Annotated in this window: 50 protein-coding genes, 4 tRNA genes and 1 pseudogene; 23 read left to right on the forward strand and 32 right to left on the reverse strand. The window is 61.7% G+C overall.

Annotation, left to right across the window (positions count from 1 at the left end; translation table 11 throughout):
• Positions 1-67: 67 nt before the first annotated feature.
• Positions 68-1,138, reverse strand: a complete 1,071-nt coding sequence (locus tag ACF8EF_RS16060; protein ID WP_021783345.1) for an AI-2E family transporter — start codon at positions 1,136-1,138, stop codon at positions 68-70.
• A gap of 20 nt (positions 1,139-1,158) precedes the next feature.
• Complete coding sequence (locus ACF8EF_RS16065; RefSeq protein WP_021783344.1) at positions 1,159-1,398, reverse strand: sulfurtransferase TusA family protein; 240 nt, start codon at positions 1,396-1,398, stop codon at positions 1,159-1,161.
• 122 nt (positions 1,399-1,520) lie between these two features.
• Between ACF8EF_RS16065 and ACF8EF_RS16070 the strand changes: the two genes are divergently transcribed.
• Positions 1,521-2,957, forward strand: a complete 1,437-nt coding sequence (locus tag ACF8EF_RS16070) for a M48 family metalloprotease (RefSeq protein WP_209967580.1) — start codon at positions 1,521-1,523, stop codon at positions 2,955-2,957.
• A 108-nt stretch (positions 2,958-3,065) separates the two neighbouring features.
• On the opposite strand, the gene nadA is transcribed toward ACF8EF_RS16070, so the two are convergent.
• Complete coding sequence (gene nadA, locus ACF8EF_RS16075) at positions 3,066-4,124, reverse strand: quinolinate synthase NadA (RefSeq protein ID WP_392461636.1); 1,059 nt, start codon at positions 4,122-4,124, stop codon at positions 3,066-3,068.
• 274 nt (positions 4,125-4,398) lie between these two features.
• Positions 4,399-5,907 carry a YdgA family protein gene (locus ACF8EF_RS16080; protein WP_392461638.1) on the reverse strand — a complete coding sequence of 503 codons (1,509 nt, stop codon included), beginning with the start codon at positions 5,905-5,907 and terminating at the stop codon, positions 4,399-4,401.
• A gap of 445 nt (positions 5,908-6,352) precedes the next feature.
• Between ACF8EF_RS16080 and ACF8EF_RS16085 the strand changes: the two genes are divergently transcribed.
• The 4 genes and pseudogenes from ACF8EF_RS16085 to ACF8EF_RS16100 all read left to right on the forward strand — a co-directional run bounded on the left by ACF8EF_RS16085 (position 6,353) and on the right by ACF8EF_RS16100 (position 10,946).
• Complete coding sequence (locus tag ACF8EF_RS16085) at positions 6,353-7,705, forward strand: APC family permease (RefSeq protein WP_392461640.1); 1,353 nt, start codon at positions 6,353-6,355, stop codon at positions 7,703-7,705.
• Positions 7,706-7,990: 285 nt separating this feature from the next.
• Positions 7,991-8,980: pseudogene (locus ACF8EF_RS16090) on the forward strand (HAMP domain-containing protein); the annotation flags it as partial.
• Positions 8,981-9,082: 102 nt separating this feature from the next.
• Complete coding sequence (locus tag ACF8EF_RS16095) at positions 9,083-9,838, forward strand: methyl-accepting chemotaxis protein (protein ID WP_370688784.1); 756 nt, start codon at positions 9,083-9,085, stop codon at positions 9,836-9,838.
• Between the two features lie 148 nt (positions 9,839-9,986).
• Positions 9,987-10,946, forward strand: a complete 960-nt coding sequence (locus ACF8EF_RS16100) for a cation diffusion facilitator family transporter (protein WP_392461642.1) — start codon at positions 9,987-9,989, stop codon at positions 10,944-10,946.
• 82 nt (positions 10,947-11,028) lie between these two features.
• Here ACF8EF_RS16100 and ACF8EF_RS16105 read toward each other — a convergent pair.
• The 18 genes from ACF8EF_RS16105 to ACF8EF_RS16190 form a co-directional block, all read right to left on the reverse strand.
• A tRNA-Lys gene (locus ACF8EF_RS16105) sits at positions 11,029-11,104 on the reverse strand.
• 60 nt (positions 11,105-11,164) lie between these two features.
• Positions 11,165-11,857 (reverse strand): 7-cyano-7-deazaguanine synthase QueC, encoded by a 693-nt coding sequence (gene queC / locus ACF8EF_RS16110; protein WP_076403786.1) that lies wholly within the window; start codon positions 11,855-11,857, stop codon positions 11,165-11,167.
• Complete coding sequence (gene queE / locus ACF8EF_RS16115) at positions 11,857-12,504, reverse strand: 7-carboxy-7-deazaguanine synthase QueE (RefSeq protein WP_392529205.1); 648 nt, start codon at positions 12,502-12,504, stop codon at positions 11,857-11,859. Before queE ends, queC begins: the two co-directional genes overlap by 1 nt.
• A gap of 168 nt (positions 12,505-12,672) precedes the next feature.
• On the reverse strand, positions 12,673-13,479 hold the full coding sequence (gene ybgF, locus ACF8EF_RS16120; RefSeq protein ID WP_176685098.1) for a tol-pal system protein YbgF: 807 nt from the start codon (positions 13,477-13,479) through the stop codon (positions 12,673-12,675).
• Between the two features lie 6 nt (positions 13,480-13,485).
• Positions 13,486-13,986, reverse strand: coding sequence for a peptidoglycan-associated lipoprotein Pal (gene pal, locus ACF8EF_RS16125; protein WP_003254755.1), 501 nt, complete (start codon positions 13,984-13,986; stop codon positions 13,486-13,488).
• Positions 13,987-14,039: 53 nt separating this feature from the next.
• Positions 14,040-15,311, reverse strand: a complete 1,272-nt coding sequence (gene tolB / locus ACF8EF_RS16130) for a Tol-Pal system beta propeller repeat protein TolB (RefSeq protein WP_021783335.1) — start codon at positions 15,309-15,311, stop codon at positions 14,040-14,042.
• A gap of 26 nt (positions 15,312-15,337) precedes the next feature.
• Positions 15,338-16,420, reverse strand: a complete 1,083-nt coding sequence (gene tolA, locus ACF8EF_RS16135; protein WP_176685099.1) for a cell envelope integrity protein TolA — start codon at positions 16,418-16,420, stop codon at positions 15,338-15,340.
• Positions 16,420-16,872, reverse strand: a complete 453-nt coding sequence (gene tolR, locus ACF8EF_RS16140; protein ID WP_003254760.1) for a protein TolR — start codon at positions 16,870-16,872, stop codon at positions 16,420-16,422. Before tolR ends, tolA begins: the two co-directional genes overlap by 1 nt.
• 14 nt (positions 16,873-16,886) lie before the next feature.
• On the reverse strand, positions 16,887-17,582 hold the full coding sequence (gene tolQ, locus ACF8EF_RS16145; RefSeq protein WP_010952367.1) for a protein TolQ: 696 nt from the start codon (positions 17,580-17,582) through the stop codon (positions 16,887-16,889).
• A 2-nt stretch (positions 17,583-17,584) separates the two neighbouring features.
• Entirely contained in the window at positions 17,585-18,037 is a 453-nt protein-coding gene (ybgC, locus tag ACF8EF_RS16150) for a tol-pal system-associated acyl-CoA thioesterase (RefSeq protein ID WP_016711994.1), read from the reverse strand.
• A 124-nt stretch (positions 18,038-18,161) separates the two neighbouring features.
• A complete protein-coding gene (gene ruvB / locus ACF8EF_RS16155) occupies positions 18,162-19,208 on the reverse strand; it encodes a Holliday junction branch migration DNA helicase RuvB (protein ID WP_003254766.1) in 1,047 nt (348 codons plus the stop codon).
• The gene (ruvA, locus tag ACF8EF_RS16160; protein WP_051099711.1) at positions 19,205-19,822 is read right to left on the reverse strand and encodes a Holliday junction branch migration protein RuvA; all 618 of its coding nucleotides are present in this window, start codon (positions 19,820-19,822) and stop codon (positions 19,205-19,207) included. The genes ruvB and ruvA overlap by 4 nt, the downstream gene beginning before the upstream one ends.
• A gap of 109 nt (positions 19,823-19,931) precedes the next feature.
• A complete protein-coding gene (gene ruvC, locus ACF8EF_RS16165; protein ID WP_010952366.1) occupies positions 19,932-20,456 on the reverse strand; it encodes a crossover junction endodeoxyribonuclease RuvC in 525 nt (174 codons plus the stop codon).
• 185 nt (positions 20,457-20,641) lie between these two features.
• Positions 20,642-21,388 (reverse strand): YebC/PmpR family DNA-binding transcriptional regulator, encoded by a 747-nt coding sequence (locus ACF8EF_RS16170; RefSeq protein ID WP_003254770.1) that lies wholly within the window; start codon positions 21,386-21,388, stop codon positions 20,642-20,644.
• A 114-nt stretch (positions 21,389-21,502) separates the two neighbouring features.
• A complete protein-coding gene (gene aspS / locus ACF8EF_RS16175) occupies positions 21,503-23,278 on the reverse strand; it encodes an aspartate--tRNA ligase (protein WP_176685100.1) in 1,776 nt (591 codons plus the stop codon).
• 93 nt (positions 23,279-23,371) lie between these two features.
• Positions 23,372-23,593 (reverse strand): FmdB family zinc ribbon protein, encoded by a 222-nt coding sequence (locus ACF8EF_RS16180; RefSeq protein ID WP_010952365.1) that lies wholly within the window; start codon positions 23,591-23,593, stop codon positions 23,372-23,374.
• Positions 23,594-23,685: 92 nt separating this feature from the next.
• Positions 23,686-24,015, reverse strand: a complete 330-nt coding sequence (locus tag ACF8EF_RS16185) for a ribbon-helix-helix domain-containing protein (protein WP_176685101.1) — start codon at positions 24,013-24,015, stop codon at positions 23,686-23,688.
• 138 nt (positions 24,016-24,153) lie between these two features.
• A complete protein-coding gene (locus ACF8EF_RS16190; protein WP_084854477.1) occupies positions 24,154-24,627 on the reverse strand; it encodes a Dps family protein in 474 nt (157 codons plus the stop codon).
• A gap of 281 nt (positions 24,628-24,908) precedes the next feature.
• Between ACF8EF_RS16190 and ACF8EF_RS16195 the strand changes: the two genes are divergently transcribed.
• Complete coding sequence (locus ACF8EF_RS16195) at positions 24,909-25,502, forward strand: cold shock domain-containing protein membrane protein (protein WP_392461644.1); 594 nt, start codon at positions 24,909-24,911, stop codon at positions 25,500-25,502.
• Positions 25,503-25,631: 129 nt separating this feature from the next.
• Here the strand turns inward: ACF8EF_RS16195 and ACF8EF_RS16200 are convergent, their stop codons facing one another.
• Together ACF8EF_RS16200 and ACF8EF_RS16205 are read right to left on the reverse strand one after the other, a co-directional pair.
• Positions 25,632-25,838: a SlyX family protein gene (locus tag ACF8EF_RS16200; RefSeq protein ID WP_012051473.1), complete on the reverse strand. Its 207-nt coding sequence runs from the start codon at positions 25,836-25,838 to the stop codon at positions 25,632-25,634.
• Between the two features lies 1 nt (position 25,839).
• Positions 25,840-26,259 carry an HIT domain-containing protein gene (locus ACF8EF_RS16205; protein ID WP_176685103.1) on the reverse strand — a complete coding sequence of 140 codons (420 nt, stop codon included), beginning with the start codon at positions 26,257-26,259 and terminating at the stop codon, positions 25,840-25,842.
• 691 nt (positions 26,260-26,950) lie between these two features.
• Here ACF8EF_RS16205 and ACF8EF_RS16210 point away from each other — a divergent pair.
• The 3 genes from ACF8EF_RS16210 to ACF8EF_RS16220 all read left to right on the forward strand — a co-directional run bounded on the left by ACF8EF_RS16210 (position 26,951) and on the right by ACF8EF_RS16220 (position 31,084).
• The gene (locus ACF8EF_RS16210; protein WP_176685104.1) at positions 26,951-28,234 is read left to right on the forward strand and encodes an OprD family porin; all 1,284 of its coding nucleotides are present in this window, start codon (positions 26,951-26,953) and stop codon (positions 28,232-28,234) included.
• Positions 28,235-28,394: 160 nt separating this feature from the next.
• Positions 28,395-30,110: a proline--tRNA ligase gene (locus ACF8EF_RS16215; protein ID WP_176685105.1), complete on the forward strand. Its 1,716-nt coding sequence runs from the start codon at positions 28,395-28,397 to the stop codon at positions 30,108-30,110.
• Between the two features lie 20 nt (positions 30,111-30,130).
• Positions 30,131-31,084: a hypothetical protein gene (locus tag ACF8EF_RS16220; protein WP_339534531.1), complete on the forward strand. Its 954-nt coding sequence runs from the start codon at positions 30,131-30,133 to the stop codon at positions 31,082-31,084.
• 26 nt (positions 31,085-31,110) lie between these two features.
• On the opposite strand, the gene dinB is transcribed toward ACF8EF_RS16220, so the two are convergent.
• Positions 31,111-32,172, reverse strand: a complete 1,062-nt coding sequence (gene dinB, locus ACF8EF_RS16225) for a DNA polymerase IV (RefSeq protein WP_176685131.1) — start codon at positions 32,170-32,172, stop codon at positions 31,111-31,113.
• A 221-nt stretch (positions 32,173-32,393) separates the two neighbouring features.
• On the opposite strand from dinB, the gene ACF8EF_RS16230 reads away from it, so the two are divergent.
• From ACF8EF_RS16230 to ACF8EF_RS16250, 5 genes are all read left to right on the forward strand, one after another.
• A tRNA-Met gene (locus tag ACF8EF_RS16230) sits at positions 32,394-32,470 on the forward strand.
• Positions 32,471-32,603: 133 nt separating this feature from the next.
• A tRNA-Met gene (locus ACF8EF_RS16235) sits at positions 32,604-32,680 on the forward strand.
• A 134-nt stretch (positions 32,681-32,814) separates the two neighbouring features.
• A tRNA-Met gene (locus ACF8EF_RS16240) sits at positions 32,815-32,891 on the forward strand.
• Between the two features lie 259 nt (positions 32,892-33,150).
• Positions 33,151-35,793 carry a bifunctional lysylphosphatidylglycerol flippase/synthetase MprF gene (mprF, locus tag ACF8EF_RS16245; protein WP_392461646.1) on the forward strand — a complete coding sequence of 881 codons (2,643 nt, stop codon included), beginning with the start codon at positions 33,151-33,153 and terminating at the stop codon, positions 35,791-35,793.
• On the forward strand, positions 35,793-37,085 hold the full coding sequence (locus ACF8EF_RS16250) for a virulence factor family protein (RefSeq protein WP_392461648.1): 1,293 nt from the start codon (positions 35,793-35,795) through the stop codon (positions 37,083-37,085). Before mprF ends, ACF8EF_RS16250 begins: the two co-directional genes overlap by 1 nt.
• A gap of 47 nt (positions 37,086-37,132) precedes the next feature.
• On the opposite strand, the gene ACF8EF_RS16255 is transcribed toward ACF8EF_RS16250, so the two are convergent.
• The gene (locus ACF8EF_RS16255; protein WP_392461650.1) at positions 37,133-39,043 is read right to left on the reverse strand and encodes a potassium transporter Kup; all 1,911 of its coding nucleotides are present in this window, start codon (positions 39,041-39,043) and stop codon (positions 37,133-37,135) included.
• Between the two features lie 235 nt (positions 39,044-39,278).
• Here ACF8EF_RS16255 and rimO point away from each other — a divergent pair, with 235 nt between their 5' ends.
• The 5 genes from rimO (at position 39,279) to tsaA (ending at position 43,378) form a co-directional block, all read left to right on the forward strand.
• On the forward strand, positions 39,279-40,610 hold the full coding sequence (rimO, locus tag ACF8EF_RS16260) for a 30S ribosomal protein S12 methylthiotransferase RimO (protein WP_021783321.1): 1,332 nt from the start codon (positions 39,279-39,281) through the stop codon (positions 40,608-40,610).
• Positions 40,611-40,882: 272 nt separating this feature from the next.
• Positions 40,883-41,338: a GNAT family N-acetyltransferase gene (locus tag ACF8EF_RS16265; RefSeq protein ID WP_176685110.1), complete on the forward strand. Its 456-nt coding sequence runs from the start codon at positions 40,883-40,885 to the stop codon at positions 41,336-41,338.
• A 119-nt stretch (positions 41,339-41,457) separates the two neighbouring features.
• Positions 41,458-42,168, forward strand: coding sequence for an rRNA pseudouridine synthase (locus tag ACF8EF_RS16270; protein WP_339443516.1), 711 nt, complete (start codon positions 41,458-41,460; stop codon positions 42,166-42,168).
• Positions 42,169-42,217: 49 nt separating this feature from the next.
• Positions 42,218-42,679 carry a DUF1456 family protein gene (locus ACF8EF_RS16275; RefSeq protein WP_003254807.1) on the forward strand — a complete coding sequence of 154 codons (462 nt, stop codon included), beginning with the start codon at positions 42,218-42,220 and terminating at the stop codon, positions 42,677-42,679.
• Between the two features lie 6 nt (positions 42,680-42,685).
• Positions 42,686-43,378 carry a tRNA (N6-threonylcarbamoyladenosine(37)-N6)-methyltransferase TrmO gene (tsaA, locus tag ACF8EF_RS16280; RefSeq protein ID WP_392461652.1) on the forward strand — a complete coding sequence of 231 codons (693 nt, stop codon included), beginning with the start codon at positions 42,686-42,688 and terminating at the stop codon, positions 43,376-43,378.
• A gap of 152 nt (positions 43,379-43,530) precedes the next feature.
• Here the strand turns inward: tsaA and ACF8EF_RS16285 are convergent, their stop codons facing one another.
• The 4 genes from ACF8EF_RS16285 to ACF8EF_RS16300 all read right to left on the reverse strand — a co-directional run bounded on the left by ACF8EF_RS16285 (position 43,531) and on the right by ACF8EF_RS16300 (position 48,025).
• On the reverse strand, positions 43,531-44,853 hold the full coding sequence (locus ACF8EF_RS16285) for a dicarboxylate/amino acid:cation symporter (protein ID WP_021783312.1): 1,323 nt from the start codon (positions 44,851-44,853) through the stop codon (positions 43,531-43,533).
• A gap of 350 nt (positions 44,854-45,203) precedes the next feature.
• On the reverse strand, positions 45,204-46,550 hold the full coding sequence (locus ACF8EF_RS16290; RefSeq protein ID WP_176685112.1) for an ATP-binding protein: 1,347 nt from the start codon (positions 46,548-46,550) through the stop codon (positions 45,204-45,206).
• Complete coding sequence (locus tag ACF8EF_RS16295; RefSeq protein ID WP_176685113.1) at positions 46,547-47,224, reverse strand: response regulator; 678 nt, start codon at positions 47,222-47,224, stop codon at positions 46,547-46,549. The genes ACF8EF_RS16290 and ACF8EF_RS16295 overlap by 4 nt, the downstream gene beginning before the upstream one ends.
• A 195-nt stretch (positions 47,225-47,419) precedes the next feature.
• Positions 47,420-48,025, reverse strand: coding sequence for an outer membrane beta-barrel protein (locus ACF8EF_RS16300; RefSeq protein ID WP_010952338.1), 606 nt, complete (start codon positions 48,023-48,025; stop codon positions 47,420-47,422).
• A gap of 129 nt (positions 48,026-48,154) precedes the next feature.
• On the opposite strand from ACF8EF_RS16300, the gene ACF8EF_RS16305 reads away from it, so the two are divergent.
• Together ACF8EF_RS16305 and ACF8EF_RS16310 are read left to right on the forward strand one after the other, a co-directional pair.
• Positions 48,155-48,946, forward strand: coding sequence for a dienelactone hydrolase family protein (locus ACF8EF_RS16305; RefSeq protein WP_392529207.1), 792 nt, complete (start codon positions 48,155-48,157; stop codon positions 48,944-48,946).
• A gap of 245 nt (positions 48,947-49,191) precedes the next feature.
• Positions 49,192-49,893, forward strand: coding sequence for a 4'-phosphopantetheinyl transferase (locus tag ACF8EF_RS16310; protein ID WP_176685115.1), 702 nt, complete (start codon positions 49,192-49,194; stop codon positions 49,891-49,893).
• A gap of 3 nt (positions 49,894-49,896) precedes the next feature.
• Here ACF8EF_RS16310 and ACF8EF_RS16315 read toward each other — a convergent pair whose 3' ends face one another.
• Entirely contained in the window at positions 49,897-51,504 is a 1,608-nt protein-coding gene (locus tag ACF8EF_RS16315; protein ID WP_176685116.1) for an ATP-binding protein, read from the reverse strand.
• On the reverse strand, positions 51,501-52,199 hold the full coding sequence (locus ACF8EF_RS16320) for a response regulator transcription factor (protein ID WP_176685117.1): 699 nt from the start codon (positions 52,197-52,199) through the stop codon (positions 51,501-51,503). Before ACF8EF_RS16320 ends, ACF8EF_RS16315 begins: the two co-directional genes overlap by 4 nt.
• A gap of 928 nt (positions 52,200-53,127) precedes the next feature.
• On the opposite strand from ACF8EF_RS16320, the gene ACF8EF_RS16325 reads away from it, so the two are divergent.
• Together ACF8EF_RS16325 and ACF8EF_RS16330 are read left to right on the forward strand one after the other, a co-directional pair.
• The gene (locus ACF8EF_RS16325) at positions 53,128-56,007 is read left to right on the forward strand and encodes a ribonucleoside-diphosphate reductase subunit alpha (RefSeq protein ID WP_176685118.1); all 2,880 of its coding nucleotides are present in this window, start codon (positions 53,128-53,130) and stop codon (positions 56,005-56,007) included.
• Positions 56,008-56,146: 139 nt separating this feature from the next.
• Positions 56,147-56,278 carry a hypothetical protein gene (locus ACF8EF_RS16330; RefSeq protein WP_256122383.1) on the forward strand — a complete coding sequence of 44 codons (132 nt, stop codon included), beginning with the start codon at positions 56,147-56,149 and terminating at the stop codon, positions 56,276-56,278.
• Positions 56,279-56,594 lie beyond the last annotated feature (316 nt).

Consider the following 56,594-nt stretch of genomic DNA (forward strand, 5'->3'; position numbering starts at 1 on the left):
GGAATTGTGCAGGGCCCAGTGGGAGCGGGCATGCCCGCGAAGGGCCGCAGAGCGGCCCCAATTACATTCAAAGCATCGGTGAAACGCTAGGCTCCTGCTTGGGCCACGCATCCAGCACGGCCTTGATCAGCGTCGCCAGCGGGATGGCGAAGAAAATCCCCCAGAACCCCCATAGCCCGCCAAACAGCAGCACCGCGCAAATAATCGCCACCGGGTGCAGGCTCACCGCTTCGGAGAACAGCAGCGGCACCAGCACATTACCATCCAGCGCCTGGATGATCGCGTACACCGTCATCAGGTAGATGAACTGGTCGCCCCAGCCCCACTGGAACAGCGCAATCAAGGTGACCGGCACAGTCACGACCACCGCGCCCACGTAGGGCACCACCACCGACAGCCCCACCAGCAAGGCCAGTAGCGCTGCGTAATTGAGCCCCAGGCTGATGAAGGCAATGTAAGTGGCAATGCCGCAGATCAAGATCTCGATGCCCTTGCCGCGGATGTAGTTGGCGATCTGCCGGTTCATCTCGCTGCCCACCCGGCTCAGCAAGGTGCGCTGGCGCGGCAGGTAGCCGCTGACCCAGCGGCCAATGAGTTCGCGATCCTTCAGGAAGAAGAACACCAGAATCGGCACCAGCACCAGATAGATCATGGCATTGACCAGCAGTGGCAGGCTGGACAGCGAGAAGGTCAGCGCCCATTGACCAAACTTGCCAATTTCACCGCGCACCGACTCGATGGCGTGCAACACCTGCTCGTCCGACACCAGGTGCGGATACCGCTCCGGCAGCAGCAACAACAACGACTGCCACTTGCCGAGCATCCCCGGCAGCTCGTTGAACAGCGTAATCAGCTGGTGCCACAGCAGCGGCACCAGCACCAGCATGAACACCGCCAGCGCCCCCATGAACAGGGCGAACACCAGCATCACTGCCAGCCGTGTCGGTACCCGCACGCGCTCCAGGGCGTTGACCAGCCCCTGCATCAGAAACGCCAGCACCATGCCCGCCAGCACCGGCGCGAGCATGCCGCCCAGGGTGAGCACTGCGGTAAATGCCAGGAACAACAGGACCGCCAGCACCACCGCTTCCTCATCGGAGAAGTAGCGCTGCACCCAGTCGCGAAAGACTTTGAACATTGACGATCCTTGGAAAAGACTCAGGCCTTGCGCAGCCAGTAAGTGTAGGTACCGGCCTCGGCCGTTTCATGCAGCAGGGTATGACCGGCCAACTGGGCGAAAGTGCGGAAGTCGCGCTGCGAGCCTGCGTCAGTGGCGATGACCTTGAGCACCGCACCACTGGCCAGGCGATTGAGCTCCATCTTGGCCTTGAGCAGTGGCAAAGGGCAATTCAGCCCGCTGGCGTCCAGTTCGGCGTCGCAGGTCAGGGTGTTACTCATCGCAGGGTCTCCAAAGGCATCGCCAGGCTGCTTCCTGGCATGGCTGGCTAGGATAGCGCCACTGGTCGTCAACGTGTGAGCCCGCTACAGTAGGTATCTTTGATCCGACGCGAGCTTCATGCATGAATCTACTGCGCCCTACCCTGCTGACGCTGGCCTGCCTGATGGCCCTTCCCGGCCATGCTGACGACCTGCCATCACTGGGTGATGCCAGTTCTGCGATCGTCTCGCCGCAACAGGAGCACCAACTGGGCCGTGCCTGGCTCAGCCTGCTGCGCGGCCAGGTCAATCAGCTCAACGACCCTCAGCTCAAGGACTACGTCGAAACCAGCGTTTACAAGCTGGCCGAAACCAGCCAACTGCAGGACCGGCGCCTGGAGTTCATCCTGATCGACAGCCGCGAGCTCAACGCCTTCGCCGCCCCGGGTGGTATTGTCGGGGTCAACGGCGGTCTGTTCCTCAACGCCCAGACCGAGGGCGAATATGCCTCGGTACTGGCCCACGAACTGGCGCACTTGTCGCAACGCCACTTCGCGCGTGGCGTTGAGGCCCAGCAGCGCATGCAGTTGCCGATGATGGCGGCGCTGCTGGCCGGCATCGTGCTGGCCGCAGGTGGCGCCGGCGATGCGGGCATCGGCATGATTGCCGGCACCCAGGCAGCAGCCATTCAGGAACAGCGGCGCTTCTCGCGCCAGAACGAACAGGAAGCCGACCGCATTGGTATCCAGAACCTGGAAAAGGCCGGCTACGACCCGCGCAACATGCCGACCATGTTCGAGCGCCTGGCACGCCAGTACCGGTATGACGCCAAACCGCCGGAATTCCTGCTGACCCACCCGGTGACCGAATCACGTATTGCCGACACCCGTAACCGCGCCGACCAGGCGCCCAAGGGTGGCATTGAAGACAGCATGCGCTACCAACTGATCCGCGCCCGGGTGGCACTGATCTACGAGGGCACACCGGGGCTTGCCGCCAAACGCTTCCGTGCCCAACTGGACGAAGACCCAAAGCTGGACGCTGCACGTTATGGCCTGGCCTTGGCGCAGATCAAGGGTGGGCGATTGAACGAGGCGCGTGAAATGCTCAAGCCGCTGCTGGCCAAGGCGCCCAACGACATCACCTACAACCTGGCACAGATCGACCTGGACATCACCAACAACCGCCTGGCCGACGCCCAGCAGCGGGCCGAGCGGATGCAGGGGCTGTACCCGGGCAACTACCCGTTGAAACAGGTGCGTGCCGACCTGCTGGTGAAACAGAACAAGCCGGCCGAGGCCGAGAAGGTGTTGAACGAGCTGGTCAAGAGCCGCCCGGATGACCCGGATGTGTGGTACGACATGGCCGAGGTGCGTGGCTTGTCGGGCAATACCATTGGCTTGCACCGGGCGCGGGCCGAGTACTTCACGCTGGTCGGCGACTTTGACCAGGCAATCCAGCAGCTGGATTACGCCAAGCGTCGGGCAGGCGGTAACTTCCCGCTGGCCTCACAGATTGACCAGCGCCAGCGCGAGATCATGGAGCAGCGGCGCATGGTTCAGGAAATGATGGGGCGCTGAAGGCGATTCGCGGGCAAGCCCGCTCCCACAGGTACTCCAGCGCCTTGGTAAACGGTGCAATATCTGTGGGAGCGGGCGAGCCCGCGAAGAGTATGACGCGGTCTGGCGTCAGGCATTACCAGACAGCTTCAGCCGCGCCGCCTGGGTAAAGTCCAGCATGCGATTAAGCGGCTTGATCGCCTTGGGCACCAGCGCCGGGTCAACGAAAATCTCGTTGGTGCCGTTACGCAGGCAATCCAGCACCCGCTCCAGGGTGTTCATCGCCATCCACGGGCAGTGCGCGCAACTGCGGCATGCCGCGCCGTTGCCGGCGGTGGGGGCTTCGACGAATTCCTTGTCCGGGCACAGCTGCTGCATCTTGTAGAAGATGCCGCGGTCGGTGGCGACGATGAAGGTTTTGTTCGGCAGGGTCTGGGCAGCCTTGATCAGCTGGCTGGTGGAGCCCACCGCGTCGGCCAACTCGATCACCGCTTCCGGCGACTCGGGGTGCACCAGGATCGCAGCATCCGGGTACAGCGCCTTCATGTCGGCCAATTGGCGCGACTTGAACTCCTCGTGAACGATGCAGGCACCGTCCCACAGCAGCATGTCGGCACCGGTTTGCTTCTGGATGTAACGGCCCAGGTGCTGGTCCGGGCCCCAGATGATGGTTTCGCCGTTGTCCATCAGGCTTTCGACAATTTCCAGCGCGCAGCTCGAGGTCACTACCCAGTCGGCGCGTGCCTTCACCGCTGCGGACGTGTTGGCGTAGACCACCACGGTGCGCTCAGGGTGCTGGTCGCAGAAGGCCGAGAACTCTTCTACCGGGCAGCCCAGGTCGAGCGAGCAGGTGGCCTCCAGGGTCGGCATTAGCACGCGCTTTTCCGGGGTGAGGATTTTTGCCGTCTCGCCCATGAAGCGCACACCGGCCACGATGACCGTTTCGGCCGGGTGGTTCTTGCCGAAACGGGCCATTTCCAAAGAGTCGGATACACAGCCGCCGGTTTCTTCAGCCAGTGCCTGGATGACCGGGTCGCAGTAATAGTGGGCAACCAGCACCGCATTCTGGGCTTTGAGCTCGGCAGCGATGGCCGCACGGTATTCGACCTCCTGCTCGGCTGTCAGCGGGTTGGGCTGCTTGGCGTCGAGGTGGGCCTGAACCAAAAGGCGTTCGGAAATCTGGGTCATGATCGCTGGACCTGCAGGCGCGCTTGCGCGTCAAATCGAGTGTATCACCCGGCCCTGGCAGATCGGCTAAGGGTGCCGGACGGCACACTGACCGCCACGGCCCTCTGCGGGCGCGGATTATTATCGGAGGCCGAAGGCTACAGACAATCCAGCGATTACTAAAGTGGTTTTTGTGTTGCCTGTACTGGCCTCTTCGCGGGTAAACCCGCTCCTACACTGTGAAATCCTTGTAGGAGCGGGTTCACCCGCGAAGAGGCCGCAACAGGAGAAACCATCACCCCTGCGGCGACAGGGCCGCCAGATGCGCCGCCATGAACATGGCAAATTCTTCCACGGTCATTTTTCTGCCATTGAACTCGACCATGCCATCGGCATAGTGCAGGCTGCTGACCACATCATCGCCCTGCACGGTAGCCATGCCGCTCTGCAACGCCATCATGCCGACCATCTCCCCCGCCTGACTCGACTGCATGGCTATCGCTTGGGTGTCGGTCTGGCCATCCAGCAATGCCTGCAAGGTCGCCAGGTCACCGATCATCGGCTTGGACAGCGACAGCTTGCCTTTCACCTCAGTGATGATCTGCTTGCTCAACTGGTCCGGCGGCAGGTCGAAGCTGGTCGGCGCGGCAAGGTCCATCGACAGGTTGAAGCGGCTCTCGCCATTGGCGGTCTTGAACGACAGGTTTTCCACCGCCAGCTTGGGCTTGGCGGCCAGCAATTTCTGCAAGTCACCCTGGAAGCGGGCCTTTTCGGCATCGTCCATCTGGATCTGCGGCACCGGCTGGCCAGCAGCACTGGCGGCCTCGAACTCCGGCAAGTGCGACTGGTACCACTTCGACAATGCCTGCAGCGCCGGGGCGTTGACAGACGTCACGCTCACCGCCATCTGCGCCTTGCCTACCGCGCGGCCATCCCAGCTGATGTCGCCGACTTTGTACTCCGCGCGGCCACCCACGGTGTCCGCGCCCTCGAGGGTTTGCAAGGCCTTCTGCTCCAGCCCCTTGATCAGCAGCACCTGCTGTCTGGGCCCAAGTGTGACCTTGGTTTCAGCCAACGCCAGATCGACGTTACCCACATAGATGGCATCGTGCGCGGTGGCTGCGAGGTTACCGCCAAACTTCAGCCCTTTGAGCTCGAACGTGGCCGGCGGCTGGTCGTCTTGCACCCTTTTAATCACGAGACTGTCGGCCTGGCCGTGGAACGTCGAGGCCTTGCCCTCCTTGTCCCCGCTGACTTCGAACTGCATGCCCGAGAAGTCCAGGCTGTTGCCATCCGCTTCATCCAACTTGAGCGGCGCCAGCTGAACCTGGCTGACCACACTGCCGCTGTAACCCAGGCTGGTCTGCGCACTGATCGGGGCCTTTTCACCCGCAGCGGCGAACCATGGCGCGACGGCCTCATCCTTCTGCAGCGTGCTGTTGCTGACCGCCATTACCGGCATCAGCTTCAGCGCCCTGACCCTGGACCAGGGAAACGGGCCGTGCTCGATCTGGTCGGTCACGCCCACGTCAAAATTGATCACTTCGCCCTCACCCACGTTGATGTCGCGAGCCTTGAGCCGGTACTGGGCAGTACTGCTGAAGAGATGCTGCTCCAGCGACACACGCTCGATGCTCATGCTACCACCGGTACTGACCAGGGCCTTTCTGAGTTCGGCGTTGCTGCGTGCAAGGGCGTTGTCCAGCTCTGCAGGCAGCTGCTTGCCGGTGTACCAGGCGCCTGCGGTAGTTGCGACGGCAATGGCGATAGCCAGGCCGGAAAGGATGCCAACTGATTTCTTCATGAATAGAACCGATTGCTGTCCGTAAGGGCTTCGAAGGCGGCCAGAGGCCACGCAGAAAACGAAGAGTACCACCCCCGATTGGACCGAGCGCTGGCCCAGGTCGAGAAATGCCATTTTTCGGACACGTCTGACACCGAGGCAAGCAAGCAAAGGATTCGTTAATTTTTACGAACACGCCAGTTGATCATAATCGCAAATAAACGCGCAAAAACCGAACAAAACCCGTATTTAATCGATAAATATTTCAATTTAGCAACATCTTGTCATGTTTAACTTGACACCCACCTACCCATCGTTTTTTATTTTCACCACTCTGCGCGCTCCCCCGCGCCTCCCGCCGCTCCAACATAAAAGGTGAACAATATGGAGCCCATCCGCTCGCCCTTGCCGCATGCGCAATACACCGTGCCCGTCGTTTACGCCCAGCAGCAGGAGCCATGCCAGCATGCAGCCTGACCAGAGCGCTTCCGGCCACGGCCAACTCCGCAAAACCCTGCGCCTCTGGCACGTGATCATCATCGGCCTGGCCTACCTGACCCCGATGACCGTGTTCGACACCTTCGGCATCGTCAGCGGGATTACCGCCGGCCACGTACCCAGCGCCTACATTCTGGCGCTGGCCGGCATCCTGTTCACCGCCGTGAGTTACGGCACCCTGGTAAAGCGCTTTCCGCAGTCGGGCTCGGCCTACACCTACACCCAACGCGCAATCAACCCGCACGTGGGCTTCCTGGTGGGCTGGTCTTCGCTACTGGACTACCTGCTGCTGCCTATGGTCAACGCACTACTGGCCAAGCTTTACCTTTCAGCCATGTTCCCGGAAGTGCCGGAGTGGATGTGGGTGGCCGGCTTCGTCACCCTGATCAGCCTGATCAACATGCGCAGCGTGAACCTGGTGGCACACTTCAACCTGCTGTTCGTGGGTGTGCAGGTGGCGATCATCGCCGTATTCATTTACCTGTGCGTGCGCGGCCTGGACCATGGTGAAGGGCTGGGTACCACCTGGAGCCTGATACCGTTCGCCGACAGCCAGACCCAGTTCAGCGCCCTGGCCGCCGGTGCGACCATCCTGTGCTTCTCGTTCCTGGGCTTTGACGCGGTCACCTGCCTGTCCGAGGAAACTCGCGATCCGGCCAAGACCATCCCCCGGGCGATCTTCCTCACCGCATTGATCGGTGGCGTGGTGTTCATCACTGTGTCGTATTTCATCCAGGCCTACTTCCCGACCATGGCCCGTTTCCACGACCAGGAAGCGGCCCTGCCCGAAATTGCCCTGTACGTTGGCGGCAAGCTATTCCAGTCAATCTTCATCGCCTGCACCGTAATCAACACCATCGCCTCGGGCCTGGCCTCGCAAACCAGCGTGTCGCGCCTGCTGTATGTAATGGGCCGTGACAACGTGATCCCGGCCAGGGTCTTCGCCCGCCTGCATTCGCGCTACAAGACACCCGTGCTGAACATTGCCGTGGTCGGCGTCATTTCGCTGTCGGCGATCTTCTTCGACCTGGTGACTGCCACCTCGATCATCAACTTCGGCGCCCTGGTCGCGTTCAGCTTCGTCAACCTGTCGGTGATCAACCACTGCTACCTGCGTGAAGGCAATCGCAAAGGCCTGTCCAACCAGTTGAAGTACCTGGTACTGCCTACCATCGGCTTCTGCATCATCGTCTCGCTATGGCTGGACCTGAACGCACATTCGCTGATGTTTGGCGGCATCTGGGCTGCGCTCGGGCTGGTCTACCTGGGCTGGCTGACCAAAGCCTTCCGCTCGGCACCACCCAACTATGTCGCCGAATGAACCCTGCTGCCCACAACGCCCGCGCCTGACCGCGGGCGTTGTACTTGACCGATAAGGAAAGCCCTCATGCCGCTGCGTCGCCTCTCCATCCAATGGAAGATCACCCTGCTCGCCGGGCTGTGCCTGCTGGCCATTGTCGCCTTGCTGGTAGCCACCTCGCTGACCCAGGCGCATCGCAGCGCTGCCCTGGTCAACCAGGCCAACACTGCCATGCTTGAAAACAGCGCCCGCCAGCGCCTGCAGGCCCAAGCCGAAACCCAGGCCTTGCGTATCCAGCGCTACTTCATGGACGCCTACCAGTACGGCAATGGGTTTGCCCGCCTGGTGCAAGTGCTGAAGGCCCGTGGTGGTAGCGACCTGCGCGCCGAACTGACCCGCCAGGCGCGTGCCAGCCTGGCCGGCAATCCGGATGTGATCGGTCTGTACCTGGTGTTCCAGCCCAATGCCCTGGACCAGCAGGACAGCCAGTACCTCGGCCAGGACGCCGTGGGCAGCAATGAGAGCGGGCGTTTCTCGCTGTACTGGTCACAACCCAGCCCCGGCACCCTGGAACTTGAAGCCATGCCGGAAACGATGCTCGGTGACAACAGCATTGGCAGCAACGGCGCGGCGAAGAACCGCTGGCTGACCTGCCCGCAGGACACCGCCAGAACCTGCATGCTCGAGCCGTACCTCGACGAGGTCAACGGACGCCAGGTGCTGATGACCAGCATCGCCCTACCATTGCTGGAACACGGCAAGGTCATCGGCGTGGTCGGCATTGACATCGGCCTGGCCAACCTGCAGCAACTGAGTGTGGACGGCCGCCGCGATCTGTTCGACGGCCAGGGCCAGGTGAGCATCGCCACCGCCGCCGGCCTGCTGGCCGGCAACAGTCGCGACGACAGCGCACTCGGCAAGCCCATGGACAAGGCGGTAGCCGACGGGCTGCTGCGCGTGGCCCACCCCTTCATGCCCATCCCTGACACAGCCCCGTGGCAGGTATTGCTGGAGTTGCCGGAAAGCGTGCTGCAGGCCCCTGCCGTAGCCCTCAACCAGCGCCTTGATGCCCATAACCAGAACGCCAACCGCATCAGCCTGCTGATAGGCCTTGGCACGGCAATCGCCGGCTTGCTGCTGGTATGGCTGACCGCGCGCGGCGTTAGCCGGCCAATCCTGGCCGTGGCTGCACGCCTGGAAGACATTGCCAGTGGCGAGGGCGACCTTACTCGCCGCCTGGACTACGCCCGCCAGGATGAACTGGGCCAGCTCACCAGCTGGTTCAACCGCTTCCTCGACAAGTTGCAACCGACTATTGCCCAGGTCAAAGGGTCGCTGCAGGAGGCACGCGACACCGCCGACCAATCGGCCGCCATTGCCAGCCAGACCAGCAACGGCATGCAGCAACAGCACCGCGAAATCGAACAGGTGGCCACAGCGGCCAACGAAATGAGCGCTACAGCCCTGGATGTCGCCCACAACGCCTCGCAGGCGGCCCAGGCCGCACGTGCTGCGGATCAGGCCAGCCAGGAAGGCTTGCAACTGGTGGACAGCACGCGCCAGGGCATCGACCGCCTGGCCGCAGGCATGAACACTGCCATGGACGAGGCGCGCGCACTGGAAGACCGCAGCGGGCAAATCGGCTCGGTGCTTGAAGTGATCCGCACCATTGCCGAGCAAACCAACCTGCTGGCACTGAATGCCGCCATCGAAGCGGCCCGCGCAGGCGAAGCCGGGCGTGGCTTCGCCGTGGTTGCCGATGAGGTCCGCGGCCTGGCCCAGCGCACGCAGGTCTCGGTGGAGGAAATTCGCCAGGTCATCGAAGGCCTTCAACAGGGTACACAGGACGTGGTCGGGGCCATGCATGCAGGCCAACGCCAGGCCCAGGACAGCGCCGCACGCATGGAGCAGGCATTGCCAGCACTGCAGCGCATTGGCGAGGCGGTGGCGGTCATCAGCGACATGAACCTGCAGATTGCCTCGGCGGCGGAAGAGCAGAGCGCGGTGGCCGAGGAAGTGAACCGTAACGTGGCCGGCATTCGAGACGTGACAGAATCACTGGCCGGGCAGGCCGATGAATCAGCACGCATCAGCCAAGCCCTGAACCGGCTGGCCAACCAGCAGCAAGCGCTAATGGAGCAGTTTCGCGTCTAGCCTGTGAGGGCCTCTTCGCGGGTAAACCCGCTCCTACACGGGATTTGCACTGCTCTTGTAGGCGGCGCCAGCCCCTGTAGGAGCGGGCTTGCCCGCGAAGAGGCCGGTACAGACACCACAGCATCATCGTTTTTACTGAGCACTATTCATGCAAACCGCAACCCGATCCACTTTCTTCGACATCACCAGCGAACAAGGGCTTTTACGCACCTCGATCGCCGCCACCCTGTTCATCGCCACCATCGGCATCACCTTCGGCCTGGCCTCTGGCTCGTTCTCCATCATCTTCGACGGCGTCTACTCGTTGGTGGATGCCAGCATGAGCGGGCTGTCGCTGGTGGTGGTCAAGCTGATCACTTCGCACACCACCAGCGTGCAGATGTCGCGCAAGCTGCGCGAACGCTTCACCATGGGTTTCTGGCACCTGGAGCCAATGGTACTGGCGCTCAACGGCATCCTGCTCGGCGGCGTGGCCATCTACGCGCTGATCAACGCCGTCAGCAGCCTGCTGCAAGGCGGGCGCCACCTGGAGTTCGGCATTGCCATGGTCTACGCAATGCTGACGGTGATCACCTGCGTGACCATCGCCGTCGTCGAGGCCCGCGCCAACCGCAAACTGAAGTCAGACTTCGTACGCATGGACGTCAAGGGCTGGGTGATGTCGGCCAGCATCACTGCCGCACTACTGATCGCCTTCTGCTTTGGCTATGCCGTGCAGGGCACTTCGCTTGAATGGGTATCACCGTACATCGACCCGGCGGTGCTGGCGCTGGTGTGCCTGGTGATCGTGCCGTTGCCGATGTCGGTGGTGCGTCAGGCGCTGTCTGAAATCTTCCTGGTCACCCCCGGCGACCTCAAACTGCACGTGGATGAAGTGGCCAAGGCCTTCGTCGCCCGCCACGGCCTGCAGTCTTACCGCGCCTATGTCGCCAAGGTCGGGCGCTCGAGGGAGATTGAGCTGTATTTCATCGTGCCCAAAACCATGGCGGCGAAGACCATCGATGAATGGGATGCCTGGCGCAACGAGATTGGCGACGCGGTAGGCGGCGAAGGGCCGGACCGTTGGCTGACGGTGGTATTTACCGGGGATCCTGAGTGGGCCGAGTAAATCGAGGCGCTTTGCGCCCCAGCATTCCAAAAACGAAAAAGCCCGCGACCATTTCTGATTGCGGGCTTTGACGTACTGAGTATGGTGGGTCGTGTAGGATTCGAACCTACGACCAATTGGTTAAAAGCCAACTGCTCTACCAACTGAGCTAACGACCCGTTGGATGGCGCGTATAATACTGATTTCTAACGGGAAATCAATACCCCATCAAACTTTGTTCAAAAATACCGCGTCGGGTCTTCGATACCGGCTGCCTTGAAGCCATCGGCGCGCAGGCGGCAGCTGTCGCATTTGCCACAGGCGCGGCCGTCATCGTCGGCCTGGTAGCAGGAAACGGTCAGGCTGTAGTCCACACCACGGGCCATACCAGCCTGCACGATCTGAGCCTTGCTCATGTTCTGCAACGGCGCCTGGATGCGGAAGCCCTGCCCTTCTACGCCAGCCTTGGTCGCCAGGTTGGCCATGCGCTCGAAGGCCTCGACGAACTCGGGCCGGCAATCCGGGTAGCCGGAGTAATCCACGGCATTGACGCCAATGAAGATGTCGCGCGCTTCCAGCACTTCTGCCCAACCCAGGGCCAGCGAAAGGAACACAGTATTGCGCGCCGGCACGTAAGTGACCGGAATGCCTTCACCCGGCGCTTCCGGCACGTCGATGCTGCTGTCGGTCAATGCCGAACCGCCGATGCCGTCGAGGTTCAGCCCAATCACCTTGTGCTCGACCACGCCCAGGTCGCGGGCCACGCGGGCAGCGGCGTTCAGCTCGGCACGATGACGCTGGCCGTAGTCAAAGCTCATGGTGTAGCAGCTGTAGCCCTCGGCTTTGGCCATGGCAACCACGGTGGCTGAGTCCAGGCCGCCGGACAACAGGATTACTGCGCGTTTTTCAGTCATGTGTACGTGCTCCTCAATCAACGTCCGGGCTCGTCGTTCCACAGCAGCTTGTGCAGCTGCAGCTGGAAGCGTACGGGCAAGTTGTCAGCAACGATCCAGTCTGCCAGGTCACTGGCGTTCACCTGATGATGGCTGGGTGAGAACAACACCTCACCGGCACGCTCAGCCAGGTTGTACTGGATCAGCTTGGATACCGCCCAGTCATAATCCTCGCGGGAACAGATGACGAACTTGACCTGGTCGTTACGTGTCAGCTGCTCGATGGTCTCGTAGCGGTTACGGTGCGACTCTTCGGAGCCTGGGGTTTTCAGGTCGACCACACGGCTGACGCGGGTGTCGGTGCCGGCAATATCCAGCGCGCCGCTGGTTTCCAGCGACACCTCGTAACCGGCGTCACACAGCCGCTGCAGCAACGGCAAGGCGTTGGGCTGGGCCAGTGGTTCGCCACCGGTGACACAGACGTAGCGCGGCTTGAAGCCGGCCACTTGCTCAAGGATCGAATCAAGGGTGCGTACGGTACCACCACTGAAGGCATAGGCACTGTCGCAGTACTGGCAACGCAGGGGGCAACCGGTGAGGCGCACAAATACCGTGGGCAGCCCGGCCGTTCGCGTCTCACCCTGCAAAGAGTAAAAGACTTCGGTGATGCGTAATGTGTCTTGCATGCTCGCCACGGGCGTGACAGCTAAACAGGCTGTCCGCCTCCGTCAGGCACTGTCGCGGACTCGACATAGCGTTATCCGCAGCAGCGTGTTTACGAAAAAAGGGCAGTGATTCTAACGAAAAAACCCGCGACTGGCGCGGGTTTCTTTCTAGCGGTACAGCGGCAACGCCTAGAGCCTTTGCAGGTCACGCTGGGCCAGTTGAGCGGCAGAGGTGCCGGGGTACTGGGTGATGACCTGCTGCAGGATGCCCTTTACCTTGTCGGTGTGGCCCATACGGCGCTCGACATCAGCCAGTTTGTACAGCGAATCTGGCACCTTGCTGTGCTTTGGGTACTTCTGGCTGACCTGGGCAAAGGCCTGGCTGGCGCCTTGCAGGTCGCCCTTGGCCAGGTTCACCTCACCCAACCAGTATTGGGCATTACCGGCATACTGGCTGTTGGGGTACTTGCGCAGGAAGGCATTGAACGCCTGACTGGCCTTGTCGAAGTCTTTCTGTTTGATCAGGTCGAACGCAGCATCATAGTAGAGCTTTTCTTTCGCCGGATCGCTGGGCTGGCTACTGCCGGCCGGTTGTTGCGCAGCAGCACCTGCTGCGGCATCGGGGGCGGCATTGGACGCACCACCACCGGAGGAATTGTCAGGGGTTGCGGCAGGCGCAGCGCCACTGTTGATGCGACGGTCCAGGTCCTGGTAACGCTCCAGGCTTTCCTGCTTCATGCGCGACACATCGTTTTGCAGCTCTTCGATGATGCCTTGCTGGCGGGAAATCTGATCCTGCATCTGTTGCAGCTGCATGAACAGCTGACCCTGTGCAGAGGCAGGGGCCGAAGCCCCTGACCCGGCATAGGCGCCGCTCGTGCCATAACCCGCAGGCGGATAGCTGCCTGCGTTGTCATCTACTACAGGGACCTCAGCCCAGGCCGCAAGCGGCAGGCTGAGTGCGAGGACGGTTACTACACGGCGGCACATACGCATAAGAACTTACTTACGCAGTTCTACGCGACGGTTTTGAGCCCAGGACTGCTCGTCGTTGCCGGTAGCAACTGGACGCTCTTCGCCGTAGGAAACCAGTTCCAGCTGAGCAGGGGAAACGCCCTGCAGAACCAGGTAGCGCTGAACGGCTTTCGCACGACGCTCACCCAGAGCCATGTTGTACTCGCGGGTGCCGCGCTCGTCGGTGTTACCTTCCAGAACAACACGGTTGCCGTTGGCTTTCAGGTCCTTGGCGTGAACGTCCAGAGCGCGCATGGCTTCTGGCTTCAGGTCCGAGCTGTCGTATTCGAAGTAGAAGGTGGTGATTGCGCGCAGGGCGGCTTCTTCGCTCAGGGAGCCGTCAACAGCGCCAGTGTTGGCACCGTAGCCAGCGTTAGGATCTACAGCAGCGCCTTCGCCTGCGTTGTCACCGCCCTTCGAGGAGCAACCTACAGCTACGGCCATGGCCAGGGCCAGCGCAGCAAATTTACCAAACTTCAGCATTTCCATCGTGAAACTCCTAATGAAACCCCAGTGTGTTAAGCAAAACGTATACGCCGCAATCAGTTCAGGTAAGGGGACCAGGACGGTTCTCTGACTTCGCCTTGAGCGGTAGGAAGTGGGAGCCTCACGCGGCCATTAAGCGACACGAGCATCAAGACTCCCCGGCCCTGCTGGCGGGTGGCGTAGATTAGCATGGTGCCGTTTGGCGCAACAGTGGGAGACTCATCAAGACTTGTTTCAGACAGAATCTTTACACTTCCGCGCTGCAAGTCCTGTGCCGCCACTTTGAAGTTGGTAAAACCTTGTTGGCGATGAATCATTACCAGGGTCTTTTCGTCCGCCGAAAGTTTCGGGTTGGCGTTGTAGTTACCCACGAACGTTACGCGCTCGGCACCACCACCACTGACCGACTGTTTATAAATCTGCGGTTTGCCGCCACGGTCGGAAGTGAAGTAAAGGGTGTTGCCATCTTTGCCCCAGAACGGCTCGGTATTGATACCCGGGCCTGCAGTAACACGGCTGATCTGGCGCGAAGCCATATTCATCACGTAGATGTCCGGGTTGCCGTCCTTGGACAGCACGAACGCCAGGCGCGAACCGTCCGGCGACCAGGCTGGCGCGCCGTTCAGGCCCTCGAAGTTGGTGACCTGCTCGCGACGGCCAGTATCGATGTTCTGCACGAAGATACGTGGGCGCTTCTGCTCGAACGAAACGTAGGCGATACGCTTGCCATCCGGCGCAAAGCGCGGCGACAGGATCGGCTCACGCGATTGCAGCAGGGTCACCGCACGCGCTCCGTCATAGTCCGAACGCTGGAGGGTGTAGCGGGTGTTGTTGGTGGAGAAACGCTCGGCCGTCACGTACAGCATGCGCGTAGAGAACGCGCCCTTGATGCCGGTGAGCTTCTCGAACGACTGGTCGGCAATGTAGTGCGCCATGTCGCGCAACTGGTCGGTGCTGCCCGCTACGCTGCCGGTCAGCACTTGCTGCTCGGTGGCGACGTTGAACAGCGCGTACTGCACCTGCAGGCGACCGCCCGACGGCACGATGCTGCCGACCATTACGTACTGGGCTCCCAGCGCTTTCCAGTCACGGAAGATCACTTCGCTGGCCTGCGACGGCTGGCTGATCATGTTCTGCCGCGGAATTGGCGAGTAGTAGCCAGAGTTGCGCAGGTCGTTGCCGATGATGTCGGCGATGTCTTCCGGCAGCACGCTGCCGCCCTGCAGACCGAACGGCACTACCGCGATGGGCGTAGCCCGGTCGCTGCCGCTGGTGACCAGGATGTTCTTTTCCTCTGCCACCGCCATGCCTGCCACGCAGCACAGCATGACCAGCAGTCCTCTCAGACGTTTAATCACAACGCTAGATCCTCAGGTGTAAATGTCATCTTGAACGAACGATAACGGTTGAAATCGCTCGGCTTCATACCCTGCATCTCGGTCAGACGACCAATGTTCTTGACCGCAGCCACTGCCGAACTGTCGTACGGGCCGTCACCACTGGAACGGGCCACGCTGACACTGGTAATGGTACCGTCCGGCAACATGCTGACCTGCAGGGTCACCGTCATGCCCTTGCGCGCGGAAGGCGGACGCGCCCAGCCCTCGGCCGCGCGCATACGAATCAGGTCGTCGAAGTCGCCAGCCACCTGATCGCCCTGCTCGTCGGCCAGTGCCTGCTGCCGCTCGGTGGTGTCAGACAACAGCTCGGCCAAGGCCTGGGCTTTCTTGTCTTCTGCCGCCTTGCGGGCCGCTTCCTGTGCCTTTTTCTTCTGGGCGTCTGCAGCGGCCTTCTTCTTGGCCTCTTCAGCTGCCTTCTTCTTCGCATCCTCGGCCGCCGCTTTCTTCTTGGCGTCCTCGGCTGCTTTCTTCTTGGCCTCTTCGGCTGCCTTCTTCCTGGCGTCCTCGGCGGCTTGTTTCTTCGCCTCTTCAGCGGCCTTTTTCTTGGCCTCTTCTTCGGCTTTTTTCTTGGCGATGTCGGCCTGCTGCTTCTCGGCGGCTTTCTTCGCCTCATCGGCCTTCTTGGCTTCGGCGGCTTTCTTCGCCTCGGCAGCCTTGGCAGCTTCAGCGGCCTCGGCTTTTTTCGCTTCAGCCGCCTCGCGAGCCTCTTCGGCCTTTTGAGCAGCGTCGGCCTTCTTTTGTTCCGCGGCCTTCACGGCCTCTTGCTCGACCTTCTTCTGTTCCAATTGCTCGACTTCGGTCTGGCGCGAAGCGGTTTTCTTCGCCTCCCCGGCAATTTTCTGATTGGTCTGGGTGGTCGCCTGGCTCTTGGACTTGAGCTGATACAGGGTAGCCTGAACAATCGGCTTGGATGGCGGCAGCTCAGGCGTCATGGCAAAACTGACGAACAGCAGGGCGAACACCAGCACATGCAGGCCGATGGCCCAGACACTGGGCCAGAAGTAGCTTTCCGAGGCGGATGGCTCTCGCTGTTGCATCAGGGCGCCTCGGTAATCAGGCCAACGTTACCGACACCGGCCTTCTGCAACCCGCCCATGGCACCCATGACCGCGCCATAGTCGACAGCCTTGTCGCCACGAATGAACACCTGGGTCTGCTTGCCCTGGTCACGGCCGGCAGCAATGATCTTGGTGACGGCGTCGGTCATGGCCGGCAAGGTCATGGCCTTGTCCATCTGCTTGTCGGTATCGACTTCACTGCCGAGGTTCCAGTAATAGGTTTTATCGGCCTTGATGGAGATGGTGAGGATCTGAACGTTGTTGTCCTGCGGCAAGGCTTCGCTGGAAACCTTGGGCAGGTCGACCTTCACGCCCTGGTTGAGCATGGGCGCCGTCACCATGAAGATGACCAGCAGCACCAGCATCACGTCGATGTAGGGCACCACGTTCATCTCGGCGACGGGCTTGCGTTTGTGGCGAACTCGGGCCATGGGCTTCTACCTGATTACTCTTCGCTGGTGTGCACTTTGCGGTGCAGGATCGCCTGGAACTCGTCGGCGAAGGTGTAGTAACGGCCGATCAGCACTTCACTGCGCGCGGCGAAACGGTTGTAGGCAATGACAGCCGGGATTGCCGCGAACAGGCCGATGGCGGTAGCGATCAGCGCTTCGGCGATGCCCGGAGCAACGGTGGCCAGGGTGGCCTGCTGGGCGCTGGCCAGGCCACGGAAGGAGTTCATGATGCCCCACACAGTGCCGAACAGGCCGATGTACGGGCTGGTCGAACCAACGGTGGCCAGAAACGGCAAGCTTTGCTCGAGTTTTTCTTCCTCCCGCGAGATGGCCACACGCATGGCACGGCCAACACCTTCCATGACGGCATCCGGGTCAACACCCGGCTGCTGGCGCAGGCGCGAGAACTCTTTGAAACCGGCACGGAACACCTGCTCCACGCCGGAGTCCGGGTCTGGGTTGCTGCCTGCCTGGCGGTACAGCTTGGACAGGTCGATGCCCGACCAGAAGCGCTCTTCGAAGGCATCCAGCGCACGACGACCGGCGCGCAGCATGGTGCTGCGCTGGAAGATCATGATCCATGAGGTGACCGAGGCGGCCACCAGGGTCAGCATTACCAGCTGTACCACCACGCTGGCATTGCTGACCAGACTCCACATGGAGGTATGGTCGACGACGTTAGCTTCCACGCTTATTCTCCTGCATTCGATTGATTACCCGAGCCGTCCGCCGCAAAGGCGTCGCGCAGCTGGGGGGGTATGGCTCGGGGTTTGAAAGTGTCGGCGCGCACGGCGGCCACCAGGAACTGCCCTTCGCAAAGCAGCGTTTCATCCTTTTCCCGCCACACCTGCTGTACGAAACGCAGGCTGGCGCGATTGAGTTCAAGTACTTGCGCGGTCACCCGCAATTCGTCATCAAGCCGCGCCGGCGCGTGATAGCGCGCTTCGCTGGAGTGGACCACGAACAGCAGGTTGTCTTCAGCCAGCTGCGACTGGGAAAAGCCCAGGTGCCGCAGGCGTTCGGTGCGCGCGCGCTCCATGAATTTCAGGTAGTTGACGTAATACACCACGCCGCCCGCATCGGTATCTTCGTAATAGACGCGACACCGATGTGCGAACGGTTCGAGCTGATTTTGCGCGCGCATACTCTAGTGCTTACTCCTCAGCTTGCCAATCCGCTATGGCAACTGTTTTTCTTCATTAATGTCTTATTGCCAGCGCACCAAAGGCATGCCAGCGGTAGGACCACAAAAAGTCGCTTTTGATCTGTCATTCATCGCCTGGCTCGGAAAAATCGCCCCCCTCCCCCAAGCGCCCGGGGATATTCAGCCCAAAGTGCAGGTAGGCATGCCGGGTGACCACGCGGCCGCGCGGTGTGCGCATGATGTAGCCCTGCTGGATGAGGTACGGCTCAAGCACATCCTCGATGGTATGACGCTCTTCACTGATGGCCGCAGCCAGGTTGTCCACACCCACCGGGCCGCCATCGAACTTCTCGATCATGGTCAGCAGCAGGCGACGGTCCGAATGGTCGAAGCCACGCTCGTCGACGTCCAACAGGTTCAGCGCCATGTCAGCCACGGCCTTGGTGATCTGGCCCTTGCCGCGCACCTCGGCGTAGTCACGCACGCGGCGCAGCAGCCGGTTGGCGATGCGCGGCGTGCCACGGGCACGGCGGGCAATCTCGTAGGCGCCCTGGTCCTCGATGGCCAGGCCAAGGATGTTGGCCGAGCGGCTGACGATGGTACTCAGATCCTTGTCGTTGTAGAACTCCAGGCGCTGGACGATACCGAAGCGGTCACGCAGCGGGTTGGTCAGCATGCCGGCACGGGTAGTAGCCCCCACCAGGGTGAAAGGTGGCAGATCAAGCTTGATGGAACGGGCGGCCGGGCCTTCGCCGATCATGATGTCGAGCTGGAAGTCCTCCATGGCCGGGTACAGCACCTCTTCGACAACAGGCGACAGCCGGTGGATTTCATCGATGAACAGCACGTCGTGCGGCTCGAGGTTGGTCAGCATGGCTGCCAGGTCCCCAGGGCGCTCGAGAATCGGCCCTGAAGTGCTCTTCACCGACACCCCCATTTCATGGGCGATGATGTTGGCCAGGGTGGTCTTGCCCAGGCCGGGAGGGCCGAAGATCAGCGTGTGGTCAAGCGACTCGCCGCGGCCGCGGGCAGCCTGGATGAACAGCGCCATCTGCTCTCGCACCACTGGCTGACCGATGTACTCGTCCAGGCTCAGCGGGCGAATCGCACGGTCCTGGACTTCTTCGCGGTCGCGGCCACTGGCGGCAATCAGGCGGTCGGCTTCGATCACTTGGTAATCATCCCTTTCAGGCTGCGGCGGATCAGCTCTTCACTGCTCAGGCCGGCCTTGTCCTTGATCGCGGCGATGGCCTTGCTGGCTTCCTGCGGCTTGTAGCCCAGCGAGACCAGAGCACTGACTGCATCGGCCTCGGCACTGGACTCGCTGGCGACCGGTAAAGGCCCATCGGAGACCAGGGTGAACATGGCCGGCGAGGTTTCCCAGGCTTTGAAACGGTCCTTGAGCTCGACCAGCAAGCGCTCGGCGGTTTTCTTGCCGACGCCTGGCACGCGCACCAGGGCTGAGGTGTCCTGGGCCTGCACGCAGCGCACCAGCTCATCCACTTCCAGCCCGGACATCAGCGCCAGGGCCAGCTTCGGCCCTACGCCGTTCAGGCGGATCAGCTCGCGGAACAACTCGCGCTCGCGTTTTTCGGCAAAGCCGTAGAGCAAGTGGGCATCTTCGCGCACGACCAGATGGGTATGCACCGTGACGGGTTCCCCCACTTTGGGCAGACGGTACAGCGTGGTCATGGGGACTTCCAGTTCGTAACCCACGCCGTTGACGTCGATAATCAGGTGAGGCGGTTGTTTTTCCGCCAGGGTGCCGCGCAAACGTCCAATCACGTTCCGATCCTTCCTCTCGGGGAGCCGGTCAAAGACCGCTCAACCCTATCAGCAAATGCAGCAGGTGAACGTATCACCCGAACAAAATGTGTATCAGCGCATGAAGCGCTTACAGACGCAAGCGCCCGCCGCGTCGCCGCGCGGTGGTCAAGCCATGCGGCACCAGACTGGAGCGGGTGTGTGCGTGGCACAGCGCGATGGCCAAGGCATCGGAAGCGTCAATCTGCGGCTTTTGCGTCAATTTCAGCAGGTGCATGACCATCATCATCACCTGCTCCTTGTTGGCACCACCTGTGCCGGCCACGGCCTGCTTGACCTGGGTGGCGCTGTACTCGGCGATTTCCAGGCCAGCCTCGGCGGCGGCGACGATAGCCGCGCCCCGCGCCTGGCCAAGCTTGAGCGCCGAATCGGCGTTGCGGGCCATGAACACCCGTTCGATGCCCATGGTCACCGGGCCGTGCTGGGCAATGATTTCACTGACACCACGAAAAACAATCTGCAGCCGCTCGTGCAGCTCACCGCTGCCGGTGCGGATGCAGCCCGACGCCACGTACTCGCAACCACGGGCGGTCTGGCGTACCACGCCATAGCCGGTGATGCGCGAGCCAGGGTCGATACCTAGAATCAGAGTCATAAAGCCCGTCGAAAAAATGATGCATCTCTACAAACTGCGCCGGCCCTTTCGCGGGTAAACCCGCTCCTACAGGTACTGCACCACATTTGAAATGGGCTTAATACCTGTAGGAGCGGGTTTACCCGCGAAAGGGCCGGCACAGGCGCTATCAAACGCTCAGCGTTGGCACAAAATGCCAAATCACCTTAGCCGAGGTTTTCCATGATCTCGTCGGAAATCTGGGCATTGGAATAGACGTTCTGCACGTCGTCCAGGTCTTCGAGCATGTCGATCAACTTGAGCACCTTTTCGGCACCGTCCTGGTCGAGCTCGGCGCTGGTGGTCGGCTGCATGACGATTTCCGCGTCAGCGGCCTTGAAGCCAGCCTCTTCCAGGGCGTTACGCACGGCATAGAAGCTGTTGAACGAAGTGAATACGTCGAACGAGCCATCGTCGTTGGCCACCACGTCGTCGGCATCGGCCTCCATAGCCGCTTCCATCAACGCGTCCTCTTCCACGCCCGGGGCAAAGCTGATCTGGCCTTTGCGCTCGAACAGGTAAGCCACCGAGCCGTCAGTACCCAGGTTGCCGCCACACTTGGTGAAGGCATGACGCACGGCGGCAGCGGTACGGTTGCGGTTGTCGGTCATGGCTTCGACCATGATCGCCACGCCACCCGGGCCGTAACCCTCGTAGCTGAGCTCTTCGACGTTGTCGCTTTCGTTGGTGCCGGCACCACGGGCCACGGCGCGATCGATGATGTCGCGGCTCATGTTGGCGCCCAGGGCCTTGTCCAACGCCAGGCGCAGGCGCGGGTTGGATGCCGGATCAGGGCCACCCTGCTTGGCAGCGACCGTCAGTTCACGGATCCACTTGGTGAAGACCTTGCCTCTTTTGGCATCCTGGCGCTCTTTGCGGTGCTTGATGTTCGCCCACTTGGAATGACCAGCCATAACGACTCCGAATCCTTTGAATCACAAACAGCCCCGCCCCATGACGGGGCGGGACGGGAAAATACCTGCGTCGAAACGCAAAGGCGCATCCATGTGGATGCGCCCGGGGACTGCTTACTCGACCTTGGTCTGTTCGCGCAGTCGGATGTGCAGTTCGCGCAGGGCCTTGGCGTCGACCAGGCCGGGGGCCTGGGTCATGACGCATGCGGCGCTCTGGGTTTTCGGGAACGCGATCACTTCACGGATCGACTGGGCGCCGGTCATCAGCATGACCAGACGGTCCAGACCGAACGCCAGGCCACCGTGAGGCGGCGCCCCGAACTTCAGAGCGTCGAGCAGGAAGCCAAACTTCTCTTCCTGCTCTTCTGCCCCGATACCCAACAGGCGGAATACCGCCTGTTGCATCTCTTTACGGTGGATACGGATCGAACCGCCACCCAGCTCGGTACCATTCAGAACCATGTCGTAGGCACGGGACAGGGCGGTGGCCGGGCTGGCCTCGAGCTCTTCCGGGGTGCACTTCGGCGCGGTGAACGGGTGGTGCAGAGCAGTGAAGCTGCCGTCTTCGTTCTCTTCGAACATCGGGAAGTCGACGACCCACATCGGCGCCCACTCGCAGGTCAGCAGCTCGAAGTCGTGACCCAGGCGAATACGCAGCGCGCCCAGGGCTTCGCTGACCACCTTGAACTTGTCGGCACCGAAGAACACGATGTCACCGTCTACGGCGCCAACGCGATCGAGGATGTTGTTGAGGTTGGCCTCAGGGATGTTCTTGACGATCGGCGACTGCAGGCCTTCGACGCCCTTGGCGCGCTCGTTGACCTTGATGTAGGCCAGACCCTTGGCACCGTAGATACCGACGAACTTGGTGTACTCGTCGATTTTGCTGCGCGGCATGCTGGCGCCGCCTGGCAGACGCAGGGCAGTAACGCGGCACTTCGGATCGTTGGCCGGGCCGGCGAACACTTTGAAGTCGACATCCTTCAACTGGTCGGCAACGTCGACCAGTTCCAGCGGAATACGCAGGTCTGGCTTGTCGGAGCCGTAGCGGCGCATGGCCTCTTCGAAGGTCATGTGCGGGAACTCACCGAATTCCAGGTCGAGCACTTCCTTGAACAGCTTGCGGATCATGCTTTCGGTCAGGCCCATGATCTCGCTTTCATCGAGGAAACTGGTCTCGATGTCGATCTGGGTGAATTCCGGCTGGCGATCGGCACGCAGGTCTTCGTCACGGAAGCACTTGGCGATCTGGTAGTAGCGGTCGAAGCCGGCGACCATCAGCAACTGCTTGAACAGCTGGGGCGACTGCGGCAGGGCGAAGAAGCTACCGGCATGGGTACGGCTTGGCACCAGGTAGTCGCGCGCGCCTTCCGGAGTGGCACGGGTGAGGATCGGCGTTTCGACATCGAGGAAGCCGTTGTCGTCCATGAAGCGACGGATGCTGCTGGTGATGCGCGAACGCAGGCGCAGCTTTTCAGCCATTTCCGGGCGACGCAGGTCGATGAAGCGGTAGCGCAGGCGGGTTTCCTCGCCGACGTCGGAGTACTCGTTCAGCGGGAACGGCGGGGTTTCCGCCTCGTTGAGCACAGTCAGCTGGTAGCCGAGGATCTCGATGGCACCGGAGGCCATGTTGGCATTCACCGCACCTTCAGGGCGCTTGCGGACCTTGCCGGTGATCTGTACGACATATTCGCTGCGCACGCGGTCTGCGGCGGCGAAGGTTTCGGCGCGATCCGGGTCGAACACGACCTGGGCCATGCCTTCGCGGTCACGGATGTCGAGGAAGATCACCCCGCCGTGGTCGCGGCGACGATGGACCCAGCCGCAAAGGGTGACTTCCTGGCCGTCCAGGCTCTCGTTCAGTTGGCCGCAATAATGGCTGCGCATCATGATGGTGGTTTCGCTTCTCGTGATTCGTGTATTCGGTGGAGGCCTTGGCCGCCCGGAGGGCTAATACTGCAAGACCCGGTCACAGCATTCAACTCAGTCGGCCTTGTCGCCGCCTGCCAGATTCTTTTTCGCCCCGGTCTTGAAGTCGGTTTCGTACCAACCGTTACCGCTCAGGCGAAAGCCTGGCACCGACAGCAGCTTTTTCAGTGCCGGTGCCTGACAGGCCGGACAATCGATCAGCGGCGCGGCGCTGATCTTCTGCAGCACTTCCATGCGGTGCTCGCAGGACGCACATTGATAGTCATAAAGGGGCATGGGTGTCTCTCGTCAACCATAACGCTGGCTGCCGGGGCAGCAAAAAGCGGGATTATATATGGTTAGCAAGCACTGCGCAGCCCGCCAGGCGATCAGCGCGCACTTGGCGAGTCCTGCAGCCACGCCACGCAGATTACCCGGATCAGCCCGCTGAAGTTGCGCACACCGCCCTGGCGCAGGTGCACTTCACGGTCCACGTAGGACAACACGGCACTGACCGAACAACGGTTGGCGGCGGCGATGCGTTCCAGGATATCCCAGTAGACAGCCTCCAGGCGCAGACAGGTAGAAAAGCCGTTGAGCCGCACGGAACGTGACACCGGCTGCGTCTGCAACATGTCGAAGTCCGCCTTGAACGGGTCAATGCACTGTTTTCCTGGCCAACTGCCTTGGCCAACCATACGCTTGCTCGCTTGCATCATGCGCCACACCTCCTCGTCACAGGTACCAGGTGGCCTATGAAGCGCTGACGGGCGAGCTTAAAGCAGCGGCAAAGTCTTCCTGCACAACATGAGAAACCCGGCCGGACATACCGACCGGGGCTGTTTGCTCGATAAGCCTCAGTTGCCGTCGAGCAGTACCCGCAGCATCCAGGCAGTTTTCTCGTGCACCTGCATACGCTGCGTCAGCAGATCTGCGGTCGGCTCGTCACTGACCTTGTCCACCACAGGGAAAATGCTGCGCGCAGTGCGCACCACGGCCTCCTGCCCCTGAACCAACTGGCGGATCATCTCGTCTGCCGGGGGGACACCTTCCTCCTCCTTGATCGACGAGTGCCGTGCATAGAATGCATACGAACCCGGTGCCGGGAAGCCCAGGGCACGGATGCGCTCGGCGATCGAATCGACTGCCAGCGCCAGTTCGTTGTACTGCTCTTCGAACATCAGGTGCAGGGTGCGGAACGACGGGCCGGTGACGTTCCAGTGAAAGTTATGGGTTTTCAGATACAGCACGTAGGTATCCGACAACAGGCGGGACAACCCATCGACGATGGACTTGCGATCTTCTTCACTGATACCGATATCGATTGCCATGAAGCTCCCCTTTCCATAAGGCTTGAGACTCAAGCGGACTCCGACCACTGTAGCAACACTTGGCGCATGCAGCATGTGACATGGCGCAACACATCGCCCGCTGGGCGGCCTGCGGTTTGAGTAGGCTGCGGCTTTACTGTTAAATAGGCACTGTGCCACCCGTGCGGACTGTCATTGCCGGGTGCATAGGCTGGCCTGCAACGTGTTCGCGCCCTATACCTCATGCGCACCGTGCTGCCAGCTCTTCCTGTGATCGGCCTTATCAACAGTGAGCCAACCCCATGTTCAAGATCGTCCATCTGGTGACGGGCGTGGCAGCTTTGCTGCTATCGCTCATACCCAGCCTGAAAACCGATGCGATACCCTTCCTGCAACAACCCGAAGCGGTCTACCTGGCACTGCTCGGCCTGCTCAACCTGGTGCTGGCGCCGGTGGTGCCACTGTATCATCGCGGCGCGCGGCAACAACTGCAGCACCTGGCCTGCGCCCTGCTGGTGGTCGCCGTCGTGCTACAGACCCTGACACTCCTGGCCCGCCCGGAAATGGGCAACCTGGCAGCCCTGGTCTGTGCGGCGCTGGCCGTGGCCATGCATCTGGCCGTGGGCTTTGCTCGCAGCCCGCGCAAGGCGCGCAGCAGTCAACACGCGACACAGGACGCCGGCAACCGTGATACCGGCACCGTCAAATGGTTCAACACATCGAAAGGCTTTGGTTTCATTTCCCGCGACTCGGGTGATGACATCTTCGTGCACTTTCGGGCCATCCGCGGTGAGGGCCACCGCATCCTGGTCGAAGGCCAGCGCGTGGAGTTTTCGGTGATGCACCGCGACAAGGGCCTGCAGGCCGAAGACGTGGTTGCGGTAACCCGCCGCTGACCAACGGCTGACCGGCTGACCGGCTGACGTTATCAACGGCAAGCCAGGCTCCATAAGGTCCGCGCTGCTCCTGAGGGCAGCATCATACCTGTGGTGGCTGGTTTGCCGGCGATAGCAGCCTGGAAGCACTCAATAATGGGGAGGCGGCGCCTCTTCCCCTTCACTGCCATACTGACCAACCATCTCTTCATGACGCTTGATCAGCTCGGCCATCTGCAATTGCAGACGCTCGATCACCCGCGCTTGCTCCACCACCACGTCATTCAGCGCCTGGATAGCGTCATCCTGAAACGCCTGACGGGTTTCCAGTTCGACCATACGCATTTCCAGTGTCATCTCAGGCCTCTTGGTAACCAGCAAGTTGCAGCCCGCGCAGGCGCTGGCGAACAGCTTGCAGTTGATCATCGGTGTAGCTTACAGGTGCACACTTGCCCCATACCGGAGCCGGCCACGCAGCGTCGTCGCGCTGGCGCACGATCACATGCATGTGCAACTGGCTGACCACGTTGCCCAAGGTAGCCACGTTCATCTTGTCGGCTGCGTAGCTGGCCTTCAGCGCTTCTGCCAACAGGGTGGTTTCCTGCCACAACTGCTGTTGCTCTGCCGCATCCAGCTCGAAAAGCTCACTGATACCAGCGCGCTTGGGCACCAGAATGAACCATGGGTAATTGGCATCCTTGCTCAGCAGCAGCTGGCAAAGCGGAAACTCCCCCAGCACCAGCGAATCCTGCTGCAAACGCGAATCGAGGACGAACACGGCATATCTCCTTCAGGTAATACCATCCCGCGTCAGGCGGAAAACAGGCCAGCAAGGATACCTTGCACACTCCCGGTAACACAGCGCTACTTTTCGCACCAAAATGAGGCCGCCTGCCCGCCCTCCCCACACCCGCCACCCCACAAACGACGCCGGATGAACAAGTTACGGTAACACCTTGACTCTAAAGGCAGCTTTTTAAGTTCTAATGATTCTCGATCGCAAAAGTCACACGAACAGCCTTCGTCCCGCATTTACGGGACTTTCCGACCCTCGGTAGCAGGTTTTGTGAAAATTTCATGAACTGTTGCGAATTTTGAGCACGCTTGTTGCATTCCCTTCACGCCAAGTCGGCACGACATCTGCAGTAGCAGGTGTACGCGACAAATAACAACAGCGACATGGGTTACCAGGGAGTTTCCTCAACCGGAGTCGGCAGTTACAGATTCGTTACGGTGACAGGAACAGCGCTGAGGTTATACGGCCCCTGAACCGGGGCGTGATTTGCGACATGGAAATACTTAAAAGCGACACGGTGAAAAAGTTCCGCAAAGAGTGCTTATAGCCATATCGCCAACAACAGTCTGCGTGCTATACATTTTCGCCGACATAACAAGAAAGAGCTGCCCCATATAACTAAAAGACTTGGACGCAGCGGTACTCTTCCTAAAAACCAAAGGAGCAAATCACGATGCGCGTGATGAAGTGGAGCATGATCGCCCTGGCCGTTGCGGCAGGGACCTCGCAGTTGGCAATGGCCTCGGCACAGGACGAGTCCAAAGGTTTCATCGAAGACAGCAAGCTGAACGTCAAGACCCGCATGCTGTATTTCAGCCGTGACTTCCGTAACAACGCGCCTGGCTCCCAGAGCCGCGTTGAAGAAACCGGCCTTGGCTTCCTCGGCACCTTCGAATCGGGCTTCACCCAAGGCACCGTAGGCTTCGGTATCGACGCCATCGGCATGCTGGGCCTCAAGCTGGACAGCGGTAAAGGCCGCGCCGGCACCGGCCTGTTCCCGACAGGTGCCGACGGCCGTTCGCAAGACGACTACTCCGAAGGCGGCGGCGCAGTGAAAATGCGCATTTCCAATACCGTGCTCAAGTTCGGCGACCAGTTCACCGCCCTGCCAGTACTGGCTACCGACGACAGCCGACTGCTGCCGGAAGTGGCTGAAGGCGGCCTGATCACCAGCAACGAAATCGATGGCCTGACCCTGCATGCCGGTCACTTCACCGCGCTCAACGCCCAGGCTCAGACCTATCACGACAGCCTGAACCTGACTGAAGCCAACGTCTTTGGTGGCACCTACGCCATTACCGACAGCCTCAGCACCAGCGTCTACTACTCGCGTGTCGAAGATCACTTCCGCAAGTGGTACGGCAACATCAACTGGGCGCTGCCGATCAGCGACAAGCAAGGCCTGGTGTTCGACTTCAACATCTATGACACCAAGTCGATTGGCAACAACCTGACCGGCGCCTACGTCAGCAAGTCCGACGGCACCAATGAGCTGGACAACATCGCAGCCAGCCTGTCGGGCGCCTACAACATTGGCGCCCACACCTTCACCCTGGCCTACCAGAAAGTCAGCGGCGACGGTGATTACGCGTACGGCGTGGACGGTGGCGGTACCGTCTTCCTGGCCAACTCCGTTGCCCGTTCCGACTTCAACGCCGAAGACGAAAAATCCTGGCAAGCGCGCTACGACCTGAACTTCGCCGAATTCGGTGTACCTGGCCTGACCTTCATGACCCGTTACGTTCGCGGTTCCGGTGCCACCACCCGCACCACCGACAGCGGCAAGGAATGGGAACGCGACATCGACGTCAAGTACGTGATGCAGAGCGGCCCGGCCAAGGACCTGAGCTTCCGCGTGCGTCAGGCCACCTACCGCTCCAGCGACGGTGTGTACTACGGCTCCTCGTCGATCGACGAACTGCGCCTGATCGTGGAGTACCCGCTGAGCATCCTGTAAGCCTGGCTTGCAGTGCCCCGCACCTGAAAAAGCCCGGCAATCACGCCGGGCTTTTTCTTGGCTGACAAGTGTCACGCCCTGGGGCATCCTGTACGCCTTCGTTTCCCCCCCGTACAATGCGGGGCTATTTCAACGTCTTAGGCAATCGACACGGCTAACCATGCGCACCAGTCAATATTTGCTCGCCACCCAGAAAGAAACCCCTGCCGACGCAGTGGTCATCAGCCATCAGCTCATGCTGCGTGCCGGCATGATCCGCAAACTGGCCTCCGGCCTGTACACCTGGCTGCCGATGGGCTTGCGGGTAATGCGCAAGGTCGAAGCCGTGGTGCGTGAGGAAATGAACGCCGCCGGCGCCCTGGAAGTGCTGATGCCGAGCATCCAGCCCGCCGAACTGTGGCAGGAATCCGGTCGCTGGGAGCAATACGGCCCTGAGCTGCTGCGCGTGAAAGACCGCCACCAGCGCGATTTCTGCGTCGGCCCAACCCACGAAGAAGTGATCACCGACCTGGCCCGTAACGAGCTGTCCAGCTATAAACAGCTGCCGCTCAACATGTACCAGATCCAGACCAAGTTCCGTGACGAGATCCGCCCGCGCTTCGGCCTGATGCGTGGCCGCGAGTTCATCATGAAGGACGCCTACTCGTTCCATGCCGACCAGGCTTCCCTGCAGGAAACCTACGATCGCATGCACCAGGCGTACAGCAATGTGTTCACCCGCCTGGGCCTGGACTTCCGCCCTGTGCAGGCCGACACCGGCTCGATCGGTGGCAGCTACTCGCACGAGTTCCACGTACTGGCCGAGTCCGGCGAAGATGACGTGATCTTCAGCGATAGTTCCGACTATGCCGCCAACATCGAGAAAGCCGAGGCCATCCCGCGTGAAACCGTGCGTCCAGCACCTACCGAGGAGCTGCGCCTGGTCGATACCCCGAACGCCAAGACCATCGCCCAGCTGGTGGAGAACCACGGCCTGCCGATCGAAAAGACCGTCAAGACCCTGATCGTGCGCGGCGCCGAAGAGGGCAAGCTGATTGCCCTGATCGTCCGTGGCGACCACGAACTGAACGAAATCAAGGCCACCAAGCTGGAACAGGTTGCCGACCCGCTGGTCATGGCCACCGAAGCCGAGCTGCGCGATGCCATTGGCGCCGGTGCCGGCTCGCTCGGCCCGCTCAACCTGCCACTGGAAATCATCATCGACCGCTCGGTTGCCCTGATGAGCGACTTCGGCATTGGCGCCAACATCGACGACAAGCACTACTTCGGCGTCAACTGGGAGCGCGATCTGCCGGTTCCACAAGTCGCCGACCTGCGTAACGTGGTCGAGGGCGACCCAAGCCCGGACGGCCAAGGCACTCTGGTTATCAAACGCGGCATCGAAGTGGGCCACATCTTCCAGCTGGGCACCAAGTACAGCGAGGCACTGAAGTGCCAGGTGCTGGGCGAGAACGGCAAGCCGGTCGTACTGTCGATGGGTTGCTATGGCATTGGCGTGTCCCGCGTGGTTGCTGCTGCCATCGAGCAGAGCTATGACGACAAAGGCATCATCTGGAACGACGCCCTGGCTCCGTTCCAGATTGCCCTGGTACCGCTGCGCTACGAAACCGACGTGGTCCGCGACGCAACCGACAAGCTGTATGCCGAACTGACTGCCGCCGGCTATGAAGTGCTGCTGGACGACCGCGACAAGAAGACCAGCCCAGGCATCAAGTTTGCCGACATGGAGCTGATCGGCATCCCACACCGCATCGTCGTCAGCGATCGCGGCCTGGCCGAAGGCAACCTGGAGTACAAGCACCGCACCGAGCAGGACGCCCAGACGTTGCCGCTCAATGAAGTGCTGACCTTCCTGCAGGCCCGCGTTCGCCGCTGACAACCAATGCACGAGTGATCATGTTCAAGCGAAGTACCTTTACCCTGGGGGGTGCCGCACTGTGCGGCACCCTGCTCGTCAGCGGCTGCGCCAACCAGATGTCCCAGCGCAGCGACCATGAGGAGCGCGTCGAGCGCAAACTGCTCGAGCACACCCTGCAGATCGATGTCGGCGAGCCGAAGGTGATGGAGCTTCCGCAGCGACGTGTGCGCGTGCACGAGCAAAAGCGCTTCGAAGTCACCGAATTCGAAGTGACCCGTCGCTATGACCGCTACACGCCTTACCAGCCCTGGCGGGAGATCTACGAGATCCCGCTGGGTGCAGTGGCCGTGGTGGCGGGCGTCGGCGCCAATGTGGTCAACGTCTTCGCCCTGGGCAACCTGCCGCAAAGCATCACGCACGACTGGCTCAGTTATGGCGTGGATGGGCTCAACCCGTTCATGAACGTGCCATCCAACGGTCGCGCCCAGCAGAACCTGGCCGGGATCAGCGAAGTGCAAAAAGGCAAGCGCGAGGAATTCACCAGCCTGCCCTGGAGCGAGCGCCTGGTGGAGGTCAAGGCCGGCAAGATGACCCACGAGCTGACCACCGACCGTAACGGCGTGCTGCGCCTGAACCTGCTCGACAGCCCGTTCTCCGAGCAGAACCTCAACCACGTCGGTACTTTGCACCTGCAGGTACATGACGAGGACAATGCGGTACGAGGCGATGCCAGCCTGCTGGTCAGCGCCACCCTGCGCAACAAGCTGCTTGAGGCCCATGAACTGATCTTCGATGACCTCGAAGATGATGAAGTCGGCCAGTGGGTGCACCGGGTCAAGCGCTTGTCCGAGCTGGGCCTTGAAGAGGAAGCCAGTGAAATGGAACAGAGCCTGATCGAGCTGACCCGCAACGATCCGGAGCTGCAGCAGGAGTTCTTGCAGTCGCTGACCAAAGCCACTGGCCGGTTGGTGGCCGATCCGGGCGTGCATTAACAGAAGGGGCTGCGTTGCAGCCCCTTTCATTTATTAGGCGGGAACAGCTCTAGCTGTTCATGCCCTCCCCGCAAGTCACGCAATCGCACCCCTACCCCTAGCAAGCGTACTGGCTTGCCACCACGGGCGAACGCCTGCCCCAGCAACTGCCGATAACTCTCCAGGTCCCGGCCCGCGCCCGCCTGCTCCATGGTGGTTTGGCTGAAGTCATGGAACTTGACCTTGACGAATGGTTTGTCTGGCCGGTAGCTGCTGTCCATGCGGGCGATGCGTTCGTTCAGACTGTCCAGCAGCTCTGGCAGCCGCGCCAGGCAAGTGGCCAGGTCTGGCAGGTCGGCGTCGTAGGTGTTTTCCACACTCACCGACTGGCGTCGGCTGTCGTTATGCACCGCACGCTCATCGATCCCCCGCGCCAGCCCCCACAACCGCTCGCCAAAACTGCCGAACTCGCGCACCAACGCCAGCCGTGACCACTCACGCAAATGCAGGCAGGTTTCGATGCCCAGCCGCGTCAGTTTGTCGGCCGTCACCTTGCCCACCCCATGCAACCTGGCCACTGGCAAGGCGGCAACGAACGCTTCCACTTCATTAGGGGTAATCACGAACAGTCCATTGGGTTTGCGCCAGTCACTGGCGATCTTGGCCAGAAACTTGTTAGGCGCCACACCAGCCGACACGGTGATATGCAGGGTACGGGCAACCCGCCGGCGAATGTCCTCGGCGATGCGCGTGGCGCTGCCCGAGTACCACTGGCTTTCGCTTACATCCAGATAGGCTTCGTCCAGCGACAAAGGCTCGATGAGCTCCGTGTAGTCGCGAAAGATCGTGTGGATTTCCCGTGAGGCCTCACGGTAGGCCTCGAAGCGCGGCTTGACGATCAACAGATCGGGGCAGAGCTTCAGCGCATGCCGTGACGACATGGCCGAGCGCACTCCATAGGCACGCGCTTCATAGTTGCAGGTGGCGATTACCCCGCGGTGGTCGGGCGAGCCCCCCACCGCCATGGGCCGGCCGGCCAGGCGCGGGTCGTCACGCATCTCGATCGCAGCGTAAAAACAATCGCAGTCGACGTGAATGATCTTGCGCAAGGACATGGACGACCGTCAGCACTGTAAATTCATACAGATAGTATCGCATGCGCCCTGCTCTGAAACAGCTCACCGGCCTGACTACACGATAATCGGCCTGAAAGCCCCGCCGTGCCTGAGCTGGATACTGTTATCAAGCGCTAAGGGTTTGAACAAAAAAGGTTTTTCCAAAACAATTGCTTGACATCGGAGCGCAAATCCGTAGAATTCGATCTCACAGGCGCGGGATGGAGCAGCCTGGTAGCTCGTCGGGCTCATAACCCGAAGGTCGTCGGTTCAAATCCGGCTCCCGCAACCAGATTCGAGAAAAGGCCACTGTTAACGCAGTGGCCTTTTTCTTTGCCCGCAGAAAAGCTTTTTCGAAAAAGCTCGAGAAATCAATGCCTAGCGCTTGACATATAAACCGTACGCTGTAGAATTCGCCCCACTGACGCGGGATGGAGCAGCCTGGTAGCTCGTCGGGCTCATAACCCGAAGGTCGTCGGTTCAAATCCGGCTCCCGCAACCAGATTCAAGAAAAGGCCACTGTTAACACAGTGGCCTTTTTCTTTGCCTGTTGGTTAGCGTTTTCGAAAAAACATCGACAAATCAAAGCCTAGCGCTTGACATACAACCTACACACTGTAGAATCCGCCCCACTGACGCGGGATGGAGCAGCCTGGTAGCTCGTCGGGCTCATAACCCGAAGGTCGTCGGTTCAAATCCGGCTCCCGCAACCATATTCGTCAGAACAAACCCCGCCTGTGTAAGCAGCGCGGGGTTTGTTGCTTTTTACCCTCCTGACTTTTGCCACCTCGATTTTCCCTTCCCTCATGCCACTCCGCAGGCTTGAGATGTCGCGCCCTGGATGAACTATCTTTAACCCTGCCAAGCCGCTGCAAACGCCTGAGGCCGGAGTACCATTGGATACGTTTTCCTAAGGGACTTTCACTTGGCCGCACCTTTCCCTCACCTCGCGCTGCATGCCCGGGGCAACTCATGACTTCGCACAATCCCGAACCTGCGGTGCCACTCGCTACGGCACTACCCGGTGCTGTGCAGCGTCTGCCCTTACTCGAACGCCTGAGCCGCTACCGCCAGCCCATAAGCCTGATGGTGACCCTGTTATTGTTCACGATGGCCTTGATTGCCTGCCGCCACCTGCTGAACGAACTGGACATCTATGCCTTGCACGATGCCATGCTCAGCGTGCCGACCCAGTCATTGCTGGGCGCCTTGCTGGCAACGGGGGTCGGCTTTGTGATCCTGCTGGGCTACGAGTGGTCGGCCAGCCGCTATGCCGGCGTGAAGCTGCCAGCACGCAGCTTGGTACTGGGCGGCTTCAGCGCCTTTGCCATCGGCAACGCCATCGGCCTGTCGATGCTCTCTGGCGGCTCGGTTCGCTATCGCCTGTACGCACGCCTGGGGCTGGGTGCTGGCGAAGTCGCACGCATGACTGTGTTTGCCAGCCTGTCACTGGGCTGCGCGCTGCCGCCCCTGGCCGCCCTGGCGACATTGAGCAACCTGCCGGCGGCCTCGACAGCTCTCGGGTTGGCGCCCGGCCTGCTGGCAGCTGTCGCCAGCGCCGTGCTGGTGCTGTCTGCCTTGCTGGTCATTGGCTTGTACCGCCGACGCCTGGCCGAGCAACCGTTGTCCGATAACCTGCTCGTTCAACTGGGCCGGCGCACACTTCGCCTGCCCAATGCGCGCCTGGCGGCCCTGCAACTGCTCATTACCGCGCTGGATGTAGGGGCGGCTGCCACCGTGCTCTACCTGTTGCTGCCAGAAGCCCCTCCTTTCGGCGCATTCGTACTGGTATACCTGCTGGCCTTGGCTGCGGGCGTGCTCAGCCACGTACCGGGCGGCGTCGGGGTATTCGAAGCGATCCTGCTGGCGGCCTTTGCCGACCAACTCGGTGCCGCACCGCTGGCCGCTGCCTTGCTGCTGTACCGGCTGATTTATGTGGTATTGCCACTGCTGCTGGCCTGCGTGTTGCTGCTGGCCAATGAAGCCCGGCGCCTGCTGTTTGCACAACAGGCCATCAAGGCCGCTTCGGGTCTGGCCGCACCGGTCCTGTCTATTCTGGTGTTCCTGTCCGGCATGGTGCTGCTGTTTTCCGGTGCCACGCCCGAGATAGACACGCGCCTGGAGCACATGGGCTTCCTGGTGCCACACCGGCTGATCGATGCCTCTCATTTCGGCGCCAGCCTGATCGGTGTGCTATGCCTGCTGCTGGCCCAAGGCCTGCGTCGGCGCCTGTCCGCCGCCTGGCTACTGACCACCGTGCTGTTGCTGGTCGGCGCCCTGCTGTCGCTGTTGAAGGGTTTTGACTGGGAAGAGGCTTGCCTGCTGACCTTTACCGCCGCCCTGCTCGCTCTGTTCCGCCGCTCGTTCTATCGCCCCAGCCGCCTGCTGGAGCTACCCTTCTCGCCGGTGTTCCTGGTGGCCAGCGCCTGTGCAGTAGGCGCATCGGTGTGGCTGCTGCTGTTCGCTTACCAGGATGTCCCTTACAGCCATCAGCTATGGTGGCAGTTCACCCTGGATGCCGACGCACCACGGGGCCTGCGCGCTGCCATGGGCAGTGCCTTGCTGCTGGCTGCCGTGGCTCTGACGTGGCTGCTGCGCACAGCGCCGCCGGTGATCCACCTGCCCGATGAAGAAGAGCTGCAACGCGCCAACCGTATCCTGCAGGCCTCCGACCAGCCAGACGGTGGCTTGGCGCTGACTGGCGACAAGGCGTTGCTGTTCCACCCGCGTGATAACGCGTTCCTCATGTACGCCCGGCGCGGCCGCAGCCTGGTGGCGCTGTACGACCCGATAGGCCCAGCCCAGGAGCGCGCCGAAATGATCTGGCAGTTCCGCGACCTGTGCGACCTGCACCACGCACGGCCAGTGTTCTACCAGGTGCGCGCGGAGAACCTGCCGTTCTACATGGACATCGGCCTGACCGCATTGAAGCTGGGTGAAGAAGCCCGGGTCGACTTGCGCCGCTTCGACCTTGAAGCCAAAGGCAAGGAGATGAAAGACCTGCGCTACACCTGGAACCGCGGCGGACGCGATGGCCTGAGCCTGGAGATCCATGAGCCCGGCCACGCCCCGCTGGCTGAGCTGAAGGAAATTTCCGATGCCTGGCTCGGCGGCAAGAGCGTGCGCGAGAAAGGCTTCTCGCTGGGACGCTTCAGCCCGGACTACCTGCAGCACTTCCGCATAGCCCTGATTCGCTTCCAGGGCCGCCCGGTAGCTTTCGCCAACTTGCTGGAGACCCATGGAAACGAGCTGGCCAGCCTCGACCTGATGCGTGCGCACCCCGAAGCGCCAAAGCTGACCATGGAGTTCATGATGATCGGCTTGATCCTGCACTACAAAAGCCATGACTACGGGCGTTTCAGCCTGGGCATGGTACCGCTGTCCGGTCTGCAACCAAGGCGTGGCGCCCCCTTGACCCAGCGCTTGGGTTCACTGGTGTTCCGCCGTGGTGAACAGCTTTACAACTTCCAGGGGCTTCGACGCTTCAAGGACAAGTTCCAGCCGGACTGGGAACCCCGCTACATGGCCGTGCCAGCCGGGCTCGACCCGCTGGTGGCACTGGCCGACACCGCCGCCCTGATTGCAGGCGGCCTGACTGGATTGGTGAAACGCTGATGACCCGACGCTTTTGGCTGTACCTGCTGGTTCCCCTGCTGCTGGCCGCCTTGGGTGGCGCGCTGGCCTTCTGGCTGTGGACGCGCCCGGCCCCCGAGGCACGCCTGGAACAAATGAGCATCAATGACACCAGCATCACCCTTGTTACCCCTGGCGTGCCCCCCAAGGTCCGGGTGGCCATCGGTGTGCCACAGGACCAGGCACTGACGGGCAAGCAACTGCTCGACCTGAGCCAGGCCGGTGAAGCCCAGCTGGTGCAGGTGACTCTGCCCCCTAATGATTGCAGCAAGCAGCAACAGGCCATGGACCAGGCGCTGGCCCAACTGCAGGAAAAACCAACCTTGGTCGCCGGTATCGGCCCCGGTGCCGCTCAGGCCTGGCGTTGGCTGGCAAGCCAGAACGATGACCAGGCGCGGGCCATTTCCGTGGGCTTCACCCTCGAACAGCCTGGCTGCCGGGCACCGCTGCCCAAGTCGGCGGCCCATGGCCACTGGAACGTCGCCTGGAACGACAACCCGGATGACGCCAGCGCCGCCTTCGTGCGCGACCAGGCCAACGCCGAAACCAGCATCAGCGACTACGACATCCACTTGCCACAAGTGCTCAAGGCGCAACTGACCCAAGCCTTGGTCGGCCACGACGGTAACGCACTGGCCATGCCGGTGGTCGAGGTGCCGGCCGGGCAAACGACAGACACGGTCACCTTGTTCCTCTCTGGTGATGGCGGCTGGCGCGACCTGGACCGCGACGTGGCCGGGGAGATGGCCAAGCTGGGTTACCCGGTGGTGGGCATCGACACGCTACGCTACTACTGGCAGCACAAGACCCCGGTACAAAGCGCCGCCGACCTTTCCGAGCTGATGCATCACTACCGGCAGAAGTGGGGTACCAAGCGCTTCGTATTGACCGGCTATTCGTTCGGCGCCGACGTGCTGCCGGCGATCTACAACCGCCTGCCAGTCGAGGACCAGCAGCGTATCGACGCGGTGATGCTGTTAGCCTTCGCGCGCAGTGGCAGCTTCGAGATCGAGGTCGAGGGTTGGCTGGGCAAGGAAGGCCAGGAAGCCCCAACCGGGCCGGAAATGGCCAAGCTGCCAACGTCCAAGGTCGTCTGCGTGTATGGCGTAGAGGAAACAGACGAGAGCGGTTGCACGGAAAACACAGCAGTCGGTGAGCGCCTGAAACTGCCTGGCGGGCACCACTTCGACGAGAACTACCCGGCACTCGCCAAGCGGTTGATTGGCGAGATCGAGACTCGCCAGGGCAAGTCCCGCGTAACTGAGCAGAATTGACAAACATCAGGGCCGCCCTGCGGCCCTGACAGTGCTGTATGAACCACTCAGATCTCGACCTGCGTTCCCAGCTCGATCACCCGGTTCAACGGCAGGTTGAAGAAGCGCAGGTTGCCGTTGGCATTCTTCAGCAAGAACGCGAACAGGTTGCCCCGCCAGCGCGACATCCCCTCCAGCCGTGACGCGATCACCGTCTCGCGGCTAAGGAAGTAGGTGGTGCGCATCGGCGTGAAGTCCAGGCCTTCCAGATGGCACAGCTTCAACGCCGCAGGCACGTCCGGCTCATCCATGAACCCAAAGTGCAGCAACACACGGAAGAATCCGTCGCCATAGGCTTCCACCTCGAAACGCTCATGTTCCGGCACCCGGGGCCGGTCTTCGCTGACCACAGTCAGCAGCACCACCTGGCTGTGCAGCACCTGGTTGTGCAACATGTTGTGCAACAGCGCATGCGGCACGGCATCGGAGCGTGCAGTCAGAAACACTGCCGTACCCTCGACCCGGTGCGGTGGCTGAATACGGATGCTGCTGATGAACAATGGCAATGGCAGCGCACCTTCATCGATGCGCTCGACCAGAATCTGCTTGCCGCGCTTCCAGGTGCTCATCAGCAGGAACAGCACACCGCCGGCCAACACCGGGAAGGCACCACCCTGGGCGATTTTCGGCACGTTGGCGGCGAAAAACAGCCCGTCGACAAACAGGAAGCCGACCAGAATCGGCACTGCGAGCAGCGGCGGCCACTTCCACAGCAGCAGCATCACCGCGGATACCAGAATGGTGGTCATCAGCATGGTACCGGTGACCGCAACCCCATAGGCAGCCGCCAGAGCGCCCGACGACCCGAAGCCGATGACCAACAGCACCACGCCCACCATCAGCGTCCAGTTCACCGCACCAATGTAGATCTGCCCCTGCTCGTCGCTTGAGGTGTGCTGAATGTGCATACGTGGGATGTAGCCCAGCTGGATGGCTTGACGGGTCAGGGAGAAGGCCCCGGAAATCACCGCCTGCGAGGCGATAACCGTGGCCATGGTGGCCAGCCCGACCAAGGGCAGCAGCGCCCAGTCCGGCGCCAGCAGGTAGAACGGGTTGCGCGCGGCCTCCGGGTTTTGCAGCAGCAGTGCACCCTGGCCAAAATAGTTGAGCAGCAGCGCCGGTAGCACCAGGAGGAACCAGGCCCGGGCAATCGGCTTGCGGCCAAAGTGCCCCATGTCGGCGTACAGCGCCTCGGCACCGGTCAGCGCCAGCACGACCGCGCCGAGAATGGCCACGCCGATGCCTGGGTGCACCACGAAGAAGTTGACTGCCCAGCCCGGGTTGAACGCCTTGAGCACTTCCGGGCTCTGCGAGATGCCATGCACACCCAACGCGCCCAGCGCCACGAACCAGGTAACCATGATCGGACCAAACAGCTTGCCGATCTTCTCGGTGCCGTGCCGCTGCACCAGGAACAGTGCCACCAGCACCACCAGCGAAATTGGCACCACCCAATGGTCGATACCGTCGAAGGCCAGGCCTACGCCCTCCACCGCCGACAGCACCGACACCGCCGGGGTGATCATACTGTCACCATAGAACAGCGAAGCGCCGATCAAGCCACAGATCACCATCAGCGTGCGCAGCCGCGGGTAGGCCGCCGTGGCCCGCCGCGCCAGTGCAGTCAGCGCCATGGTGCCGCCCTCACCCTGGTTATCAGCACGCAAGATGAACATCACGTACTTGAACGACACCACCCACAGCAGCGACCACAGGATCAGCGACAGGATCCCCAGCACGCCATCATGGTTGACCGAGACCCCATAGCCGCCGGTAAAGACCTCCTTGAGGGTATACAACGGACTTGTGCCGATATCGCCATAAACCACGCCGACCGCCGCCACGAGCAGGCCCACCGACCGCGACGCCCCCTGCTTCCCCTCGTGCCCGTCCTCAGCGTGACTGCTTGCCTGAACCATCGACCACTCCTGCAAACGGCCCTCACGGCCCTTGGTAATCACTTTGCCGCCAGGCCCTTGAAGGCACCCCGGCGCAACGGCGCGAAGCATAGCGCAGCGTTCGTCGTATTTCTGCTGGTCAAGCGCCCTTGCGCTCGCTAGAATTGCGCACTTTTTGATCAGAGGCGCCAAAAGCGCCCGTCAAGTTCGCCCCCGATTCCGGCCGGGCGACCTGCATTCAATACCGAGGTTAGTCATGTCCACCACGCCCGCCACCCCCAAGGTAGGTTTCGTAAGCCTGGGTTGCCCAAAAGCCTTGGTCGACTCTGAACGCATCCTGACCCAGCTGCGCATGGAAGGCTATGAAGTCGTGCCCACCTACGAGGACGCCGACGTGGTGGTGGTCAACACCTGCGGCTTCATCGACAGCGCCAAGGCCGAATCGCTGGAAGTGATCGGCGAAGCGATCAAGGAAAACGGCAAGGTCATCGTTACCGGCTGCATGGGCGTCGAGGAAGGCAACATCCGTGACGTGCATCCAAGCGTGCTGTCGGTCACCGGCCCACAGCAGTACGAGCAGGTAGTCAACGCGGTGCACGAAGTGGTGCCGCCGCGTCAGGACCACAACCCGCTGATCGACCTGGTGCCGCCACAGGGTGTCAAGCTGACCCCGCGCCACTATGCCTACCTGAAGATTTCCGAAGGCTGCAACCACAGCTGCAGCTTCTGCATCATCCCGTCGATGCGCGGCAAGCTGGTCAGCCGCCCGGTGGGTGAAGTGCTGAGTGAGGCCGAGCGCCTGGTCAAGGCCGGGGTCAAGGAGATCCTGGTGATTTCCCAGGACACCAGCGCCTACGGCGTCGACGTCAAGTACAAGACCGACTTCTGGAACGGCCGCCCGGTCAAGACCCGCATGCTCGAGCTGTGCGAAGCGCTGAGCAGCCTGGGCGCCTGGGTACGCCTGCACTATGTGTACCCTTACCCGAACGTTGACGACGTGATCCCGCTGATGGCTGCCGGCAAGATCCTGCCGTACCTGGACATCCCGTTTCAGCACGCCAGCCCGAAAGTGCTCAAGTCGATGAAGCGCCCTGCCTTCGAAGACCGCACCCTGGCACGCATCAAGAACTGGCGCGAGCAATGCCCTGAGCTGGTGATCCGCTCCACCTTCATCGTCGGCTTCCCGGGCGAGACCGAGGAAGACTTCCAGTACCTGCTGGACTGGCTGACCGAAGCCCAGCTCGACCGCGTGGGCTGCTTCCAGTACTCGCCGGTAGAAGGCGCCCCGGCCAACGACCTGGGCCTGGAAGAAGTACCGGACGACGTCAAGCAGTCGCGCTGGGACCGTTTCATGGCCCACCAGCAGGCCATCAGTGCTGCCCGCCTGCAATTGCGCATCGGCAAGGAAATCGACGTGCTGATCGACGAAGTTGAAGAACAAGGCTCGGTTGGCCGCAGCTTCTTCGATGCACCGGAAATCGACGGCAGCGTGTTCATCGATGGCGACCATGGTTTCAAGCCCGGCGACAAAGTGCGTTGCCGTGTGGTGGATGCCGACGAATACGACATGTGGGCTGAACCCATCTAAAACGGCTGAAGCCAGCAAAGCCCCTGCCCCGGCGTTCTCCATAGGGAATGACCGGTGCAGGGGCTTTTTTCGTCAAACCGTGTGGAACCGCATCAGGCGGCCCTCAACTGCATTCGGCTTTCTCAACCTTCTCGACTTTCTCAACTTGTTCGGGCCTTTCGACAACCCTACTTTTTGGCCCCTTTCGACCTGTTCAATAAACCTCCACCCCCCGGGGCTCGACGTGTGGTTGACCTGCTATGTTTTCCCTATCGCCCCAGAGGAACACCGGCATGTCTGCGCTACTGACGCTGCAAACCCCGCGCTTGTGCGACTACAGCGAGCTGGTACAAGTGTGGGAGGACTCGGTACGCGCCACCCACGACTTCCTGCCAGAGGGCTATATCCTGCTGCTGCGCGAACATGTGCTGCGCCGTTATCTCGACGCAGTGATGCTGGTCTGCTGCAAGGACCGCCAGCGCATCTGTGGTTTCGCCGGTGTCGCCAACGGGCGGGTGGACATGCTGTTCGTCGCACCTGGCTACCGTGGCCAAGGGGTAGGCAAGCGCCTGCTGCGCTATGCCATCAGCGAACTGAATGCCGAGTACCTTGACGTCAACGAACAGAACCCGAAAGCGCTGGGCTTCTACCTGCATGAAGGTTTCGAGGTCATCGGCCGTTCGGAAACCGACGGCCTGGGCCAGCCCTATCCTCTGCTGCACATGAGGCTAATGCGTACAGTGACTTGAGGCGGCGCCTGAATGTGCCGCGCTACGTGTCCAAAATGGCGCATCTGACACAGATTCCCATCATCTACCGCTTGCAGGCAGGTACAATGGAGGCCTTTCCCTGCCTTGCGAATTGCCCCATGTCCGAACCCGTCCGCCTGTCCAAACGCCTCATCGAGCAGCTCGGCTGCTCCCGCCGCGAGGCCGAGCAGTACATTGAAGGAGGCTGGGTAACGGTCGATGGCGTGGTGGTCGAGCAACCGCAGTTCAAGGTCGAGCAGCAGCGCGTCGAGCTACTGCCGGGCGCCCGTGCCGAAACCCTGGAACCGGTGACCCTGCTGCTGAACCAGCCAGCCGGCATGGACAGTGAAGTCGCCCGCGCCAGCATGAACATGGGCAGCCTCAGCGAAGCCCACCGCGAAGGCGTGCGCGCCCTGCACGGGCATTTTGCCCGGCAGGCCTGCGTGGCACCGCTGGAGCGTGGCGCCAGCGGCCTGCAGGTGTTTACCCAGGACTGGCGGGTATCCCGCAAGATCGAGGCCGACCTGCGTCGCCTGGAACAGGAGTTCATCATTCAAGTGCGCGGCGAAACCACCCCCCAGGCGCTGGAACGCCTGGCGCGTGGGGCCATGCGCAATGACCGCGAATTGCCTAAGGCCAAGGCCAGCTGGCAGAACGAGACACACCTGCGCATGGTATTGAAAAACCCACAACCAGGGCAGATTTCCGAACTATGCGCCTACCTGCGCCTGGAGCTTTTAGGCATGCGACGCATTCGCCTGGGTGGTGTGTCGATGGGCAAGCTGCCCTTGGCCCAATGGCGCTACCTGGCTACCTCCGAACGTTTCTAAGCAATACGCCGCGCTGGAACGCGCGGCACCTGAACAGGATTCTGCTGCAATGAACCACAACGACGTCCTGCGCAGCCTGCGCTACATGCTCAAGGTGAACGACGCCAAGATGGCCGAGATCATCGGGCTCTCTGGCCTCGAAGTGCATCCTCTGGTGCTGGCCACCTACCTGAAAAAAGAAGAAGAGGAAGGCTTCGTGCGCTGCCCGGAACGGGTAATGGCGCACTTCCTTGATGGCCTGGTGATCTACCGCCGAGGCAAAGACGATAGCCGCCCGCAGCAGCCGATCGAGCTGCCGGTAACCAACAACCTTATCCTCAAGAAGCTGCGTGTGGCCTTTGAGCTCAAGGAAGACGACCTGCACGCGATTCTCAAGTCGGTCAACTTCCCGGTCAGCAAACCTGAGCTCAGCGCGCTGTTCCGCAAGGCGGGCCACGACAACTACCGCCCCTGCGGCGACCAGTTGATGCGCAACTTCCTCAAGGGCCTAACCCTGCGCGTGCGCGGCTGAGTGGCCATGCAGCATACGGTTGTCCCGGTCGGCATCGTCCACTCCTGTTTCAAGGAAAAGTTCGCCATTCCGCGCCAGCCGCAGCTGGCGCCTGCCGCCCGGGGCGTACTCGAACTGTTGCCGCCGTTCGATCAAGGTGACGCGGTCGAGGGCCTGGAGCAGGTCAGCCATGTCTGGCTGCTGTTCCTGTTCCACCAGGCCCTGGAAGAAAAGCCGCGCCTGAAAGTGCGACCACCGCGTCTGGGCGGCAACAAGAGCATAGGGGTGTTCGCCACCCGCGCCACCCACCGGCCCAACGGTATCGGCCAGTCGGTGGTACGCCTGGAGGGCGTGGAGCCCGGGCGCCTGCTGCTGTCCGGGATCGACCTGCTCGACGGCACGCCGGTGCTGGACATCAAGCCGTATGTGCCCTATGCCGACAGCATCGCTGGCGCCAGCAACCAGATGGCCAACGCAGCGCCGGTGGCAATTGCCGTGCACTGGGCCGACAACGCCCTGCTCCAGGCCCGCGAGCATGCGCTGCGCCTGAGCGAGCCGCTGGTGGAACTGATCGAGCAATGCCTGGCGCAGGACCCACGGCCGGCCTACCAGATACCACCGGCCGAGCGGGTGTACGGGGTGAAGTTCTGGGACGTGCAAGTAAGGTGGCATTACCCGCAGCCGGACGTCATCCGGGTGTTGGAAGTGGTACTGGGCTGAGGGCCACGGGCTTCGCCCGTGTTCGCGGGCAAGCCCGCTCCCCCAGGGATCGCGCCAGCTTTTAGAAATTGAGCAAGACAGTTGCTCCCACAAGGGACCGCGCAGACACGAAAAAGGCGACCTTGGGTCGCCTTTCTCATTTCAACTAGCTATCAACGAGCCGGGCCTTCAGCCACGCCCAGGTCGTCGGTCGGGCGGGTATCGATCAACGGCGCACCACCGGAGGCCAATTCCGAAGCCAGCTTGTCGTCGTCCATTTCCTTGACCCACTTGGCCACCACCACGGTGGCAACGGCGTTGCCCACCAGGTTGGTCAGGGCGCGGGCTTCGGACATGAAGCGGTCGATGCCGAGGATCAGCGCCAGGCCGGCAACCGGCAGGTGGCCAACAGCCGACAGGGTCGCGGCCAGCACGATGAAGCCCGAACCGGTAACGCCGGCAGCACCCTTGGAAGCCACCAGCAGTACCAGCAGCAGGGTGATCTGGTGAGTGATGTCCATGGTGGTGTCAGTGGCCTGAGCGATGAACACCGCAGCCATGGTCAGGTAGATCGAGGTACCGTCCAGGTTGAACGAGTAGCCGGTAGGGATAACCAGGCCGACTACCGATTTCTTGGCACCCAGGCGCTCCATCTTGGCCAGCATGCGCGGCAGGGCCGACTCCGAGGACGAAGTACCCAGCACGATCAGCAGTTCTTCACGGATGTAGCGGATCAGCTTGAGCACGCTGAAGCCGTGGGCACGGCAGATACCGCCCAGCACCACCAGTACGAACAGCAGGCAGGTGATGTAGAAGCAGGCCATCAGGTAGCCCAGTTGCACCAGCGAGCCAACACCGTACTGGCCGATGGTGAAGGCCATGGCGCCAAACGCGCCGACCGGGGCCAGCTTCATGATCATGTTGATGATGTTGAACATGACATGGGCGAAGCGGTCGATCAGGTCCAGCACCGGCTTGCCGTAGCTGCCCAGGCGGTGCAGGGCGAAACCGAACAGCACCGAGAACATCAGCACTTGCAGGATGTCGCCGTTGGCGAAGGCGCCGACGACCGTATTGGGGATGACGTTAAGCAGGAAACCGACGGTGGTCTGCTGCGAGCCGGCGGCGGCGTAGGCAGCCACGCTACTGGCGTTCAGGGTGCTGACGTCGATGTGCATGCCAGCGCCTGGCTTGACCACGTTGACGACGACGAGGCCAATGATCAGCGCGATGGTGGAGACGATTTCAAAGTACAGCAACGCGTAGCCGCCGGTTTTGCCGACCGACTTCATGCTCTGCATGCCGGCAATGCCGCTGACCACGGTACAGAAGATGATCGGGGCGATGACCATCTTGATCAGTTTGACGAAGCCGTCACCCAAGGGTTTGAGGGCAACGCCCGTTTCCGGGTAGTAGTGGCCGAGCAGGATGCCGATGGTGATGGCGACCAACACCTGAACATACAGGGATTTGTACAGCGGCTGACGTGTCGTCATGGCTAATTTTCCTCAAGTGTGCCGGTTCACCCTTTCCAGGGTAATGGGGCACCTGAATCGCTAACCCTCCTGCACTTGGAGGGATTTGTCGTTGTGTTCGAGCTGCCTGGGCAGGCCTCTGCGAGGATCAATAGCAAGGGTGGTGCCAAAATGCCCATGAAGGGTGCAAAGCCCGTATTTGCTAGGGATAAATGCCCAACGACAGGGCGATATTCCCGGGACGGATTGGCGGATTTCCGCCCGGTGGCGGAATTTGTACAGGGAGGAATGGCGGAAATCCGCCCATTATGGATTGCCTGTGCCGGCCCATTCGCGGATTTACCTGCGGATGGGCCGGCACAGGCTGCGAGTCAATCCAGGTTGAAGGTGATTCTGAACGCGGCGCCCCCCAGCGGAGAATCGCCAAGGCTCAGCTCGGCGTCATAGCTGTCAACGATATCCTTGACCACCGCCAAGCCTATGCCCTGCCCCGGGTGCTGGCTGTCCAGCCGCTCCCCGCGCTCTAGAATGCGCTCGCGCTGGTCGGCGGGCACCCCCGGCCCATCGTCCTCGATGCACAAGGTCAGATACCCCGGCGCCTTCATCAGGCTCACCCGCACTTGGCCCAGGCTCAGCCGGTAGGCGTTCTCCAGCAGGTTGCCGAGCATTTCCAGCAACGCGCCCTGCTCCATCGGTACCTGCGCCGCATCCGGCAACTCCAGCACCACGTTCACACGTTTGTCCCGGTACACCTTGGCCAAGGTGCTGCACAGGCTGTCGAGCAACGGCCGCAGCAGTACGCTGTGGCGCACCAGGCCACTCTTGCGCAGGCTGGCGCGTTGCAGTTGATAGTCGATCTGCTGGCTCATGCGCTCGATCTGGCTTTGCAGCACCCGCGCCTGTTCGCGCTCGCCGCTGCGTTGCTGCAAGCTTTCACCCACACCCTGCAACACCGCCAGCGGCGTCTTCAGGCTGTGTGCCAGGTCGTCCAGCGAATCACGGTAGCGCGTGCGCTGCTCACGCTCACTGCGCAACAGACGGTTGAGCGAGCGGGTCAGGCGCAGCAACTCGCGTGGGTGCTCGCCGCTCAGGCCGTCACGCGCACCTGATTCCACTTCATCCAGTTCGTGGCTGAGGCGTCGCAACGAGCGCAGCCCCCAGGTCAGGCCTGCCCACAACAACACCATGAGCGCCAGCAATGCAGCGCCGAACCCCAGGTAGAGTTTTTCGCGCAGGCCATTGAGGGTGGCCTTGTACTCGCTCACGGGCTGCAGGGCGACAATGCTGTAGGCGGCGCTCTGCCCGCCCAGCAGTTTAATCTCGACGTCGTACACGAAGAACTCTTCGCCATCGGACTGGTGAATGCGGGCAAACTCGTTGCCGCGCCCGTCATAGCGCGGCCGGTAGTTGATGTGCCGCTCTGCGGTGGCACGCGACTGCCAGACCAGTTTGCCGTCGCGGTCAAAGATATAGCCGAGCAGGCCTGTGTAGGGCAGGTTGTAGCGCTCGTCCGGCAGCAGTGTCGGCATCTGCAACTGGCCATGCTCGATACGCGCAGCGGAAATCAGCGTGGTCACATCAGAGGCCAGACGCTGCTCGATCGATTCCTGCAGAGCCAGGCTGAAGGCCTTCTGCAAAGCCGGCAGCAGCGCCAGCATGAACAGCAGCGCCAGCACTGCGGCGGCCAGCATCAGGCGCACCCGCAGCGAACGGATCATCGGCAGCGCTCAGTGAACAGGTAGCCCAGGCCGCGCACCGTGTCGATGGGCTTGAAACCGTGCTCGCCTTCAAGCTTGCGGCGCAGGCGGCCAACCAGCACTTCGATGACATTGGGGTCGCGCTCTTCGTCACCAGGGTACAACTGCTCCATCAGGCGATCCTTGGCCACCACCTGCTGGTGATGGCGCATGAGGTATTCGAGGATGCGGTATTCGTAGGCAGTCAGGGCCAAGGCTTGTTCGTCCAGGGTGGCCTGCTTGCGGTTGAGGTCAAGCACCAAGGGGCCAGCGGCGATGGTCGACTGGGTGAAACCACTGGAGCGGCGCAACAGGGCATTGAGCCGTGCTTCAAGCTCCTCGAACTGAAACGGCTTGACCAGGTAGTCGTCGGCACCGGCGGCCAGGCCCTCGACCTTGTCTTGCCAGTTGCCACGGGCCGTGAGGATGAGAATGGGGAAGGTCTTGTCCTGGCTGCGCAAGCGCGTGATCAGCTCCAGGCCGCTGATACCGGGCAGGCCCAGGTCGATGATGGCAAGGTCGAAATGGTACTGCTCGGCCTGGTACAGCGCCTCTTCGGCGTCAGCGACCGCCTCGACCACATGGCCGCTTTCGCCCAGGCGGGTGTAGAGGTGATGACGAAGCAGGGCTTCGTCCTCGACCACCAGCAGTTTCATGTGCAGCTCCTTATGTGTATTGCCTGTACCGGCCCTTTCGCGGGCACGCCCGCTCCCACAGCAATCGCACAGTTTCTGAAACTTGTGCAGCACCTGTGAAGCCAAAGGCACTGCACGGTTTCTGAGGTTTGTGCAGCACCTGTGGGAGCGGGCGTGCCCGCGAAGAGGCCAGTACAGGATAACGCGGCTCGTCCGTCAGAACTTGTATGAAGCAGCCAGGTAGGTCTGGGCGCTGCTGGTCAGACGCAGGGTGCCGTCCTTCGGCCCGCCATGTGCGCCCACCTCGGTCGCGGCATTGGTGCGCAGGTAACGGTAGCCCAGTTCGACCGAGGCCTTGTCGGTGATGTCCTGGATCACACCGGCCTGCAGGCCGTAGGCATAACCGTAGTCAGTATCCCGGCTGGCGCCTGGCGAGTCCTGGGTAAGCTTGGTTACACCCAGGCTGCCCCCACCGAACAGCTTGGTGGTATCGCCCACCGGCAGGAACAAGTCGTAGCTGCCCAGCAGGTTTTCCTGGCGCAACTTCAGGCCACTGTGGTCGCCCGAAACGTTGTCATAGGTCATGTAGTAGCGGCCCTGGTCGTTGATTTTGCCCAGACGCACACCCCAGGTATCGTCCTTGCCGATAATACCGTCGGCATTGAGGTGGTCGGTGTTGCGTTGCAGCAGGCCGGACTTGCGGACTTTGTCGCTGGTCTGGCCGTAGGTAAGGCTGGCGAAGTTGTCGTCCGCGGCCTGGGCGGTGGTGATGCCAGCGGCACAGACGGCCATGGCGGCAAGCAGGGTATTGAAGGTTTTCATGGCTGGGTACTCCAGTTGGGTGCGCTGTTTCGGTCTGGAAGCTAGAGTAATCAGGGCACCCTGAACCGCGACTGAACCCTGGCTGAACCCCGGCTGAACGAACCGAGAACAAAACAAGGAGTTGTGAACATGCGAGCCCTGCTGGCCCTGACCCTGATGTGCAGCGCCGCCCTCGCCCAAGCGGCGGTAGTGACCCGTGAAATTCCTTATCAGGACGACGATGGCAACCGCCTCGTCGGCTACTACGCCTACGATGATGCGCTGGACGGCAAACGCCCAGGCATCGTTGTGGTGCATGAATGGTGGGGCCTGAACGACTATGCCAAGCGTCGTGCGAGAGATCTCGCCGCCCTGGGCTACAAGGCACTGGCGATCGACATGTACGGCGATGGCAAGCACACCGAGCACCCGCAGGATGCCCAGGCATTCATGGCCGCAGCGATGAAGGACCCGGCCGCGGCAGCAGCGCGCTTCAACGCGGGCCTGGACCTGTTGAAAAAGCAGCCGAATGTGAACAAGCATCAACTGGGCGCTATCGGCTACTGTTTTGGCGGCAAGGTAGTGCTCGATGCGGCACGCCGGGGAGAAAAGCTCGATGGCGTGGTGAGCTTCCATGGCGCGCTGGCCACCCAGTCCCCGGCAAAACCTGGCGTGGTGCGGGCCGATATCCTGGTCGAGCATGGTGCGGCGGACAGCATGGTCACCCCACAGCAGGTAAAGGCGTTCAAGGCCGAGATGGATGCGGCCAAGGTCAACTACCAGTTCGTCAACATTGAAGGGGCCAAGCACGGCTTCACCAACCCCGATGCCGATCGGCTGAGCCATGGTGAGCATGGGGGGCCGGACATTGGCTATAACAAGACAGCGGATGAGCGTTCCTGGGCGGATATGCAGGCGTTCTTCAAGAAGGTGTTCAAATAAAAGATTGTGCAATCGTTGTAGCAGCAACTGTCTTGCTCAATTTCTAAAAGCTGGCGCGATCTGTGTGGGAGCGGGCTTGCCCGCGAACACGGGCGAAGCCCGTGCCATCCACCGCGGTGTATTCTTCGTGGGTAAACCCGCTCCCACACGGATCGTTGTGATCTGCGCCATGTTTTCATGGCTGCGGTAAGTCATCCTGCCACGCCACCTCCCTTAGCACCTGCACAGCTGGCACAATAGCCGCCATGAACACACTTCCCGCCTGCTGCGCCCCGCTCCAGCACCACTGGCCCCTGCCCCACCCATTGCCCGGCGCGGTGCTGGTCAGTTGCGCCTTCGACCCTGCCCACCTGGCAACCGACGACTTCCAGCGCGCTGGCGTACTGCCCAGTGCCAGCCTGCTGCGCTCGGTGGCCAAGCGCCAGGCCGAGTACTTGGCCGGTCGCGTATGTGCCCGTGCCGCGCTGCAGCGCCTGGACGGTCGCGACTACGTCCCCGGCACCCATGAGGACCGCTCGCCCATCTGGCCCGCCGGTATTCATGGCTCGATCACTCACGGCAAGGGCTGGGCCGCCGCGGTGGTTGCCGACGAAAACAGCTGCCAAGGCCTGGGCCTGGATCAGGAAGCCTTGCTGGATGACGAACGCGCCGAGCGGCTTATGGGTGAAATCCTTATCCCGGCAGAGCTCGAACGCCTGGACCGCCGTCAGCTCGGCCTGACCGTTACCTTGACCTTTTCGCTGAAGGAAAGCCTGTTCAAGACCCTTTACCCGTTGACCCGTCAGCGCTTCTACTTCGAGCACGCCGAAGTGCTGGACTGGTCCAGCGAAGGCCTGGCGCGCCTGCGCCTGCTTGCCGACCTGTCGCCGCAGTGGCGACACGGCGCAGAGCTGCAAGGCCAGTTCTGCCTGCAGGACGGCCACCTGCTGAGTCTGGTCAGCGTCTGACCTTTACAGCGGTGCCTGCTGCCGCGGCCAGGTCAGGCTGAAGCAGGCTCCACCCAACGCGGCACTGCGCCCCACCGTAGCCCGACCCGCGTGCCAGTAGATGATCCGCCGTACGATCGACAAACCCAGGCCATGCCCGCCCGAAGCACGGGTACGGCTGTCATCGAGGCGGGTGAACGGTGTGAAAATGCGATCCCAGACCCCTTCGGGTATCCCGGGGCCGTCATCTTCCACATCGATGCGGCAGCGTTGCTGCCCCAACTGAAAGCTAAGGCGTACCTCGGACTCGGCATAGCGCATGGCATTGCCGACAAGGTTCTGCAGGGCCCGGTGCAAGTAGCGCGGCTCGGCCTCGACCCAGGCGCCTTCGGTATCCGCGCCCTGGCAGTCGCCGCGCACCACCCGCACCTCGGCACGTAAAGGTGCCAGCTCTTCGATCACTCGATCGAGCAAGGCATCCAGATCGACCCGCTGAAACTTCAAGGCCGGTGCGCCCTGCTCCAGGCGGGCGTAGGTCAGCATCTCGTCGACCAGCTTGTCGAGGTCCTGGATATCACCGTCCATGCCCGCCAGATGCTTTGCACGCATCTGTTCATTCGTGGCGCTTTCGATCATCTCCAGGCCAAAGCGCAGGCGCGCCACCGGCGTGCGCAGCTCGTGGGACACCGCTCGCACCAGCTCGCGCTGCATGGTCAGCGAACGCTGCAGGTGCTCGGCCATGCCATTGAAGGCAGCAGCCAGGCGCCCTACCGAGTCGGCGTCGCCGGCCGGTACACGGGTGTCCAGACTGCCCTGGGCGATGCGCGTGGCAGCAATCTCCAGGCCCGACACACGACGTTCCAGCTGACGCACCAGCAGGTAGACCACCAGGCCGATCAGGCACAGCCCCAGGAAGGCAATCAGGATCAGCAACTGCGGCGGATAAGGGTTGAGCTGGTACAGCGGGCCGATTTCCAGTACCCATGGCGAGCCCGTCAGCCCGGCGAAAACACGGATCGAGTCACCATCCTTGCCCAGCGCCATCACCGTGTCCCCCTCCTCCACCCGGCGCCGCTGGTCATCGTCCAGGCCGACCCGTTCAATACGTTGCAAGGCGACGCCAAAGCCGAAGCCTTTTTCCTGCTTGATCTGTGCCAGGCGCTGCTGCTGTTCGGTTACCGGGTAGCGCACCAGCTCGTCGGCCAGTAAATAGAGGGTGGCCCGCGCCAACTGCTCGCTGATCTGTTTGATCTGCGCGACCAGCATCAGGTCTTCCTGGCCCACCTTGCGCAGCACTTGCGCCGCATGCGGGCCAATCCTCTCGACCACCACCAGGCCACGGTACAGGCGCGCCCGCTGGCCGCCGTCAAGGCTGCGTGCGCTCATCGGCTGCAGCGCCAACGGCACGCCAAGCAGGCGCTCCCAGATCAGCAGCGAACGCTTGCGTTGGGTTTCATTCTGCACTGCCAGGTTGTCGGCCATCAGGCTGAAGGTGCCTTGGGCCAGACCCTCGCGGTGCTGGGCAGCGCGCACTTCATTGACCAGGTGCAGGCTGAGCACGCCAAGCAGGGCCACCAGCACCAGCACGGCCAGCATGCCGCCGTAGATGCGCAGAAAGATCGAATTGTTCATGGCGCCTCGCCGACGAACAGGTAGCCTTTACTGCGCAGGGTCTTGATCAACCGCGGCTGAAGCGGGTCATCGCCGATCTTGGGGCGGATTTTCGAGATGCGGATGTCGATGGAGCGGTCCTGGCCGTCGTAGCCCACGCCACGCAGTGCGGTGAAGATCTGTTCACGGGACAGCACCCGGCCAGCGTTGCTGGCCAACAGCCAGAGCAGGTCGAATTCGGCGCCGGTCAGCTCGATCAACTGCTCGCCCAGGTGCGCCTCGCGCAGGCGGTTGTCGATACGCAGCGCACCGAAGGCCAGGTCCTGGCGCTTGCTGTCCACGGTTTCGCTGCGACGCAACAGGGCCTGGATACGTGCCAGCAGCAGGCGTGGGCGTACGGGTTTGCAGACGTAGTCGTCGGCGCCCAGGTCCAGGCCCTGAACCTGGTCGAGTTCATCGCTGCGCGCGGTGAGCATGAGGATCGGCCCCTGATACTGGCTGCGCACCCGGCGGCAGATGCTCAGGCCGTCCTCGCCGGGCAGCATCAGGTCGAGGATGACCAGGTCGGGCTGGCTGTCGATGATGCGCCGGGCGGCGCGGGCACCATCACCCTCCACGCTGACCTCGAAGCCGTTGGCCTGCAGGTACTCGGCGGTCAGCTCGGCCAGGCGCTGGTCGTCTTCGACAATGAGGATGCGGGGTAGGGTTTGGTCCATGACTTTGGCCTTGTTTGTTCTTGGGATCGTGTCAGGGCAGCTGAGAGTATGACTGTAGATGGGTGGGGCCTGCGAGATCGAGCGCCACCCGCGCGGCGCATCGCGAGCGACGCTCGCTACAACGGCCTGGGTCCACCCCCCGATGTGTGCCCACCACCGATCAATGTGTAGGAGCGGGTTTACCCGCGAATACGGTGGCGGCGGCAACGGTGAACGGCAGGTGGAGATTGGCCAGCAGGCTCGGCCCTTTCGCGGGTAAACCCGCTCCTACAGGCGACCGCGCGCGGGGGAACCAGGATCTTCAGACATGCCCCCACCGCCCCCTCGACTGAACCGTTTTTTGTGATAGGGTTCGCGCCCGAAAAAAACTGCCCAAGGGCGTCACCTTGCAGAAAAATACTGCAAACCACTTGGCACAAGGCCTACAGCGAATACCCACCATTCACTCACAAAGTACGCACACGTTATCCACAGGCGCTCGCCTTGCAAAGCCCCCAATACCGCATTATCTTGTATCCCGATCGCAGTGAACCACTAGATATAGGGTTTCGTGCAAAATCACACACAAAAGTCAACCCGCAAGATCAAGCGATTTTCCGGGCGGAACTTGAGGTGATTTCAGCAGCCAAACCGCTCCTGCGGAGGCGACCGAGGCAAGCCCTTCCAGGGCCTTGTTCGGGCATGGGTGTTGCAGGCCAGGCCTGGCATCCATCAGCAACAGATTTTGGGCCCTGCCCAGAACCTTTGACTTCGGCCAGGGAGCGGCAAGCCATTGCCCCTTATTCCTGAGTCTGTCCCGAAGTCGGTACGCCCGTGCGGGCGGATGCGCATGCTTTGCGCATCCCCGCTGGGCCATCGAGCAAGTGGACGGAACGGTGGGCGCCCATAAGGCGCCTGAACAATATAGAAATTGTGGAGACACCCACCCATGCAAACCGACACAACTCGCGAGAACCCGCAGGCCAAGGTGCCGCAGGCCGCCGATTCCAACCAGGATCTGGCTGCCACCGCCCCTGGCCAACTGCGCGTGATCAAGCGCAACGGCACTGTCGTCCCTTACACCGACGACAAGATCACCGTGGCCATCACCAAGGCGTTCCTCGCAGTTGAAGGCGGTACCGCCGCCGCTTCGTCGCGCATCCACGACACCGTCGCGCGCCTGACCGAGCAGGTTACCGCCACGTTCAAGCGTCGCATGCCATCGGGTGGCACCATCCACATCGAAGAAATCCAGGACCAGGTCGAACTGGCCCTGATGCGCGCCGGCGAGCAGAAAGTCGCCCGCGACTACGTGATCTACCGTGACCAGCGCGCCAAGGAGCGTGCCACCCGCGCCAACACCGACGCCGTGGTCGAACCGCACCCGAGCATCCGCATCACCCTGGCTGACGGCAGCCTGGCGCCGCTCGACATGGCCCGCCTGAACACCATCATCAGCGAAGCCTGCGAAGGCCTGGCCGAAGTCGATGGCGACCTGATCCAGCGCGAAACCCTGAAGAACCTGTACGACGGCGTGGCCATCAAGGACGTCAACACCGCCCTGGTGATGACCGCCCGTACCCTGGTGGAGCGCGAGCCGAACTACTCGTTCGTTACCGCCCGCCTGCTGATGGATACCCTGCGCGCCGAAGGCCTGGGCTTCCTGAATGTAGCCGACAGCGCCACCCACCACGAGATGGCTGACCTGTACGCCAAGGCCCTGCCGGCCTATGTCGCCAAAGGCATCGAGTTCGAGCTGCTGAACCCGGCCATGGCCGACTTCGACCTGGAAAAGCTGGGCAAGGCGATCAACCACGAGCGCGACCAGCAGTTCACCTACCTGGGCCTGCAGACCCTGTACGACCGCTACTTCATCCACAAGGATGGCGTGCGCTTCGAGCTGCCGCAGGTGTTCTTCATGCGCGTGGCCATGGGCCTGGCGCTGGAAGAAAAAGACAAGGAAGCCCGTGCGATCGAGTTCTACAACCTGTTGTCGTCGTTCGACTACATGGCCTCGACCCCGACCCTGTTCAACGCCGGCACCCTGCGCCCGCAGCTGTCCAGCTGCTACCTGACCACCGTGCCGGACGACCTGTCGGGCATCTACCACGCGATCCACGACAACGCCATGCTGTCGAAATTCGCCGGTGGCCTGGGCAACGACTGGACCCCTGTGCGCGCACTGGGCTCGTACATCAAGGGCACCAACGGCAAATCCCAGGGCGTCGTACCGTTCCTGAAAGTGGTCAACGACACCGCCGTTGCGGTCAACCAGGGCGGCAAGCGCAAAGGCGCCGTGTGTGCGTACCTGGAAACCTGGCACCTGGACATCGAAGAGTTCATCGAGCTGCGCAAGAACACCGGTGATGACCGCCGTCGTACCCACGACATGAACACCGCCAACTGGATTCCTGACCTGTTCATGAAGCGTGTCTTCGATGACGGCAAGTGGACCCTGTTCTCGCCTTCGGAAGTGCCAGACCTGCACGACCTGACCGGCAAGGCCTTCGAAGAGCGCTACGAGTACTACGAAGCCCTGACCGAGTACAACAAGATCAAGGTGTTCAAGACCGTCCAGGCCAAAGACCTGTGGCGCAAGATGCTGTCGATGCTGTTCGAGACCGGCCACCCATGGCTGACCTTCAAAGACCCGTGCAACCTGCGTTCGCCGCAGCAGCACGTGGGCGTGGTCCACAGCTCGAACCTGTGCACCGAAATCACCCTGAACACCAACAAGGACGAGATCGCGGTCTGCAACCTGGGCTCGATCAACCTGCCGAACCACATCGTCGACGGCAAGCTGGACACCGCCAAGCTGCAACGCACCGTGAACACCGCCGTGCGCATGCTCGACAACGTGATCGACATCAACTACTACTCGGTGCCGCAAGCGCGTAACTCGAACTTCAAGCACCGTCCGGTCGGCCTGGGCATCATGGGCTTCCAGGATGCGCTGTACCTGCAGCACATTCCTTACGGCTCCGATGCTGCCGTCGAGTTTGCCGACAAGTCGATGGAAGCGGTCAGCTACTACGCCATCCAGGCTTCCTGCGACCTGGCCGATGAACGCGGCGCCTACGAGACCTTCCAGGGTTCGCTGTGGTCCAAGGGCATTCTGCCGCTGGATTCGCAACAGATCCTGATCGAGGCCCGTGGCCAGAAGTACATCGACGTCAACCTGGAAGAAACCCTGGACTGGGCGCCGGTACGTGCCCGCGTACAGAAAGGTATTCGTAACTCGAACATCATGGCCATCGCACCAACCGCGACCATCGCCAACATCACCGGCGTGTCGCAGTCGATCGAGCCTACCTACCAGAACCTGTACGTGAAGTCGAACCTGTCGGGCGAATTCACCGTGATCAACCCGTACCTGGTTCGCGACCTCAAGGCTCGCGACCTGTGGGACTCGGTCATGATCAACGACCTGAAGTACTACGACGGTTCGGTACAGCAGATCGAGCGTATCCCGCAAGAGCTGAAAGACCTGTACGCCACTGCGTTCGAAGTCGAGACCAAGTGGATTGTCGATGCGGCTTCCCGTCGCCAGAAGTGGATCGACCAGGCGCAGTCGCTGAACCTGTACATCGCCGGTGCATCGGGCAAGAAGCTGGACGTGACCTACCGCATGGCCTGGTACCGTGGCCTGAAAACCACCTACTACCTCCGTGCCCTGGCCGCGACCAGCACCGAGAAGTCGACCATCAACACCGGCAAGCTCAACGCCGTTTCCAGCGGTGGCGACAGCGCCCCGGTCCAGGCAGCCGGCCCTGCGCCAGTGCCAAAGGCCTGCGCGATCGACGAGCCTGACTGCGAAGCCTGCCAGTAAGGCCTGAATGCCGTGCGGGGTGCCTACGGGTGCCCCGCGCGGCATTTTTGTATCCGCGCCTCGGAGAAACCTTGCCCTTTGCCCACTGTTCACGCAGCTCGGTAAAAGAACAGGACCTCTCAAAACAGGACGCACACCCATGGCGCGGAAGAAAGTGGCAACTCGCAAGATTGGCCGCAACGCCGAAACCGGCCGTTTCACCTCGGTCGAACAGGCACGCAAGCACCCCAAGACACACATTGTCGAAACGCTGCACACCCACCGCAGCTAGTGGTAGCTGGCCTCATCGCCGGCAAGCCCGCGGTGAGGCCGGTTCCGACAACGCAGCCCTCATCAAAACACCATATGATGTGCCTTAAAATTTAAACTGGCACAACATATAGGTTGGCGCTACACTCTCCCCCCGTAGAAGAAGCCACCTGTTTCGTGAACCGACGCATGCCAAACCGGTCGAAAAAGTTACCCTCGCCGGCAACACGCGCCCCCCGATCGAAGGTGATTTCCGGTATACTTTGCGCCCTCTGAAAAGAGCACCTATTCAATTGTCCTGGCCCCTCCCAGAGGCCTGGCCAGGTACAAGCCAGAAC

It is taken from the genome of Pseudomonas sp. zjy_15 (genome assembly GCF_043101865.1).
Lineage (GTDB): Bacteria > Pseudomonadota > Gammaproteobacteria > Pseudomonadales > Pseudomonadaceae > Aquipseudomonas > Aquipseudomonas putida_Y.

Excerpts from the sequence above, each read along its gene's own strand:
- ACF8EF_RS16060 (WP_021783345.1), bottom strand. The coding sequence starts at position 1,138 with ATGTTCAAAGTCTTTCGCGACTGGGTGCAGCGCTACTTCTCCGATGAG.
- ACF8EF_RS16065 (WP_021783344.1), bottom strand. The coding sequence starts at position 1,398 with ATGAGTAACACCCTGACCTGCGACGCCGAACTGGACGCCAGCGGGCTG.
- ACF8EF_RS16070 (WP_209967580.1), top strand. The coding sequence starts at position 1,521 with ATGAATCTACTGCGCCCTACCCTGCTGACGCTGGCCTGCCTGATGGCC.
- nadA (WP_392461636.1), bottom strand. The coding sequence starts at position 4,124 with ATGACCCAGATTTCCGAACGCCTTTTGGTTCAGGCCCACCTCGACGCC.
- ACF8EF_RS16080 (WP_392461638.1), bottom strand. The coding sequence starts at position 5,907 with ATGAAGAAATCAGTTGGCATCCTTTCCGGCCTGGCTATCGCCATTGCC.
- ACF8EF_RS16085 (WP_392461640.1), top strand. The coding sequence starts at position 6,353 with ATGCAGCCTGACCAGAGCGCTTCCGGCCACGGCCAACTCCGCAAAACC.
- ACF8EF_RS16095 (WP_370688784.1), top strand. The coding sequence starts at position 9,083 with ATGCAGCAACAGCACCGCGAAATCGAACAGGTGGCCACAGCGGCCAAC.
- ACF8EF_RS16100 (WP_392461642.1), top strand. The coding sequence starts at position 9,987 with ATGCAAACCGCAACCCGATCCACTTTCTTCGACATCACCAGCGAACAA.
- queE (WP_392529205.1), bottom strand. The coding sequence starts at position 12,504 with ATGCAAGACACATTACGCATCACCGAAGTCTTTTACTCTTTGCAGGGT.
- ybgF (WP_176685098.1), bottom strand. The coding sequence starts at position 13,479 with ATGCGTATGTGCCGCCGTGTAGTAACCGTCCTCGCACTCAGCCTGCCG.
- pal (WP_003254755.1), bottom strand. The coding sequence starts at position 13,986 with ATGGAAATGCTGAAGTTTGGTAAATTTGCTGCGCTGGCCCTGGCCATG.
- tolB (WP_021783335.1), bottom strand. The coding sequence starts at position 15,311 with ATGCTGTGCTGCGTGGCAGGCATGGCGGTGGCAGAGGAAAAGAACATC.
- tolA (WP_176685099.1), bottom strand. The coding sequence starts at position 16,420 with ATGCAACAGCGAGAGCCATCCGCCTCGGAAAGCTACTTCTGGCCCAGT.
- tolR (WP_003254760.1), bottom strand. The coding sequence starts at position 16,872 with ATGGCCCGAGTTCGCCACAAACGCAAGCCCGTCGCCGAGATGAACGTG.
- ybgC (WP_016711994.1), bottom strand. The coding sequence starts at position 18,037 with ATGCGCGCGCAAAATCAGCTCGAACCGTTCGCACATCGGTGTCGCGTC.
- ruvC (WP_010952366.1), bottom strand. The coding sequence starts at position 20,456 with ATGACTCTGATTCTAGGTATCGACCCTGGCTCGCGCATCACCGGCTAT.
- ACF8EF_RS16170 (WP_003254770.1), bottom strand. The coding sequence starts at position 21,388 with ATGGCTGGTCATTCCAAGTGGGCGAACATCAAGCACCGCAAAGAGCGC.
- aspS (WP_176685100.1), bottom strand. The coding sequence starts at position 23,278 with ATGATGCGCAGCCATTATTGCGGCCAACTGAACGAGAGCCTGGACGGC.
- ACF8EF_RS16180 (WP_010952365.1), bottom strand. The coding sequence starts at position 23,593 with ATGCCCCTTTATGACTATCAATGTGCGTCCTGCGAGCACCGCATGGAA.
- ACF8EF_RS16185 (WP_176685101.1), bottom strand. The coding sequence starts at position 24,015 with ATGATGCAAGCGAGCAAGCGTATGGTTGGCCAAGGCAGTTGGCCAGGA.
- ACF8EF_RS16190 (WP_084854477.1), bottom strand. The coding sequence starts at position 24,627 with ATGGCAATCGATATCGGTATCAGTGAAGAAGATCGCAAGTCCATCGTC.
- ACF8EF_RS16195 (WP_392461644.1), top strand. The coding sequence starts at position 24,909 with ATGTTCAAGATCGTCCATCTGGTGACGGGCGTGGCAGCTTTGCTGCTA.
- ACF8EF_RS16200 (WP_012051473.1), bottom strand. The coding sequence starts at position 25,838 with ATGACACTGGAAATGCGTATGGTCGAACTGGAAACCCGTCAGGCGTTT.
- ACF8EF_RS16210 (WP_176685104.1), top strand. The coding sequence starts at position 26,951 with ATGCGCGTGATGAAGTGGAGCATGATCGCCCTGGCCGTTGCGGCAGGG.
- ACF8EF_RS16215 (WP_176685105.1), top strand. The coding sequence starts at position 28,395 with ATGCGCACCAGTCAATATTTGCTCGCCACCCAGAAAGAAACCCCTGCC.
- ACF8EF_RS16220 (WP_339534531.1), top strand. The coding sequence starts at position 30,131 with ATGTTCAAGCGAAGTACCTTTACCCTGGGGGGTGCCGCACTGTGCGGC.
- mprF (WP_392461646.1), top strand. The coding sequence starts at position 33,151 with ATGACTTCGCACAATCCCGAACCTGCGGTGCCACTCGCTACGGCACTA.
- ACF8EF_RS16250 (WP_392461648.1), top strand. The coding sequence starts at position 35,793 with ATGACCCGACGCTTTTGGCTGTACCTGCTGGTTCCCCTGCTGCTGGCC.
- ACF8EF_RS16255 (WP_392461650.1), bottom strand. The coding sequence starts at position 39,043 with ATGGTTCAGGCAAGCAGTCACGCTGAGGACGGGCACGAGGGGAAGCAG.
- rimO (WP_021783321.1), top strand. The coding sequence starts at position 39,279 with ATGTCCACCACGCCCGCCACCCCCAAGGTAGGTTTCGTAAGCCTGGGT.
- ACF8EF_RS16265 (WP_176685110.1), top strand. The coding sequence starts at position 40,883 with ATGTCTGCGCTACTGACGCTGCAAACCCCGCGCTTGTGCGACTACAGC.
- ACF8EF_RS16270 (WP_339443516.1), top strand. The coding sequence starts at position 41,458 with ATGTCCGAACCCGTCCGCCTGTCCAAACGCCTCATCGAGCAGCTCGGC.
- ACF8EF_RS16275 (WP_003254807.1), top strand. The coding sequence starts at position 42,218 with ATGAACCACAACGACGTCCTGCGCAGCCTGCGCTACATGCTCAAGGTG.
- tsaA (WP_392461652.1), top strand. The coding sequence starts at position 42,686 with ATGCAGCATACGGTTGTCCCGGTCGGCATCGTCCACTCCTGTTTCAAG.
- ACF8EF_RS16285 (WP_021783312.1), bottom strand. The coding sequence starts at position 44,853 with ATGACGACACGTCAGCCGCTGTACAAATCCCTGTATGTTCAGGTGTTG.
- ACF8EF_RS16290 (WP_176685112.1), bottom strand. The coding sequence starts at position 46,550 with ATGATCCGTTCGCTGCGGGTGCGCCTGATGCTGGCCGCCGCAGTGCTG.
- ACF8EF_RS16295 (WP_176685113.1), bottom strand. The coding sequence starts at position 47,224 with ATGAAACTGCTGGTGGTCGAGGACGAAGCCCTGCTTCGTCATCACCTC.
- ACF8EF_RS16300 (WP_010952338.1), bottom strand. The coding sequence starts at position 48,025 with ATGAAAACCTTCAATACCCTGCTTGCCGCCATGGCCGTCTGTGCCGCT.
- ACF8EF_RS16305 (WP_392529207.1), top strand. The coding sequence starts at position 48,155 with ATGCGAGCCCTGCTGGCCCTGACCCTGATGTGCAGCGCCGCCCTCGCC.
- ACF8EF_RS16310 (WP_176685115.1), top strand. The coding sequence starts at position 49,192 with ATGAACACACTTCCCGCCTGCTGCGCCCCGCTCCAGCACCACTGGCCC.
- ACF8EF_RS16315 (WP_176685116.1), bottom strand. The coding sequence starts at position 51,504 with ATGAACAATTCGATCTTTCTGCGCATCTACGGCGGCATGCTGGCCGTG.
- ACF8EF_RS16320 (WP_176685117.1), bottom strand. The coding sequence starts at position 52,199 with ATGGACCAAACCCTACCCCGCATCCTCATTGTCGAAGACGACCAGCGC.
- ACF8EF_RS16325 (WP_176685118.1), top strand. The coding sequence starts at position 53,128 with ATGCAAACCGACACAACTCGCGAGAACCCGCAGGCCAAGGTGCCGCAG.
- ACF8EF_RS16330 (WP_256122383.1), top strand. The coding sequence starts at position 56,147 with ATGGCGCGGAAGAAAGTGGCAACTCGCAAGATTGGCCGCAACGCCGAA.